Source organism: Rhizobium sp. CFBP 8752 (assembly GCF_014842035.1).
Taxonomy (GTDB): Bacteria; Pseudomonadota; Alphaproteobacteria; order Rhizobiales; family Rhizobiaceae; genus Neorhizobium; species Neorhizobium soli.
In genome coordinates, this window is the sequence record NZ_JACYUZ010000001.1 from 2,720,444 (window position 1) to 2,766,498 (window position 46,055).

At 59.2% G+C, this 46,055-nt stretch carries 49 protein-coding genes (1 of these 49 cut by a window edge); 8 read left to right on the forward strand and 41 right to left on the reverse strand.

The genetic code is table 11. The features are described 5' to 3' along the window. From bglA to IFT59_RS13140, 28 genes are all read right to left on the reverse strand, one after another. Window positions 1–1,083: the 5' portion of a beta-galactosidase BglA gene (gene bglA / locus IFT59_RS13005; protein WP_192087042.1), read on the reverse strand. 585 nt of this gene lie to the left of the window's left edge; only the first 1,083 of its 1,668 coding nucleotides appear in the window; it begins with the start codon at window positions 1,081–1,083; its stop codon lies off the left edge, out of view. Between the two features lie 26 nt (window positions 1,084–1,109). Next, window positions 1,110–2,276 carry a carbohydrate ABC transporter permease gene (locus IFT59_RS13010; protein ID WP_113109507.1) on the reverse strand — a complete coding sequence of 389 codons (1,167 nt, stop codon included), beginning with the start codon at window positions 2,274–2,276 and terminating at the stop codon, window positions 1,110–1,112. A 1-nt stretch (window position 2,277) separates the two neighbouring features. Next, window positions 2,278–3,291: a carbohydrate ABC transporter permease gene (locus tag IFT59_RS13015; protein ID WP_192087043.1), complete on the reverse strand. Its 1,014-nt coding sequence runs from the start codon at window positions 3,289–3,291 to the stop codon at window positions 2,278–2,280. Window positions 3,292–3,429: 138 nt separating this feature from the next. After that, window positions 3,430–4,791: an ABC transporter substrate-binding protein gene (locus tag IFT59_RS13020; protein ID WP_113109506.1), complete on the reverse strand. Its 1,362-nt coding sequence runs from the start codon at window positions 4,789–4,791 to the stop codon at window positions 3,430–3,432. 112 nt (window positions 4,792–4,903) lie between these two features. Beyond that, complete coding sequence (folD, locus tag IFT59_RS13025; RefSeq protein WP_174195632.1) at window positions 4,904–5,803, reverse strand: bifunctional methylenetetrahydrofolate dehydrogenase/methenyltetrahydrofolate cyclohydrolase FolD; 900 nt, start codon at window positions 5,801–5,803, stop codon at window positions 4,904–4,906. A gap of 127 nt (window positions 5,804–5,930) precedes the next feature. After that, window positions 5,931–7,763, reverse strand: coding sequence for a hypothetical protein (locus IFT59_RS13030; RefSeq protein WP_192087044.1), 1,833 nt, complete (start codon window positions 7,761–7,763; stop codon window positions 5,931–5,933). An 83-nt stretch (window positions 7,764–7,846) separates the two neighbouring features. Then, window positions 7,847–8,440 (reverse strand): hypothetical protein, encoded by a 594-nt coding sequence (locus IFT59_RS13035; protein ID WP_192087045.1) that lies wholly within the window; start codon window positions 8,438–8,440, stop codon window positions 7,847–7,849. Window positions 8,441–8,584: 144 nt separating this feature from the next. After that, complete coding sequence (locus tag IFT59_RS13040) at window positions 8,585–9,121, reverse strand: hypothetical protein (RefSeq protein WP_192087046.1); 537 nt, start codon at window positions 9,119–9,121, stop codon at window positions 8,585–8,587. Continuing rightward, on the reverse strand, window positions 9,121–9,486 hold the full coding sequence (locus IFT59_RS13045; protein ID WP_192087047.1) for a hypothetical protein: 366 nt from the start codon (window positions 9,484–9,486) through the stop codon (window positions 9,121–9,123). Before IFT59_RS13045 ends, IFT59_RS13040 begins: the two co-directional genes overlap by 1 nt. 20 nt (window positions 9,487–9,506) lie before the next feature. Next, window positions 9,507–10,079, reverse strand: a complete 573-nt coding sequence (locus IFT59_RS13050) for a rod-binding protein (RefSeq protein WP_192087048.1) — start codon at window positions 10,077–10,079, stop codon at window positions 9,507–9,509. A 30-nt stretch (window positions 10,080–10,109) separates the two neighbouring features. After that, window positions 10,110–10,529: a hypothetical protein gene (locus IFT59_RS13055; RefSeq protein WP_192087049.1), complete on the reverse strand. Its 420-nt coding sequence runs from the start codon at window positions 10,527–10,529 to the stop codon at window positions 10,110–10,112. Window positions 10,530–10,553: 24 nt separating this feature from the next. Beyond that, the gene (fliR, locus tag IFT59_RS13060) at window positions 10,554–11,306 is read right to left on the reverse strand and encodes a flagellar biosynthetic protein FliR (protein ID WP_192087050.1); all 753 of its coding nucleotides are present in this window, start codon (window positions 11,304–11,306) and stop codon (window positions 10,554–10,556) included. Further along, complete coding sequence (gene flhA / locus IFT59_RS13065; protein ID WP_192087172.1) at window positions 11,303–13,387, reverse strand: flagellar biosynthesis protein FlhA; 2,085 nt, start codon at window positions 13,385–13,387, stop codon at window positions 11,303–11,305. Before flhA ends, fliR begins: the two co-directional genes overlap by 4 nt. A gap of 193 nt (window positions 13,388–13,580) precedes the next feature. Next, window positions 13,581–13,847: a flagellar biosynthesis protein FliQ gene (fliQ, locus tag IFT59_RS13070; RefSeq protein WP_062454868.1), complete on the reverse strand. Its 267-nt coding sequence runs from the start codon at window positions 13,845–13,847 to the stop codon at window positions 13,581–13,583. A 156-nt stretch (window positions 13,848–14,003) separates the two neighbouring features. After that, a complete protein-coding gene (gene flgD / locus IFT59_RS13075) occupies window positions 14,004–14,435 on the reverse strand; it encodes a flagellar hook assembly protein FlgD (protein ID WP_092661202.1) in 432 nt (143 codons plus the stop codon). Then, window positions 14,426–14,875 carry a flagellar biosynthesis repressor FlbT gene (gene flbT / locus IFT59_RS13080; RefSeq protein WP_062453791.1) on the reverse strand — a complete coding sequence of 150 codons (450 nt, stop codon included), beginning with the start codon at window positions 14,873–14,875 and terminating at the stop codon, window positions 14,426–14,428. The genes flgD and flbT overlap by 10 nt, the downstream gene beginning before the upstream one ends. Beyond that, a complete protein-coding gene (flaF, locus tag IFT59_RS13085; RefSeq protein WP_062453792.1) occupies window positions 14,872–15,219 on the reverse strand; it encodes a flagellar biosynthesis regulator FlaF in 348 nt (115 codons plus the stop codon). The genes flbT and flaF overlap by 4 nt, the downstream gene beginning before the upstream one ends. A gap of 48 nt (window positions 15,220–15,267) precedes the next feature. Beyond that, entirely contained in the window at window positions 15,268–16,296 is a 1,029-nt protein-coding gene (locus IFT59_RS13090) for a flagellar hook-associated family protein (RefSeq protein WP_092661200.1), read from the reverse strand. 3 nt (window positions 16,297–16,299) lie between these two features. After that, window positions 16,300–17,739 (reverse strand): flagellar hook-associated protein FlgK, encoded by a 1,440-nt coding sequence (gene flgK / locus IFT59_RS13095; RefSeq protein WP_062453794.1) that lies wholly within the window; start codon window positions 17,737–17,739, stop codon window positions 16,300–16,302. 16 nt (window positions 17,740–17,755) lie between these two features. Then, a complete protein-coding gene (locus tag IFT59_RS13100) occupies window positions 17,756–19,024 on the reverse strand; it encodes a flagellar hook protein FlgE (RefSeq protein WP_113109501.1) in 1,269 nt (422 codons plus the stop codon). A 179-nt stretch (window positions 19,025–19,203) separates the two neighbouring features. After that, window positions 19,204–19,875, reverse strand: coding sequence for a response regulator transcription factor (locus IFT59_RS13105; RefSeq protein WP_062453796.1), 672 nt, complete (start codon window positions 19,873–19,875; stop codon window positions 19,204–19,206). Between the two features lie 271 nt (window positions 19,876–20,146). Then, window positions 20,147–20,662 (reverse strand): transglycosylase SLT domain-containing protein, encoded by a 516-nt coding sequence (locus IFT59_RS13110; RefSeq protein ID WP_062454870.1) that lies wholly within the window; start codon window positions 20,660–20,662, stop codon window positions 20,147–20,149. A gap of 169 nt (window positions 20,663–20,831) precedes the next feature. After that, on the reverse strand, window positions 20,832–22,439 hold the full coding sequence (locus IFT59_RS13115; RefSeq protein WP_192087052.1) for a flagellar hook-length control protein FliK: 1,608 nt from the start codon (window positions 22,437–22,439) through the stop codon (window positions 20,832–20,834). Further along, the gene (locus tag IFT59_RS13120; RefSeq protein WP_192087053.1) at window positions 22,436–23,713 is read right to left on the reverse strand and encodes a chemotaxis protein; all 1,278 of its coding nucleotides are present in this window, start codon (window positions 23,711–23,713) and stop codon (window positions 22,436–22,438) included. Before IFT59_RS13120 ends, IFT59_RS13115 begins: the two co-directional genes overlap by 4 nt. A 6-nt stretch (window positions 23,714–23,719) precedes the next feature. After that, a complete protein-coding gene (locus IFT59_RS13125; RefSeq protein ID WP_092661192.1) occupies window positions 23,720–24,928 on the reverse strand; it encodes a MotB family protein in 1,209 nt (402 codons plus the stop codon). Further along, complete coding sequence (locus IFT59_RS13130) at window positions 24,925–25,572, reverse strand: hypothetical protein (RefSeq protein ID WP_174195622.1); 648 nt, start codon at window positions 25,570–25,572, stop codon at window positions 24,925–24,927. Before IFT59_RS13130 ends, IFT59_RS13125 begins: the two co-directional genes overlap by 4 nt. A 238-nt stretch (window positions 25,573–25,810) precedes the next feature. Further along, complete coding sequence (locus IFT59_RS13135; RefSeq protein WP_113166211.1) at window positions 25,811–26,695, reverse strand: flagellin N-terminal helical domain-containing protein; 885 nt, start codon at window positions 26,693–26,695, stop codon at window positions 25,811–25,813. A gap of 355 nt (window positions 26,696–27,050) precedes the next feature. Further along, window positions 27,051–28,973: an O-linked N-acetylglucosamine transferase, SPINDLY family protein gene (locus tag IFT59_RS13140; RefSeq protein ID WP_192087054.1), complete on the reverse strand. Its 1,923-nt coding sequence runs from the start codon at window positions 28,971–28,973 to the stop codon at window positions 27,051–27,053. Window positions 28,974–29,324: 351 nt separating this feature from the next. Between IFT59_RS13140 and IFT59_RS13145 the strand changes: the two genes are divergently transcribed. Continuing rightward, window positions 29,325–30,215 (forward strand): flagellin N-terminal helical domain-containing protein, encoded by an 891-nt coding sequence (locus tag IFT59_RS13145; RefSeq protein ID WP_113166209.1) that lies wholly within the window; start codon window positions 29,325–29,327, stop codon window positions 30,213–30,215. A gap of 279 nt (window positions 30,216–30,494) precedes the next feature. Then, window positions 30,495–31,385 (forward strand): flagellin N-terminal helical domain-containing protein, encoded by an 891-nt coding sequence (locus IFT59_RS13150; RefSeq protein WP_113166208.1) that lies wholly within the window; start codon window positions 30,495–30,497, stop codon window positions 31,383–31,385. Between the two features lie 107 nt (window positions 31,386–31,492). Here IFT59_RS13150 and fliP read toward each other — a convergent pair whose 3' ends face one another. The 10 genes from fliP to flgB all read right to left on the reverse strand — a co-directional run bounded on the left by fliP (window position 31,493) and on the right by flgB (window position 37,660). Next, on the reverse strand, window positions 31,493–32,230 hold the full coding sequence (gene fliP / locus IFT59_RS13155; RefSeq protein ID WP_192087055.1) for a flagellar type III secretion system pore protein FliP: 738 nt from the start codon (window positions 32,228–32,230) through the stop codon (window positions 31,493–31,495). Continuing rightward, a complete protein-coding gene (locus IFT59_RS13160) occupies window positions 32,227–32,733 on the reverse strand; it encodes a flagellar basal body-associated FliL family protein (RefSeq protein WP_113166207.1) in 507 nt (168 codons plus the stop codon). The genes fliP and IFT59_RS13160 overlap by 4 nt, the downstream gene beginning before the upstream one ends. A gap of 46 nt (window positions 32,734–32,779) precedes the next feature. After that, window positions 32,780–33,502 carry a flagellar basal body L-ring protein FlgH gene (flgH, locus tag IFT59_RS13165; protein WP_062453806.1) on the reverse strand — a complete coding sequence of 241 codons (723 nt, stop codon included), beginning with the start codon at window positions 33,500–33,502 and terminating at the stop codon, window positions 32,780–32,782. Next, entirely contained in the window at window positions 33,499–34,056 is a 558-nt protein-coding gene (locus IFT59_RS13170) for a MotE family protein (RefSeq protein ID WP_184654070.1), read from the reverse strand. Before IFT59_RS13170 ends, flgH begins: the two co-directional genes overlap by 4 nt. Continuing rightward, a complete protein-coding gene (locus IFT59_RS13175; protein ID WP_371816134.1) occupies window positions 34,053–35,150 on the reverse strand; it encodes a flagellar basal body P-ring protein FlgI in 1,098 nt (365 codons plus the stop codon). Before IFT59_RS13175 ends, IFT59_RS13170 begins: the two co-directional genes overlap by 4 nt. Window positions 35,151–35,167: 17 nt before the next feature. Next, window positions 35,168–35,620 (reverse strand): flagellar basal body P-ring formation chaperone FlgA, encoded by a 453-nt coding sequence (flgA, locus tag IFT59_RS13180; protein WP_244473995.1) that lies wholly within the window; start codon window positions 35,618–35,620, stop codon window positions 35,168–35,170. A gap of 84 nt (window positions 35,621–35,704) precedes the next feature. After that, window positions 35,705–36,493: a flagellar basal-body rod protein FlgG gene (flgG, locus tag IFT59_RS13185; protein ID WP_062453809.1), complete on the reverse strand. Its 789-nt coding sequence runs from the start codon at window positions 36,491–36,493 to the stop codon at window positions 35,705–35,707. Window positions 36,494–36,510: 17 nt separating this feature from the next. Next, a complete protein-coding gene (locus IFT59_RS23305) occupies window positions 36,511–36,849 on the reverse strand; it encodes a flagellar hook-basal body complex protein FliE (protein WP_062453810.1) in 339 nt (112 codons plus the stop codon). 2 nt (window positions 36,850–36,851) lie between these two features. Then, window positions 36,852–37,265: a flagellar basal body rod protein FlgC gene (gene flgC, locus IFT59_RS13195; protein ID WP_062453811.1), complete on the reverse strand. Its 414-nt coding sequence runs from the start codon at window positions 37,263–37,265 to the stop codon at window positions 36,852–36,854. A gap of 5 nt (window positions 37,266–37,270) precedes the next feature. Continuing rightward, complete coding sequence (gene flgB, locus IFT59_RS13200; RefSeq protein ID WP_062453812.1) at window positions 37,271–37,660, reverse strand: flagellar basal body rod protein FlgB; 390 nt, start codon at window positions 37,658–37,660, stop codon at window positions 37,271–37,273. A gap of 297 nt (window positions 37,661–37,957) precedes the next feature. On the opposite strand from flgB, the gene IFT59_RS13205 reads away from it, so the two are divergent. Continuing rightward, the gene (locus tag IFT59_RS13205) at window positions 37,958–38,923 is read left to right on the forward strand and encodes a flagellin N-terminal helical domain-containing protein (protein ID WP_062579095.1); all 966 of its coding nucleotides are present in this window, start codon (window positions 37,958–37,960) and stop codon (window positions 38,921–38,923) included. A 143-nt stretch (window positions 38,924–39,066) separates the two neighbouring features. Here IFT59_RS13205 and IFT59_RS13210 read toward each other — a convergent pair whose 3' ends face one another. From IFT59_RS13210 to flgF, 3 genes are read right to left on the reverse strand one after another with little or no spacing between them, the layout of a single operon-like run. Next, a complete protein-coding gene (locus tag IFT59_RS13210) occupies window positions 39,067–39,612 on the reverse strand; it encodes a hypothetical protein (protein ID WP_062579093.1) in 546 nt (181 codons plus the stop codon). Between the two features lie 12 nt (window positions 39,613–39,624). Further along, window positions 39,625–41,016, reverse strand: coding sequence for a flagellar protein export ATPase FliI (fliI, locus tag IFT59_RS13215; protein ID WP_192087056.1), 1,392 nt, complete (start codon window positions 41,014–41,016; stop codon window positions 39,625–39,627). Between the two features lie 18 nt (window positions 41,017–41,034). Further along, window positions 41,035–41,769, reverse strand: coding sequence for a flagellar basal-body rod protein FlgF (gene flgF / locus IFT59_RS13220; protein WP_192087057.1), 735 nt, complete (start codon window positions 41,767–41,769; stop codon window positions 41,035–41,037). Window positions 41,770–41,974: 205 nt separating this feature from the next. On the opposite strand from flgF, the gene motA reads away from it, so the two are divergent. The 5 genes from motA to IFT59_RS13245 form a co-directional block, all read left to right on the forward strand. Then, window positions 41,975–42,847 (forward strand): flagellar motor stator protein MotA, encoded by an 873-nt coding sequence (gene motA / locus IFT59_RS13225; RefSeq protein ID WP_062453817.1) that lies wholly within the window; start codon window positions 41,975–41,977, stop codon window positions 42,845–42,847. 2 nt (window positions 42,848–42,849) lie between these two features. Beyond that, window positions 42,850–43,788: a FliM/FliN family flagellar motor switch protein gene (locus IFT59_RS13230; RefSeq protein ID WP_192087058.1), complete on the forward strand. Its 939-nt coding sequence runs from the start codon at window positions 42,850–42,852 to the stop codon at window positions 43,786–43,788. Window positions 43,789–43,843: 55 nt separating this feature from the next. Beyond that, entirely contained in the window at window positions 43,844–44,440 is a 597-nt protein-coding gene (gene fliN, locus IFT59_RS13235) for a flagellar motor switch protein FliN (RefSeq protein WP_062453819.1), read from the forward strand. A gap of 28 nt (window positions 44,441–44,468) precedes the next feature. Continuing rightward, window positions 44,469–45,506: a flagellar motor switch protein FliG gene (gene fliG / locus IFT59_RS13240; protein ID WP_062453820.1), complete on the forward strand. Its 1,038-nt coding sequence runs from the start codon at window positions 44,469–44,471 to the stop codon at window positions 45,504–45,506. 225 nt (window positions 45,507–45,731) lie between these two features. Next, the coding region (locus IFT59_RS13245) for an NAD(P)-binding protein (RefSeq protein WP_192087059.1) at window positions 45,732–46,055 on the forward strand (324 nt) is incomplete at its 3' end.

Here is a 46,055-nt window from a genome sequence, read left to right on the forward strand (position 1 = left end):
GTCGAGCACGTCCATGCCCCAGCGGCTGACATGGCGCACGACGTCGTGGTTGGAAAAGGCCCAGCATGCCCAGCCCTCAGGCGCGGCCTCGGAAAAGGCGGTCTGCACTTCGGCCACGCGGGCGGGTGTCAGAGCGTCGGGCGCCAGGAATTCGAAGGCGTAGCACATCTGCATCTTGTCATCGCCGGAAGTATATTCGCCGACGATTTCCAATCCGCGCTGACTGTCACCCACTTCGCCGACGGCAGCGATTGCCGGGAATTCGTCGAGAACGGCGCGGAAGCGCTTCAGGAACGCGATATTTTCCGGCCGGTTCTTGTCGTAGATGTGTTCCTGGAAATTGTAGGGGTTCACGGCGGGCGCCGTCGACGCGTTGCGGCGCGAGGGATCGAGCGCCGGGTTGTCGCGCAATTGCTTGTCGTGGAAGTAGAAGTTGATCGTATCGAGGCGGAAACCATCGACGCCGCGGTTCAGCCAGAAGCGCGTCATGTCCAGCAACGCATCCTGAACCTCGGCATTGTGCAGGTTGAGGTCCGGCTGCGAGGTGAGGAAGTTGTGCATGTAATATTGCATGCGGGTCGGATCCCAGTGCCAGGCCGAACCGCCGAAGATCGACAGCCAGTTAGTGGGCGGCGTGCCGTCGGGCTTGGCGTCTGCCCAGACATACCAGTCGGCCTTGGGATTGTAGCGCGAGGAGCGGCTTTCGATGAACCATGAATGCTGGTCCGACGAGTGCGACATGACGAGATCGATCATGACCTTGAGGCCAAGGCGATGCGCTTCCGCGATCAAACCATCGAAATCCGAAAGCGTACCGAACATCGGATCGACATCGGAGTAATTGGAGACGTCATAGCCGAAGTCCTTCATCGGCGACGGAAAGAACGGCGAGATCCAGATGGCGTCGGCGCCAAGCGCTGCGATATGCGGCAGGCGCGCGGAAATGCCCTTTAAGTCACCGATGCCGTCGCCGTTGCTGTCCTGGAACGAGCGGGGATAGATCTGGTAAATGACGGCGCCACGCCACCAGTCCCGATCCTTTGCTGCGTCCGTTGCTCCGGAGACTTCCGCCGAACTTGTCATCCACTATCCCTGTCGGTTCATAGACATCATCCGCCCTTGACCGACCCGGCGAGCAGGCCGCGGACGAGGTATCGCTGCAGTGCAAAAAAGACGATAATCGGGACGATGATGGTTATGAAGGCCGAAGCGGTGAGAATTTCCCATTTGCCGCCCATCGACCCCAACAGCGCGTTGAGAGAGCCGGTCAGGACCAGCTGATCCTTGCCCGTTCCGAGAAATACCATGGCGACGAGAAGGTCGTTCCACGTCCACAGGAACTGGAAGATCGAGAAGGAGGCGAGTGCCGGAAACGACAGCGGAAGGACGATCTTGACGAAGATCTCGAAATCGCTGGCGCCATCGACACGGGCGGATTCGATGATCTCCTTGGGCAGACCTGCAATGTAGTTTCGCAGGAGATAGATCGCGAGCGGCATGCCGAAGGCCGCATGCGCAAGCCATATCCCGACATAGGAGCGCGACGACACGCCGAACAGGTTGCCGATGTCGTTATAGAGCGTCAGCAACGGGATCAACGTCATCTGCAGCGGCACGACGATCAGCCCGACCACGAGCGCGATGATCAGCGACCGGCCGGGAAACTGCATCCAGGACAGGGCATAGGCTGCGAAGGCTGCGATCAGGATCGGGATGATGGTAGCGGGTATTGCGACCGTCAGCGAATTGATAAAGGATTGGCCGATGCCGGCGGACGTCAGTACCGTGCGGTAATTGTTGAGGGTGAAGTTCGGCGGCTGGGTGATCGAGAGATAGATGCGCTTGCCGCGCTTGTCGTCGAATGGGCCGCTCTTCACGTAGGAATAGCTTCCATCCGTGTTGACGGTGAGCTTTTCACCGTCTCCCAAATCCGCTTCCTTGCCGGCCTCGAATTCTGTCGGTGCAGCGACCCTGGTGCCGAAGGCGACGACACTGCCGCTCTTGACATCGCCGCCATCGAAGACGGAGCCTGAAATGATGTAGTTGGGTCCGTCCTGCCGGGCGCTTGCGGGATCGCCGAGGCGTGCTGCGCTGGTTTCGGCGGCACCGGTCAGCGCCGTCCACCAGCCCGAGGAGGTGATCTGGCCGGCATCGCGGAACGAGGTGACGAGAATGCCGAGCGTCGGGATCAGCCAGATGATGCAGATCACCAGAACCGAGGCATGCAGGATCAGTCTTGGAACGCCGATGCGGCGAAGGCTTGCGACAGCGCTCATCTCAATGGTCTCCCATGTCGCGGTTCGCCTGACGGATGTTCCAGATCATGATCGGCGTCACCGCCGCCATGATTACCAGCGCGATGACGGCGCTTCGGCCGCTGTCGCCGCCGCCGCGGAACATCCAGTCGAACATCAGGTTGGCAAGCACCATCGTGTTCCACTGGCCATTGGTCATGGTCAGAACGATGTCGAACACCTTGAGAACGAGAATAGTGATCGTGGTCCAGACCACAGCGATCGTGCCCCAGATCTGCGGCACCATGATTTTCCAGAAGATCTGCCAGCCATTGGCGCCATCGATGACGGCCGCTTCGACGGTTTCCTCAGGAATCCCGCGTAGCGCTGCCGACAGGATGACCATCGCAAAACCGGTCTGGATCCAGATCAGGATCGCCATCAGAAAGAAGTTGTTCCAGAAGGGCAGCGAGATCCACACCTGCGGATCGCCGCCGATTGCCCGGACGATCGCATTCAGAAGGCCGATCTGCGTTTCGTTGCCGCCACGGAATTCGTAGATGAATTTCCAGATCACCGAAGCGCCGACGAACGAGATCGCCATCGGCATGAAGATCAGGCTTTTGGCGAGATTTCCCCACCAGATACGGTCGGTGAGCACCGCGATGACCAGGCCGAGGAAGGTGCAGGCTGCCGGCACGACGGCGAGCCAGAGGATGTTGTTGAAGATCGACTGGCGGAACTGCGCGTCGAAGAAGGCCCAGCGGTAATTGGCCAAGCCGACGAAATTGCCGCCGGAACGATCGTAGAAGGACAGGATGAACGTCGCGATGACGGGATAGACGAGATAGACCGCGAGCAGCAGGAGTGCGGGTCCGAGAAACAGCCAGGGGCGGATCGTGGCTCTACGGTTGAGATTGGCCGAGGCCTTGCGGGCATCGCCTTCCGGCACCGGAAGTGCCGCTGATAGCAGCTTGTCGGAAAGCCAGTAGTAGAGCGCGCAGGCGAAAACGCCGGCAACGACGACACCCATGGCAGATGCAATCTGAGCTAACATAGGCCCTCCCCCTTTTCTGCAGTGCTAAGCAGGTCTTCCGTCGTCATATCCGGGAAATGCCCCTCGCCCCCGCATCCACCCTTCTCCCCGTGGTCGAGGGAGAAGGGCAGTCGCGAGCGCAGCCTTCGACGCGAATGACTACTTCAGACCGTCCCAGGCCTTCTGGATATCGCCGCCCACAGCCTTTGCATCCTTGCCGCCGACATAATCGATCATGCCGGTCCAGAAGGCGCCGGCGCCGATCTTGCCGGGCATCATGTCGGATGCATCGAAGCGGAAGGTGGTGGCGGTGGTCAGCAGTTCGCCCTGCTTGCGCAGTGTGTCGTTGGCATAGGCTTCCGTCTTGGCGCCCTTGAACGGCGTGAGGAAGGAGGCCTGCGCCATCCAGACTTCATGGGCGATCGGCGTCTTCAGGAATTCGATGAATGCCTTTGCCGCAGGAGAATCCTTGGTGATGGCAAACATCGTGCCGGCACCGAGGACCGGGGTGCCGAGTTCAGGCTTGGAGGCATAGGTCGGCAGGTAGAAGAAGTCCGCATCGACGCCCAGTTCCTTGTCCGCAGGGAAGAAGGATGGCACGAAGGAGGCCTGGTGATGCATGTAGCACTTCGGCGGGATGTCGAAGAGGCCCTTCGGGCTGTCGCGGAAGTCGGTCGAGGCGACCGCTGCAACGCCGCCCGCGACGTATTTGTCATTGCGGGCGAACTTGCCGAATTCCTCGATGGCACCAACCACTGCCGGATCGTCGAACTTGATCTCGTTCGACACCCACTTGTCGTAGGTTTCAGCCGACGACGTCCGCAGCATCATGTCCTCGACCCAGTCAGTCGCAGGCCAGCCAGTCGCGCCGCCCGATCCGAGACCGATGCACCACGGCACGCCGCCATCCTCGACGATCTGGTCGGAGAGCTTGATCAGGTCTTCCATCGTCTTTGGGACTTCGTAACCGGCTTCCTCGAAATTCTCCGGCACGAACCACACGAGCGATTTCAGGTCGGCCTTGAACGGGAAGCCGAAATAGGCCTCTTTGCCGTCCTTGCCCTTGTAGGTGCCGTAGCGGATCCAGTCCTCGCCGGAACCGTAATTGGTCTTGATCCAGTCGGCATTTTCCTGGCCGAGCGGCGTCAGAAAGCCCTTGGTCGCGAGATCGGCCAGAAGACCCGGCTGCGGGATGATGGCAATGTTGGGCGGCGAGCCGGCCTGGGTATCGATGACGATCTGCTGCTCGTAGTTCTCGGACGACGAGTATTTACCGTTCGCACCCGTCGCGGCATTGAAATAGGCGAGCACGCTGTTGAACAGCACCTCGTCCTCGCCACGCCAGGGACCGAACAGGGTCAGGCTCTGGCCCTTCAGGTCACCATGCGCGGATTTGAAATCCTCGTAGCTCTTCCAGTTGAACTTGGCATCTTCGCCGGGCGCGAACTTCAGTTCCTGCGCACCTGCAGCCCCTGCCAGCAGTGCGACGAAAGCCGTGCCGATCCAAAACGATTTCTTCATCAAAATATCCTCCCCTTTGAAGCGTAATCTACAGGGGGATTTAAGGCAGAGCCAGAGGTTTCAAGGGCGCCAGTGCAAGCAAAGCGCCTTGAATGTGATGAATGGTCCGAAATCAGAACTTTGGCGCAGGCAGCCCGGCGGCGCGATGGGCGGCGATTACGGTGTTGGCCATCAGCATGGCGATGGTCATTGGACCGACGCCGCCTGGAACCGGTGTGATGGCTGCGGCGACCTCTGAAGCCTCGTCAAAAGCAACGTCGCCGACGAGACGGGTCTTGCCCTCGCCCTTTTCCGGTGCCGGCACCCTGTTAATGCCGACATCGATCACGGTCGCGCCGGGCTTCACCCAGTCCGCCTTGACCATTTCGGGCCGACCGACGGCGGCAACCAGGATATCGGCGTTGCGGCAGACGGCGGCGAGATCCTTCGTCTTCGAATGCGCCATGGTGACGGTGGCATTTGCGGCCAGAAGCAACAGGCCCATCGGCTTGCCGAACAGGTTGGACCGGCCGATGACCACGGCATTCAGGCCGGACAGGTCTTCGCCATGGATGCGCTTGACCAGCAGCATGGAGCCGGCCGGCGTGCAGGAGATCATGCCTGTCGTCAGGTCACCGGTGGCGATCTTGCCGGCATTGGCGATGTTGAGGCCGTCGACATCCTTTTCCGGCAGGATGGACTGGATCACCGGCTCCTGATCGAGATGTCTCGGAAGCGGCAGCTGGACGAGAATGCCATGGATCGCCGGATCGGCGTTGAGCGTATCGACGAGAGACTGAAGCGCCTCCTGCGTCGTCTCTTCCGGCAACGTGTGCTGGATCGAATTGAAGCCGCACTGCTTCGCCATCCGGCTTTTGGAGCTGACGTAAGCGTGGCTGGCCGGATCGTTGCCGACGATGACGACTGCCAAGCCAGGCTTTGCGCCGCCGGCCCGTTCGAGGCCTTGCGCTGCCTCCGTGACTGCCGAAATGACCGATGCTGCCGCCTGCTTGCCGTCGATTACCGTGACCACGTGCCATCTCCCGTTGACCGAACAGATCTAAGCCGGAGGCTACCGCCTCAACTGGCTCACCTGCGCCTAATGCTGTCGGGAGCAAACAAAAGCAAGGTCAAATCTTGATCCGGGCGATGTCCCTGCCCTATCGTCTCGCGGCGGTCCGCAGTTCGGAATAGGTCTGCACCTGGTCGCGAAGGTCTATCATTTCCTGTCGGAGAAGCTGCAATTCCTCAAGCGTGCGGCGATCCTCGTGCGAGAGTTCGGAATAGGCTAGCTCCTGCTGGCGCATCGCATGCCGGCGCGGATCGGAGATGGCAGCCGAGAGAAGCGCTGGAACGGCGGCTTCCTCATAAGGCTGGCGGTTTGCCATCAGCAGTTCGCGAAGCTGTGCTGAAAGCGGCAGGCCGTTGGCGGCCTCGCGCTCTTCCATTTCGGGCCAGTAATCCTCGGAAACAGGATAGGTCTCGACGTCCTGCGCCCAGGCGTCGGAGCCTGGACCGTGGTCATATTCGTAGGCGGCTGCGATCTCTTCTGGATCTTCGGTCAGATCCAGATCGGCGGCCCAACGCGCATCCATCGGCAGCGCGGCGATGTCCTCGACATCGTCCGTCTGGATATGGTCGTGCTCGGTGTCGAGATGATCGACTGCGGGCTCCTGCGATGGACGGCGTCCGATCAGCATTGCTCCGGCAGCGCCGAGAAGCAGACCAGCGAAGGCGCCGAGCCCGCTCAGCGCATACCAGGGCAAGCCGAGCCAGACTGTCGCTGGGGCTTCGTTGGGCGTGACGGTCAAAGGCTTTGAGATCTGCACGCGCGGCGCGGCGGCCGGCTTTGCCGATCCCGGGCTGTTGAAGCGGCCGGTCGAGTAATTGTCGCGCGCTTCGGCAACAGCCGTTTCCAGCCCCGAGAGCTTTGCGATCTCATCCGAGACGGTCTTGTCTGCAGTAAATTGGTCAAGCTTGGTGCGCAGTTCCGCAAGCTGCGTGGTAGCATGCGCCTTCTGGCTGTTCAGCGATTTCACCAGTTGCTTCAACGCGTCCTGGATCGAGTTGCGTGCCTGCGCAAGGACCGCCTCGGCTGCCTGGTAGCGCGGATGAAGCGGGCCGAGATCGCTCGAAAGCTGGTCGACGCTAAGCTGTGCTTCCACGTGCCGCTGGCGCTGATATTCGAGGCCGGTATAGTCGAGACTGTCCGGCAAAGGCTTGTTCAGAACGTCAGCAACCTTCATGGCAGAGGCCTGGTTCAGCCTGTCGTTCAGGGCTGCGAGATCGCTCTCGGTCTGCTCGACATCGCGGGTCAGGTCGCGCATTTCGGCGGCCCGGCTTTTCAGTTCGGCGACCTTGTCCTTGCCGGTTCGGCTGACAAATCCTGAAAGAGCGGCTTCGGCGCGGCCAAGTGTGTCGCGAAGGGCCTCGACGGCCGGATCGCGGCCATCGACTGCGCCGACGGACAGTGCTATCGGCACGGCATTGCCCAGCATGCCGACGATCTGGCGGGCCTCTTCAGACTTTCCGGCCGTCGCAGCGATGCGCAGATCCGTGGTGATGCGGTCGTAGGAAATGGTGATCGCCCGGGTCAGGCGGTCGCGCAGGCCTGCCTCGTCCTGCAGCGTGGTCGTGCCCGTGCCGGAGACGATTTCGTAAAGGAGGCCGGTGACGCTTTGCGGCTCCGTGGCGAAACTGCTGTCCTTGCCGAGGTTGAGCGCGTGGATGAGATTGTCGATCGTGGTTCTGGCGAGAAGCTGCCCGATCGCCGCCGAGACGGTCTGTTCGCCGATCGCGCCGACCTTGAGCTGCGTGTGCGCGGTAAAGGTTGGCTCGCTGCCGCCAAGAAGAGCGAGCGGCGCAACGCCTCCGAGCGCCGTCAGGAGACCGATCCCGAACAGCGCGGACGGGAGTGCGCGCCGCGCCGGAATGTTGTCCCTTGCGCGATCTACAGCCGGGCTGTCGGGCTTTTCGACCTCAGAATTATCCATGGAAAGACCGTCTTGTTTCGCGGATCGCACCGAAGCGCTCCGAGTTCCTTAAGACAGTCTAAATTTCCATGGCAAAGAAAGCGTTAACGATCCGAGATTTGGCTCGGCAGACGGAAGAGTTCGTCGTTTGCGACAACCGTCAGAGACGCGGAGGCAATCGCCGGCAGGTGGACCAGACGATCGAGATCTTGCGGACGGCGAAGATCGGCGATCACGAGGTCAAAACCGCCCTCCAGTACCGACGCCTGATCGACGATTTCGAAACGGTGCCAGGGTGCATGGCGTGACAACGAGGCGCGCAGGTTTTTGAGAACCGCGACGTCGGTGCCGACCAGGCCGATGCGCCGGCTCTGCTCGGAAAATGTGAGGAATGCGGGGACAAAGAGCGACGCGGTGAAGCGGTCCCGCAGGCCTGGGCCGAACAGGCGTGCCGAGATCCCGGCAAGACGGATGCTGCCACGAACCGGAAGTCTCGCGCGGGCGACGCTCTCGCCATTTTCGGACAGCGTCCGGTATTCGATCATTCCCCGTGAAAAGGTAATGGTCGAGGATGGATGGGGATCGGAGAGCATGGCCTCCGCCCGCTCGAATGCGGCAGTCCAGCTCAGCTCTTCGATGCCGTTGCCAAGACCGTGCGAAACCGCGTTGAAGGCGGTGTTATGTACCGAGGCGTTCACGTGTGCTCTCCGCTCGAAAATCCAGTCGTCCTGGACCCTAGCGGAAAGCGCTGAACCGGCTTTGAAGCCAACCGTTAAAATGCGAGCGATGTGTCGAAAAGACATTGTCGCCGCGGTAGCAAGGCAGTTTTAAACGACGGCTGCCTAGTGCGCGGGAGCTGCCGCCGGTGCCTCGACCTTGACGCCCTCGACGATCTTCTGGGCCGGAATGGGATTACTGCCGCGTCTTGCCGTGTTGGTGTCGATCGTTTCCTTCGACATGTAGTCGAGCTGTTCGATCATCACGTTGGCGACGACCGCATCGCCGAGCTTGGCGTTGATGCCGTCCTTGATCTTCGTGCGAAAGGCCTCTGGATCGAAGGTGCCGACGCTTTTCAGGTCGATCATCTTGTCGCCCATCAAAAGCGAGAACAGTTGGTCCGTCAGAACGACTTCCATCGGAAGCTGGACGTGCTTGGACTTCATGCTGTCGACCGAAAGCGAGATGCGGCCGAGAAAATAGCCCTGGACCACGCCATTGTTGATGACCGGCAGGCTGACCGGGTTGCCCCGCACGATCGTGGTCACGACCGCGGCTTCCGCCTCGGTCGCCACGGGCGCCTTCGACATTTGCGCGGAGACATACACCCCACCGATCGTGGCAATGCAGACCCAGAGCCCGATCAGCAGAACCTTGATCATCAGGATGTGCCGAAGCGGAACTGATGTTCCGAATAGGTGCCGTCGGCGTCCATATCCTTGACGGCATTCTTCAAGATGTCGGCGACAGCGCGGACGGCATCGAGATGCGCTTCGACCCGCTGGGCGTTCAGCTTCAGCTTCTTCTTCAGGCCCAGCAACTGGCCGAGGTAAGGTGCCGAGGTTTCCTTGACGTCCGGTCCGCGGAACAGGGTCGTCAATTCATAGAGGCAACGGCTCTTGTGGGCATTCGACACTTTGAGGTCGAAGCCGGAATCACGGCCGATCCGATCATTCTCGTTATCGATGATCATCTCAAGACGGGAGAGCACGGTCTTGATGCGGTAGTCAGTGGAAACGACGTCCATATCAACCTTCTAATGTTAAATTAATTTGATTTCTTAGCTGCGCCGACGGCTTCCGACGGAGACAGGATCTGCCGCTGGAAATCGGTGATCATGCCCACCGCCATCTGGCGATCGCCTTCATCGGTCTTGGCATTCGGTGCCGTGCCACGTGACTGCTGTACCGACTGCGAGAACAGTTTCTCGGCAATGCCGAAACCGCCCTGCTTGGAGACGGCATCAGCGATCTGTTCCGCCATCATGCCCTTCCAGAAATCGCCGGCAGAACCCTTGCCGAAGACTTCTTCGCTCTCGGACGGAAGCATGTTCTGGATAAACGTGGAGGCGACGCTTGCCTCGAACTTCCGGTAGGTTTCCGGAATATCCTTGTGGTGCGAAACACGGACGTTTTGGACCGTGGATTCGGACGCAGCGGAGTCGGCGGATTTAGCAGTCTGGCTGACGGCCTGGGAGAAACCCACGCCGTTGGATGCCAGCATCACCGACTGCGCCGTCGCTTCGTTTGCCTTCAGCTTTTCACGTGCGGCCTGCAGCAGGCCCGGATCCGCGGCCTGGACAACATCCAGGACAAGATCGCTCGGGGGAGAAATAGCCAATTCCAGTTCCTCATTGATTAGCGAACTGGATCATCCCTTATCAAGCTTGCTGGAAGCTGGTGTGGCGACCATCAGGCCGAGATCGACGAGATCGTACATCCGTTCGTCCTCGGCGAGCCGGCCTTCCAGCTCCTTTGCGTCGCCCATGCGCTCTTCCAGCCGGTCGCCCTTGGTCTTTTCGCGCAGTACCCGCTGTTCCTGCGATTTCTGCTGGGCAACGATCTGCTGGCTTCGCGAAAACAGGCGCGTCAGCCGGTCGGCGTAATTCTTGGAGAACTGCTGGTGTACCGGATCGGTCGAGGACAGCGCATCGACGGTCGTGTCGATCGACTGATCGATCTCGGCCTTGCGCTGCACCGTGGTGCTGAGCTCGAACTCGGCGAGCTTTTCAAGCTGGCGCTGGACATCGACCAGACGCCGCAACTTGTCGGATTTCTTGTTGCCTGCCACGCGCGTCCTCCTTGGAAGCCTTGCCTACAGCCCGGTGAATACAAGCGGAAACCCGCGCACGAATTCCTCGATCATGGAGGCGATGCCGAGATAGAGCAGGAAGATACCGCCCATCAGCGCATACGGCGTCGAGATGAAGTAGACCGGGATCTGCGGCGCCATCTTGTTGATCATCCCAACAGCGACGTTGAACATGATGCCGTAGATGAGGAAGGGGCTCATCAGCCTCAGGACGATCATGAACGTGGCCGACAACGTATCCGTCAGGGTGATCAGGATGCGCCGCGGATTGAGACCTTCGGCGAGCGGAATGGTCGTATAGGAATCGACCAGCGATCTGATGACGATGTGATGGAAGTTCAGCATGAACAGGACGAGCAGGCCGGACAGGGTCAGAAGGCTGGTCAGCTGGCTTTCCGACGAATCTTCCAGCACGTCGGATCCGGGCGGACCACTGAAGGAGATCGACATGGCAATGGCGGCACCTGCAAACTGCAGGCCCGAGGCGTAAAGGCGGGCAATCAGGCCGAACACGGCCCCGACGAGGGTTTCAGACGCGATCAGCAGGCCAAGACCCGCAGCGTCACCGGAAACCCTGGGGTAGATCGTATCCCAGACCATTGGCAGCACCGCCATGGACAGCGCCACCGATAGAAACAGCCGGACTTCCATGGGCAATCTGGCAGACGAGAACCCGGGCATGATCATGATGCAGCCGCCGATTCGACAGAATGCAAGAAAGAGAGCGATGACCGTGCCCTGCGGGTCCGTTATCATGAGATCGATCCAAGTACCTTGATCTCGGTGCCCTTTGCCAGCTCGACATGCGACAGGACGGGAAGGGTTGCGAACAGCCGCTCGATGATCATGCGCACATAAGAGCGTGTCTCAGGCGATGTGACAAGTACGAAGGGCATGCCCTTGTCCATGTATTCACGGATGACTTTGCCCGCCTGTTCACTGAACTCTTCGAGCGAGCGCGGATCGATGTCGAAATCGATGATGTCGCCCTTCGGATCGCGCTTGATCGCCTGATGGAACAGAAGATCCCATTTCGAGCCCAGACGCAGGACGCGGAGGATGCCGTTGTCGGCGAGATCGCCGCAGATCTGCTGGGCCATGCGGACGCGCACATGCTCGACGAGCTGCTCGGTCTTGCGGACATGCGGCGCGAGTTCGGCCAGGGCTTCGAGAATGAGGTGCAGGTTGCGGATCGAGACGCGTTCGGCGAGCAGCAGCTTCAGAACCGCCTGCAGTCCGGAATAGGACATGTGCGACGAGCACATCTCGTCCGCGAGCTTCTTGTATTCGGGATCGAGACGCTCGATGAGGATCTTGACGTCCTTGTAGGACAGAAGCTGCGGCAGGTTGTTGCGGATGACTTCGCTGACATGGGTCAGAAGCACCGAAACGTTGTCGATCGGGTGGAAGCCTTCGCGCTTCAGATCCTCGACGAAATGCTCCAGCACCGAGACGGCCGGCATGCCGAACGTAGGTTCGCGAACCTCGTCGCCGGGAACCGAAGGCTTGCGATCCTTGCCGACGATAACGAGGACTTCGCCCAGTCGCAGCGTGCTGCTGGCGACCGTCGTTCCGTGAATGCGGATCTGGTAGGACTTTTCCGGGATCTGGATATCGTCGACAACCTTGATTTCCGGCACGACGAACCCGTATTGCGTGGCAAACCGCTTGCGCATCTTGCCGACGCGGAACCCGAGTTCCTGGTGTGCGCCGAGAAGACGCGGCGAGACCTGCTTGCCGAGCGCAAGTTCGATTTCGGCGGTCTTGAGGACGTTCTTGACCGAGTCCTTTTCCGCGTCGCGATTTTCGACGACCTTCTTTTCTTCGCTTTCGCGCACCCTCTGGTTCTCGGCTGCGATCCGCCGCGGAATGACCCAGCCGGCACCGGCGAGAAGAAGCGCGAGCGTCATGAACGGCATGAACGGCAGGCCGGGCACGAGCGCAAGCGTTGCCATCATGCCGGCGGCCACCCACAGGGCGCGGGGATAGCCGCTCAGCTGGCCGATGACGGCTGCGTCGGTGGAACCCTGGGTACCGCCGCGGGTGACGATCAGGCCGGCTGCGAGCGACACGATCAGTGCCGGAACCTGCGACACGATACCATCGCCGACCGAGAGCTTCACGAAGACGTCGGCGGCTTCGCCGATTTCCATGCCGTGACGGAAGTAACCGATGATGATGCCGCCGAACACGTTGATCGTGGTGATCAGCAGGCCGGCGACCGCGTCACCGCGAACGAATTTGGAGGCACCGTCCATGGCGCCGAAGAACGAGCTTTCCTCTTCCAGCTCGCGGCGGCGCAGCTGCGCCTCCTTCTCGTCGATGATGCCGGCGGACAGATCCGCGTCGATCGACATCTGCTTGCCTGGAATGGCGTCGAGGGTGAAGCGCGCGCCGACTTCGGCGATACGCGTCGCACCCTTGGTGATGACGATGAAGTTGACGACGATCAGGATCAGGAAGACGATCAGACCGATCACGAAATCGCCGGACATGACGAGGTTCGCAAAACCGGCGATCACGCCGCCGGCGGCGGTATGGCCCTCGTGGCCGTGCGAAAGAATGACGCGGGTGGTGGCAATATTGAGCGCCAGCCGGATCATCGTCGCGATCAGCAGGATCGTCGGGAAGGACGAGAAGTCCAGCGGCCGCTGGATCCACAGCGCCACCATCAGGATCAGGACGGAAAAGGCGATCGAAAACGCCAACCCGATATCGATCATGAAGACCGGCACCGGCAGGAACAGGATGCACAGGATGGCCATGATACCGACGGCAAAGCCGATATCGCGGCCATTCGGCGCGGCCTTCACGGGGGTAATGGACGTCTTCGTCATTGCCATATGCGGTATCTCTTCATGAGATTAGAAAGGCGCGTGCTGCGCCCATGGATCGCGCAAAAAGCAAGACATGATAATGCCCGGACCTGTTGCGACAGATCCCTTCTAGGCAGCGAAGCTTGTGTGAGGGTGTCCGCCATCATCGCAGGCGAAGCGTGCGAGCAAGCCTCGCAGCCTTGGCAGCCGTGCGCTAGAAACCGGACTGGACGCGCGAAAAGACGAGATCGGTGAAAAGCGAGATCTGGCCGCCGATGAAGGGAGCAGCAATCCCGAGCGCCAGCATGACGGCGACGATCTTGGGCACGAATGTCAGTGTCATTTCCTGGATCTGCGTCAGCGCCTGAATGAGCGCCACGACCATGCCGACAATCATCGCGGTCAGCACTGCCGGGCTTGAGGCGATGAGAATCGTCCATATCGCCGAGTGCATCATGTCGAGAGCATCGGCTTCATTCATTGCAGGATCATCCGGGGCATTGGTGTCGTGGCCATCATCATCTGGCGCGAATCGCATGCGGATGATGACAGCCACCGACCGCCAATGCAATTGAGCGACCGGTACTGCCCCCGGCAAAACCGCAGGCTCGCCTGCAATTTCAGGAATTCAGTCGGATCAGGACTCCGAGGACTTCGTCGCAGATATCGTGATGCCGTCGCCGATCGTGATCTCCTTGCCAGCCTCGGTCGTTGCAACCAGACCGTCAGAGGTGACTTCGATCGATTCGACCACACCGCTGGTCTTGCCATCACTGCTGGTGATCGTCTTGCCGATATAGGACGAGGCGTTCGATAGCGACGACTGTGCGATCAGGCTTTCCAGGTTGGTGTTCGTCTGGATCGACTGTTCGACCTGCGAGAAGGTTGCCAGCTGCGAGATCTGTTCGCTGGCATCCAGCGGATCGGTCGGATCCTGGTTCTGCATCTGGGCGATCAGAAGCTGCAGGAAAGCGTCGTAATCGAGCGAAGCGCTTGCCGCAGCGGATGAAGCCTTCGACGAACTGGTTGCAGTCGTCGAGGTTGCGGACGATACCGTATCTACTGCCATAGCCCCATCTCCTTGCGCAGACCGGCGATAGCAGCCGGCGCGACTTCCTTGCTGTTCAGGATGCGCTCTTCGACAGGATAGAGCGCGCGGATTGCCTTCAGTGCTTCAAAAGCGCGATCGGAGGCGACAAGCGCATCGATCTGCTTGAGCTCGTCGATGATTTCCGGATTGCGGAAGCATGCGAGCAGCATCATGACCGACCGGCGGAACATGGTCACGGCCTGGTCCTTGCCTTCCGGATTGATCAGCATCATCTGTGCGATGAAGTACAGCTGACGAAGCGGGGTCGTCGTATCCTCGGGCTGGAGAACATGGTTTTCCAGCAGGAACGTAACGTTGTTGAGGAATTCGAGAGAAACCTTGCGATCAACACGCAGGACTGCGCCGTTGATGAAGATCTTTTCGCCGGACTTCAGCGAGATACGCAGTGTGCTTTTCATCTTAGGCCATCCCTGATGATGGTAGTCACGTCGATAATGCCCTGGTAATTGTCGGACTGCTTTTTACGAATGCGTTCGCATTCCTTCAGTATCCAAAGGGCGATGGAGATCAGCTTTGCGCGCAGCTCGATGCCAAGCTCGTTGTCGGGCTGGTTGAGGTCTTCGATAAACCGGGTCCAGACCCTGCGCGTATAATGGATGGCCTCGACGGCCTCGCGTCCATAATGCGATTTGTTCGGGACTGCAGAGAGGAGCTCAATGGAGCGGGCCAGAACCTGGCGTTCTCTCTCTCTAGCGCTTGCGAGGTCATCCTTGATTACCTCGGCATACGCAAACTGGAACATGCTTGCTTCCTTCATGTTGCAAACCAAATGCCGCGGGGCAACTACCCATTATAGATAGTTGACGAGGCTCAGTCCCTGGATCTTGGAGGTGATGGTGTATGAGGTCTCTACTTGCGTCAACAACGTGTTGAGACGCACCGAAGCATCATAAGTATCCACGCCGACGAGATCTGTCAGTTGGGTGTTGATGATATCCATTTGCGCCGACATGGCGGTATTGGCCTTTTCGACGCGCTCCTGGGAAAGACCCATGGAAGAGCGCTCAGCATCGATGCCGGACACCGATAGGCCGGCAAGATTGGTAACGGTCGCGTTGACCTTGTTCAGTGCATCGGCGGACAGGCCGGCCGTCGCCAACTGGGACGTGATCAGGCTGCCGAGAACGAGGTTCTTGAAGCCATCGGCATTCAAGCTCGTCGAAGTGGTGACGGTCTCAGACGTGCTGACACGACCGGTCATCTTGGTGTCGGACGCGTTTGTCCAGCCGGACCAGTCGAAGGACGACGTATAGTCGTCTAGGAAGGTCGCCATCTGGCTGGACGATATATCCGATGCGCTGGAGATACCGTTGGCCGACATGAAGCTCGAAAACTGCGTGTTGAAGTCGTCCGTCAGGTCGGTGATGAAGCTGTCGTCCAGAGGCGCGGCATCGGTGTTGATGCCGGAAAACAGATACTCGCCATTGACCGAGACGTTTGCGTAGCTGACGAAATTCTCGAGCACGGACGTCGCCGTATCGGCAGAAACCTGCAAGCTCGTCTTGTCGCTGCTGCCGGAGAGCGCGACCAGCGAATCCAGCAGCGTCTGGCCGGAGTCGGACATCTGCTCCATCGCAAGCTGCGAGGAATCCATTCGCTGATTGGTCAGCGAATTGGAATCGATGATTGCCTGCAGCCGTGATGACTCGCGGCCGTAATCGAGGCTTGCAGACGTCCGCGTACCGAGTTCCAGACCCGTATCCGCATAGGTACCGTTGACCGATTCCTTCTGCAGCTTGGCGATCTCGGTCTGCGAGTTCTGTACGGTCAGCTGCATTGTCTGGCTGACGGACAGGGTTGAGATGGATGTCGTCTTCATGACTTAGTTCGCAGCCTCCATCAGCGCCGCCAGCATCTCGTCGATGGTCGACAAGAGCTTTGAGGCCGCCTTGTAGGATTGTTCGACATCGAGGAGGAGGATCAGTTCCTCGTCGAGATTGACGCCCGTTGCGTTGGAATAGGCCTCGGTTGAACGCGACAGCATGGCCGTCGTGGTTTCCGCAGCATTCGTGGCTCCGCTCCGGTATTCCTCGACCCAGCCGACGGAATCCGTTGAGTAATCCAGCAATGTGGCCTTGTCGCCGATCTTGGCGGCAGGATCAAATTCCATGGAAGTCTCGAAGCCCGAGACATATTCGCTAAGCAACGTGGAAAAGCCGCTCGCGCTTTCGGTGTTGACGCTGGCACCCGAAATCGAGCCGTCCCTGAGCTTGGTGGGGTCGGCGACCGCCTCGGCATTGACCGTGATGATCCCAGCCAGGCCGGTGATGATCTCAGCCGTTTCGAAATCGACTTCGTCGCCCGTGGTCGTCGTGAAAAGACCGGCGATCTGGCTTGCGCCATCTGTTTCGGAAAACAGGGAAATCAGGCCGCGGGCGATTTCGTCGAGCTGGTCCTGGTACGTTGGATAGACCTCGTCACGCAGCTGGACGAGTGCCTGAAGCGACCCTTGCGCCGTCGTGTCGCTGCTCTGGCCGGCCTTCAGCTCCACGCCGTCGATATAGACTGCGCCGCCGACCGTCGTTGCATCGTAACCGGCAGTCGAATCGAACGTTACAGGCCGTGCCGTGCTTTCGAACAGCGTGATGCCGCCATTCGTATAGATCGACATGTCGTTGTTGTCGCGCGTCGCGGTGCTGATGCCGACGATGCCGGAAATCTGCTTGAGCAGGCTTTCGCGGGTATCGAGAGCATTGTTGCCGTCGGTGCCGGCCGCAGCCGCCGTCACAACCGCCTTGTTGGCCTGCTCGAACTGCGCAAGCAGCTTATTGAGCTTGTCAACCTGGCCGGAAATCTGGGCGTCGGTGCCAGCGCGAAGCTGCTGCACTTCGGTGGTGCTGGTATTGAGAGCCGTCGCAACATCGACCGCCGAGTTGACCGCAGCCGAAGCCAGCGTCACGTCTCCGGGGGTCGCCGCGTAGGTCTGCAGCGCGTCCCGCAGTTCGGACAGTGCCGTGGACGGAGCAAGCGAATACCCGTCCCCGCCCATGATTGTGTAGACGGATTCCAGTCCGGCCAGCAATGTCTGCTGTCCCGCATCGTCGGCCGTAGACGAGAGTGTCTGCTTCAGCAGCGCGGCGTCTTCCGTCCGCGCTGTCTGAACGGTCGTGGCACCGGTATAGGCGTTCGTGACAGTCGCTGCGGAACGGCGGTTGTAATCGCTGTTCCCGACGTTTTGAACGTTTGTCGACAACACCCCCGTCTGCGTGGCGGTGTTGTTCAAGATATTCTTTGTCGTACTCAGTGCCGATGCGAGTGACATCGCTTAACTCCTGAAACTACCGGACCAGATTAATCAGTACGTCCATCAGATCGGAACCGGTCTGGAACACTTTGGAATTGGCGCTATAGCTGCGCTGCGCTTCGATCATCTCGGTCAGTTCGTTGGCCAGATCGACGTTGGAGGTTTCGAGCGCGCCCGAAACGATCTCGCCAAATCCGCTGGAGCCGGCAAAGCCGAGGGTGACCACGCCGGAGCTGCTCGTCGTGCGGTAGACGTTACCGGAGGAGACTTCGAGGTTGTCGGGGCTTTCGACCGTCGCCATGGCGATCTGGTACAGCGACTTCGACGAACCGTCCGCATAGACCGCGTTGATCGTGCCGTCTGATTCGATCTTGACGCTGGAGATGGAGCTCGGCGCGCTGCCGTTGACGCTGCCGCTCGAGATGTTCGACTTGGCCGACAGCTGCGTCATGCCGGCGAGATCGAACTTGATCCCGTTGACCGTGACAGAAAGCTCCTCGGCACCGTCAACTGTTTCAAGCTTGCCGGACGAATTGAACGCGAGCGACAGGTTGGCGAGTTCGCCATCACCGCCATAGGGGAAGCTGCCGGTGCCGGTCGTGCTTGCGTCAGCTGCGTTATAGACGCTGAGCTGCCATTCGCCTGCAGCCGTCTTCGAGAAATAGAAGTCGTAGACAATCGGGTTGCCGAGGCTGTCGTAGCTGGTCAGCGACGTCTTCAACGTGCTGTCCATGTCGACGTCGACATCTTCGGTGTTGTCGGACGGCAGGTCGGCGGCGACGACATCGGATGCACTGTTGAGGTTGCCGGAGAGCGACCCGGAGGTCGACGCGACCGCACTCAGTTCCGAGCCGCCGACATTGATCGGGACCAGGCCGTCATAGCTGTTGACGACGGTCGTCGGGGTTCCGGAATCGTAGGAGTAACCGAGGAGCGTATAGCCGGCAGAGTTGACCAGGTTGCCCTGCTCGTTCGGCGTAAAATCGCCGGAACGGGTCAGAAAGGTCTCGCCCGCTGAATTCTGTACGACGAAAAATCCGTCGCCCTGGATGGCAAGATCGGATCCTGACGTGGTGTATTCGAGAGCACCCTGCTCAGAAATCGAATACTTCACGCTGGTTTCGACACCACCGGAATTGTATGAGCCGGCCGTCGATGGCAGCACTAGCGACGAAAACTGCGTGGACGACTTTTTGTAGGCAGTCGTTGACGAGTTAGCAATGTTATCGCCAACGGTGCCCAAGCGGTTTGCCTGCGCATTCATGCCCGATACGGCGGTTTTCATAGTTCCGAAAAGGCTCATAGCAATCCTCGTTGCACTTAGGCTTATGACTTTAGGGGATGGGCCTTGCGTGAAGCTGTCTGCGTGCTTGCATCGAGCGCTGATCTGCGTCGAAGTCGAGGGCCCTATCTGTCTGACAAAAATGACAAATCGAGCACGCAAAAAAAATGGCACCTCATATTTGGGTGCCATTTTCAGTGTTATTTCCAGTCGATGCAGTATCCTAGGAACCGCTTCGAATCGATGGGATCGAAGCCCAGTTTCTTGCGAAGCTTCTTGCGAAGCTTGCTGATGTGGCTTTCGACCACGTTCTCTTCGACGTCCTCGTCGAACACGCCGTAGATGGCGTTGAAGATCTGCGACTTGGAAACCCGACGGCCGCGATTGGCAATCAAGTATTCCAGGATGCGGCGTTCGCGCCGTGGAAGTGCAAACGCTTCGCCTTCGACTTCGGGATCGCGGCCATCGGAGAAAACCCGGATCGCGCCGATGTCGGTGTGATTGGCAACCGCGTTCAGGCGGCGGCGGATAGCCGCTGCCCGTGCCAGAATTTCCCTTGGATGAACCGGCTTGCGCACAACGTCATCGACACCGCAGTCGAAAAGCGCAAGCGTGGATTCGAGTGATGGCTGATCGCTGACAGCGATTACCGGTGCACTGCTGCGTCCACGGATTGCCCGTGGCAAATCATGGATCAGGTCGCCCTGACCAATCAAAAACGCCTCGATTGCAGCAATATCGGCTTCCGCTGCCGAATTCACCCAATCTGTAAATTCTTCCGGATCAAACCCGGTAGAAGGAACGCCTTCGCGCCCAAACAAAGACGTGTAACCGTCTTTCACTATTTCTCGTTCATCAACCACTACGATCATTCGTCCGCCTCCGAATCAATATCGCATCTCTGTGAGAGAGTGATACGAATCGTCAGGAATCTGGGCAACTAGAGGAAGTAACAGGGGCTTGCTAATAATTGATTAACCATGTTGCGCCGATTTGGTACTAGATCTAGTGGAAAAAGGGTGGCCTCCCCATAATGCGCGGTGGAAAATTAATTTTTGAGAAAATGCTCACTTGAAAACGCAGTTTGAACGCATTCTCTCATCGGCAGCCGTAAACAGATATTAGATTTCACTAATTTCTATTTCAGGTTGCGCTCGGACCGCAAAAATTCGTCGCGTTCCGCGTCCATTTTCCGAAGTCGGTGGCAACAAGATTGGCGATCACCCGGCACACATAGCGCTGCTGCGCCGGATTGTTGTTGGGACCGGCATGATATCTGGCGACTGCCATCGTCCATGTCTCGTGCTTGTCGTGCAGCCGTTTCAGAAATAGCGCCGCATATTCGACGTTCTTTCTCGGGTCGAGCATGTCCGGAACCGAGGCAAACTCCTCGCCATGGAAGTGGTGATTGATCTGCATGCAGCCGAGATCGATCAGCTTGGCGCCCGTGCTCTTCGCCTGGGTAAAGAGCTGCATCGCCTCCTGCACAGACGACGCGAAATAGGCCTTGCCTTCGATATTCAGCGCATAGGGACTGAGCGATCCCTTGCGTCCGGTCTCTGTCAGTCCCACCGAGTAAAGGATGCCTTCAGGGACGCCGTATTTGCGCGCTGCGGCCTGGATCTGGGCCTCGCAGATGCTGACCTGTTCCGAGGTGATCTTGCCGTTTCCAGTCTGGCCAGTCCCTGGCTGGGCGGTTCGGGCCTGATCGCGCCGCTGCGGCGCGCCGGCGCGCTTCTGCGTCCCCGGCTGCGCGGCGTTGGGCACGTCTGCCTGCTGAGGAGGCTGCTGGGTGGCGTAGAGCTGCCAGGCGCGGGTTTCGACCGCGCTACAGGTAAATGTCGCCAGTGCCAGCGCTGCCGATGTCAGTTTCAACGACAGTCTCATTGCGCTTCTCCATGTCGTTGCGATTGCCGTCGTTGGAGCGGCCACCCTGAGCCTGTCCCTGCTGGCGAGCTGCCTCGCCGTCGCGGGCGAGCTGCTGCTGTGTCTGGGCGCCGCTGCCGCCCTGCTGCTGGTCTGCAGACGAGTTCGAGCTGTCGGTCGACGGTGCCATGCTGACGGTCACCTGGTCGACGTTGAAGCCTTGGGCCCGCAAGGCATCGAGCATCGGCTTGCTGTCATCGCTGAGCTCGCGATAAGCCATGCTGCTGTGGACGGTAAGATGGATGCTCAGCTGATCTCCCACCAGCCGCATATGCGCGGTCACGGTGCCGAGATTGTCGGGCGTCAGCTGGAGCTTGAGCGTATTGACCACGCTGCCGGTGCCGGATGTGCGGGTCGGATCGGTCAGAGCGGAAGACGGCTGCATAGCCGCGGTCCATTCCCTGTTGCTGGAGGCGGCACTCAAAAGATTGCTGGCATTTTCGCCGACGCCAAAGCCGAGATAGCGTCGCGAGTCGAGAACCGTGACGGTTTCGGTGTTGGCTGTGCCTGGAAGGCTGTCCTGCAGGTCGGATCCACCGTCCGCGCCTGTGACGATCGACAGGCTGACAGCCGCAATCGCATCTCCGGCTTTCTGGAAGCGGTAGGATTTGACGTCTGTCTGGGGTTCTGCCTCGCCCGTATCGAGGAAATCGAACGACGTGGCAGCATCCGTGTCGTCGGACGGCATGCTGGCGTCCGTCTTATCGTTCGGGATCCCCGTCTCGGTCACGGAGATCATGGCCGACAGTGCGGCTATATCCGCGGACTGGGCCGGGTTACCGGTCTCGACGCTGGCCGTCAGATTGAGCAGTGCCGCTGTTGAGAGTGCAGCCGTTGAATCTGGCACAGCGGTCGCGAGGGCCGCTCCTTGGCTTTCATCGTCCGGCACGTCTTTCGAAAGCACACCGGCGATCTTCGCCTTTCCATCGTCGGCAGCAACAGTCGTGACGCGTTTGGTTGCAGTAGCAACCAACTGGGTAACGTCGATCTGGCCGCCGGCCTTGTCCGGGCTACGGGTCTGTTTGATGTTGCCTGTTTGGTTGAGGCTGTCACTCTGGTCCTGACCCGGAATCTCTTCCGGCAAGGCTTGTCCGACGAGCTCTTCTTTGACCGCCTCGTCTACAGACGGCGCCGGAACCGGCTGGGCGACCGGGTGCGGCACGTCCACCTGCGGGGCTGCGACCGGAAGCTCGGCTGCAGCCTGGACAAGCGTTGCAGCGGATGGAGCAGCGGTATCCGCAGGTTCCGTCGGCTTGAAGTTTGCGGCAAGCGACGTCAGGTCGGTAAGCGTCTTGAAGCGGGAACTGCCGAGCGAAATCTTTCCCGTCCCGGATCCGTCCTCGGCAACCGCCGTGCCGTTCTCTGTCGATTTCCCGGCATCGGCGTCCGCGTCTGTCAGCACCTGGGCAAATTCGCCGGCTTCGCCGTTCTGCGGCGATGCCTTTCCGAAAAGAGTCCCGACCTGCCCGTCTGATACTGCCTTAACCGAAGCGCCTGCTACGTTCGTCATTCATATGCCTCATCGCTGAGCAGGTCGTCGATCTGCTTCAGCTTCATTCTGTTCTGCTCTACATAGGTCTGGAGGCTTGCCTCCATTTCCGGATTCTCGGTCTTTGCTGCGGGCTTGGCCACAGAGGTGGTCGGTGCCGGCGCCGAAGGAATGGTGGCGGACGCCGTCGCAGCCTGACCCGCTTCGCCCGCGGGCATCACCACCGGCTCTGCCGATACGCTCGAGGTTTCGGGTGCCATCAGGATCTGTTCGACGACCTTTTGCGCCGCTGCACGCAGGTTCCTGTCGCGTTCGGAAAGCGCGCCATCGGGGATCTGCGACAGACTCTTTGCCGCTTCCACAACGTTACTGGACGAAATGCGGGCAAGATCGCCATACAGCTGCCCGATCGCATTGTTCTCCGAACCGGGACTGGGGGAGAGACGTTCCGCGTTCAATGCCGCAAAGCGAGCCAGATCCTTGTTGCCCGCGAGCAAGGCGCGCCTGGATACCCGGAGGTAGAACTCGTGCGCGCGCGGATCGTCCATCAATGAGACGACGTCGGTCCAGCGGCTCCGGTCACCCTTGCCGTCATCGTCAGTGGCAAGTTGCACGAACATGTCGATAAACTGGCTGGCATAGGGAGAATAGAGAAAACGACGGACGTATTTCGCCGCCAGATCGAAGCCCCTGCCCGGCTCCGTCGGTAGGATCACGGCGAGCGACCGTCTGAGCGCTGCCTCTTCCAGATTGGTCCCGGGTGCGAGCAGCCGAACCTGATCGAAATAGCCGATCGCCTTGGCGGGGTCGGCATTCGCCGTGATGTTGCCGGCGACGAGCGCCAGATAGGGGCCAACCGGGCTTGTGCCATACTCCTTGACCAACCCCTCGAATGCAGCGACCGCCGTCAGGCCCTGCCCCTGGAAATAGCGACGGAGAACGCGCGCCAACCGGCCATCGAATTCACCGTCGACATCCCGTGCGGCAAGAAAATCCAGCGTCTGCGGATTGCCGCCACTCATGGCGAATACGAAAACCGCATCGACGTTGCGGGGATCCTTGAACACATCAGGTGATGCCGTGCGTAGCCGCTGGTCGAGTGTCTTGAGAAGGAAGCGCTGCATTTCGTTGGCGGAATGATCGCCCGCGACGATCGCGTCCTGCAGATATTGCAGGGACCGGATCATCTTGTATGGCTCAAGATCCTCACTGGCCATGGCGTTGCCCGCGGCGGCGAGAAAAACCCCGGCGACCAGTGAGCGCAGCAAGTTATGGCGATCGCGCGAACGCATCATCTCGATTTATCCGTTGCCCAGCAGGATTTCGATACGGCGATTGGCGCCGCTCATCGGATCTTCGACGTTTTGAAGTCGCCGGTCGGCAAATCCAGAGACCTGCTTTACCCTCTCCTCGTTCAAGCCGCCCCGCACGAGCATGTAATAGGCCGCATGCGCGCGGGACATAGACAGGCTCCAATTGTCTCCGGTGCGTCCCTTGAAAGGCCGTCCGTCCGTGTGGCCACGAATGATCACCGACCCTGGACGCGCGGCCAGGAGTTTGCCGATCTTTTCCATGGCGAGCACGAGCTCCTTGCCGGGCAATGCGGATCCAACATTGAACATCGCGGTATTTGCTTCGTCCGAGATCGTGATCAGCGTGCCGCCTTCGGCCGGCTGCACCACGATGCCCTCGGCCAGCTTGCCGGCAATCCCGGCGACCTGCGCCTGAATTTCCTTCTGAAGCTCTTCGGCCTTGTCCTGCCCGGCGGCGTCGAGTTCAGCCTTTGCCGTCTTGACCGATGCATCGGAAGCATCGGGCGCTGAGACGGCATCCGGCTTTACCGATACTGGGACAGTTTCCACGGCGGGCGGCTGGGAAAAGGCGCTCGCCTGCTCGCCCGGCAGACTCGTGTCCGAAGCAAGCTTGGCTTGCGCCGGGGTGTCGAGCTGCTTGCTCCAGAAATCCGGATCGAAAGGATCACGATAGGCTTCTCCGCCATCCGCACCGGTGGACGGACCGGAATCGCTCGCGCCGCCCTCGCCCTTCGTGCTGACATTGGCCTGTTGGCCTACTTCCTGAGCGATGCTGGCAAGCACGGAATAGGGGTTCTGGAACAGAGCTGCTTCGGAAAAGGTCATGTCGTCGCCAGAGGCGGAAATGGACTCGCCATCCATGCCCGCCTTGCCGCCGCCCGTCTTGTCGTTCTCCACGGTGGACTTCTTGTCGGAATCTTCGCCCTTGGCCTGATCCGACGGCTTCTTGATGCCCTTGGATGCGGGCGTGTCGTCAGACAGCGGCACGGGATTGAAATAGCTCGCGAGCGATGCCTTCGTTTCCTCATTGGCGGCGTTGACCAGCCACATGACGAGAAAGAAGGCCATCATGGCGGTCATGAAGTCGGCGAACGCAATCTTCCACGCACCGCCGTGATGGCTGTCGTGATCGCCGCGGTGACGCTTGATGATGATGATTTCGTTTTTGCCGTGATGATGGTTCTCAGCTTCGCTCATGCCAGCACCCGCTCAAGGTCGGCGGCAAAGGCAGAAAGGCGCGTCACGAGAAGCGAATCACCGATCTCGACGCGGATGTCGGTGTCATCTGTGTGGACGAAAGACACCGCATCGCCTTTCTCCTCAAGCTGGGCTTTGAGAAGATCGCAGAGGTGCTCCGGTCCGAAGACCGTAATCTGCTCCAGAATTTCCTTGGCGAGCGTCGGTTTCAGCTCCTCGACAAGCTCGTTGATAGCGCCGCGCATCACCTGTTCTTTGAGCAAGGGAGATAGAACGCGGGCCGTCGCCTCGGACAGTTCGGCAGAGAGCCGCGACGCGAGATCCGGAAGAGCCTTCGAGAGATAATCGGCCAACCCGTCCTCGAACTGGAGACGCTGCTGTTCGATCTCCTGCGCATGCTGTTCCTTCAGCGCCTCGAGCTCTTCGGCATGCTTCGCCGTCAAGGATTGGGTCGCCGCAAGATGACCTTCATCATAGGCTTCGCGACGCTCGGCCTCGAGATCGACTTCTACCGTCTGCGCAAAGCTTTCCAGCGCCGGCATCTCGGCGGGCGACGCAAAGTGAGAGGGCGTTTCTATCGGGGCCGCAAGCAGCGCAGCCTCGGCGCCGAAATCTCTGAGATACCGCGCAAGTGGGGAATTCATCAACGCACTCCATCAACGTCGTTTGCGGAACAAGGCCGCAACGTCTCACGCATCGCCCGTTCTGTGATGCTCCACACCGGCCTCCGGCCCGCCCCCGATCGCCGGGGCGGCGGAGTTCGCCATGGGAATAGATCAGAAATTAGGAAGTTAAACTTGTGCGAGGATGATGCAGTCCTCGTGAACCTGAACGACAAGGTGCGACGACACCAGATACCTGACACCTACGCCGCAAGAGCCNTTACTGCTGGAAGAGCGTAAGAATGTTCTCGGAGCTGGAGTTTGCAATCGACAGCGACTGGACGGCCAGCTGCTGCTGCGTCTGCAGGGCAGACAGTCTGGCAGACTCTTCTTCCATGTCGGCGTCGACGAGGCGGCTGATGCCTTCTTCGATCGCATCCGTCAGAGTTCCGGCATAGCTGGTCTGAAGGTCGATACGGGTGGTCAGCGCGCCGAGGGCAGCACCTGCATCCGTGAGGCCGGAAAGAGCTGCTTCAACGTTGTCGAGATAGTCGGCGAGTTCTAAGTCCGTGGTGGTGGCCGTCAGGGTAACGTCCATGACATCGCCGAGGAGACCGCCCGAACCGACGCCGTCGGCATCGATGGCGCCGAACATGGCGTTGGTTGCAACGTCATAGGATGCCGTCGTGACTTCGACTGTACCGTCGTCGTTGCGGATAAAGCCGTCTACGACCGATTCTTGGTCAGCGCCGGTGGCGGCGACCATCCAGTTTTCACCGCTGAACGAAGCGCCCTGGGCGATCGAGGACAACTGTTCCTGCAGCTTGGTGATTTCGAGCTGAATCTGAACTTTGTCGGTCGAATTTTCGTTCGCGGTGACGAGCTTCGACTTGATCTCGTTGACGACGTCGATGGCGCTTTCCATGGCGGCATAGGCCGTATCGACCTTTGCAGCACCAACACCCAAAGCGTCGGTTGCGGCCATCAACGCGTCTTTGTCGGAACCCATCGTGGTCGAGATCGACCAGTAGGCAACGTTGTCGGAGGCCTCGGATACGCGATAGCCCGAGGATACACGGCTCTGCGCCTGCTCCAGGCTATCGTTGATACCTCTCAACGTCTGCAGTGCAGAGTTTGCGGCGTTGTTGGTCAATATACTGGTCATAAAAACTGCCCCTTATGGCATTGGATGGGAGGGCATCCCGGGTGTTCCGGTAACGACGATCAGCTTCATGCTTGCCGCGCCCTTGCATTCGGCTCGCCGTTGCGATGGCTTCAGAAAATCATTTTATGGTTAATGAAGAGTTAAATCGCGACTTAAGATTAACGGACACATCGCATTCTTCACGATTCAACGAGAACCTTCAATTTTTCTCGAGCCAAAAAACTGTTGCCCAAGCTTCGCGGACGGTTCGGCCTCCCATTTCTCCCAGGTAAGGATCTATATGCTATAATCCTGCGTTACTCATCTGAGACGGCAGCGGTAGCGGATCCGCTCGATCACAGGAAAACCGACTTGTTCAGCGAATTAGAAAACGCTCTGTACGCGGCGGCAGAGGAGGCACGTCGAAATGGGCGGGTTCAAGTCCACTCTTGGCACGGTCTACCATCATCTCGTAAGCGGTCTCGATATGCCGGCAGAAGCGCTCCGCATCGAAGAGCGGATTTATGAAGCGGTTTTGGACGATGCGCTGCCTGATATCCTCAAGCGATTCGCGATTATTGAAGAGATAGACGGCCTTATCGATGTAGCTCTCGACTGTTTCGGCAACCAAGTCGGGAACGCCTATAGCCTCCAGGAGGCTTTCGCTTACGCGCGACGCGAAGTTAGTGCCCTTCACAGCAAGAACTGGCAGGCCGGCCCAGAGCTGCTCGGACGTCGTCGTGTGGCCATTATATGGAAATGTATCGAGGCCAAGATCCATACATGGCATACGATTAAGATGGAGCTGAAATTCTACTTCAAGCATGAATATCAAGCGCCTCTCGGATATTCCGCTGTCTACCATTTTCCGGCGAATGAAACTTCGGCTTTCGGGTGACTTTGTAAAGATCGAAATAAGGCTTCCCGGGGTGCGCTTAAGGATCTTTACCCACGCATTGATGACGTCGAGCGAAATCTTGCGACTTGCATTGAACGAAGCAAACACAAAAGCATCTTCGGGCAGACCCAAAGTGTGACGTGCAGATGCTTGGACAAGCGGGCGGTTATACGGATCGTTTGGCTGGTAGGTCTCAGGCAGACGGCAGAATTTTTCGAGGTAGTGAGGCGCCGATGACAAAGGCAGAACGATAGGGTCGCCAATCGCATAATCGAGATCGACATTGATGACAGATCCCGGAAAACCGAGCCATGTTACCTGTACCGGCGCTGCTCCCTCATTCAGAATTGCAACACGGTTCCCGCGGGTATGACCTTTCAAATCGACAAGGACATCGATTTGGCGGCGCCGTATCTCTTCGGCAGCCTGCTCATTCGTCATGTCGACGATAGAGACGACACTCCCCCAATCACTTCGGTTCGCACTGTTTGTCCGCAAAAGAGACGGTGAAGTATGGCAGAAAAGCGTAACCTCGAATCGATCGCGATCGTGTAATTCCATTATCCGACGCACGAGTTTCATCGTAGCATGCTGGTCGAATAGGTCAGAAGACAGGTATCCGACGCGGACCTTCTCACCCCAAGCGTGTGGCATTGACCGGCGCTTTTCGGTCATGGACGTATCAAAACGCGGAGTATTGGCTCTCGCCAGGCGATTAATGCGTTCTTCACCACTCCAATTGACGTTGAAAAACGGGGTGTCGGCTTTCACGAAGTCGAGCTCTCCGGCCAAAATCGCTTTGTCAAGAATTGGCTGATGCCGCTCTATCACGTCGAACTTGTTGTGCTCGCGGCAGAAAGTCAGGTAAAGCAGCCGAATTCGGTTGTCATTTGGTAACCGGCTAAAAAGGACGCGAGCGGTCTCGATTTCCGAAGCCTCCATCACGTCCCAGCTCAACATTGTGAGCCTGGCGCCTAGCTGCATATGAGCGAGCTTTGGGCTCTTCATCAAGACTTCTCTGAAGACTTTCAGAATATCCAGTTGACCTTTTTCAAATAGTGCGGAGGCGATGACATAAGCGATATCGGGGATCATTTGATCTTTGAGCTGCAACCGGCTTGCAAGTGCAAGTGCTTCGTCCTTATTGCCGGCATCAAAGTGCAGTTTGATGCTTTCAGCCAAGTAATCCGGATTGGGTTGATTGCCAGCATCGGAGGCAAGAAGATAGGCTCTGGCGGCTTCATTCTTTAAGTTTAAAGCCGTAAGCGTCTTAGCCAGCAGCAAGTACGTCCGAACGTCCTTCCCTTTATCCAGCAGCTGGTTTAGGATTGCCAGCGTCTGCGTGTAGTTGCGAGCTTTAAAGCTAGCAGATGCCTTCTGATAGGAAACTTGGATATTCAAAGCACACTCCGTTCTGGCGGCTCGGGCCCACGGCTTCGCCGCGCCCGGTATGGTCGTCTCTTTTCGTTATCTGTCGAAGCTTGCTTGAAGCCTACAGCTTCGACCCAGCTGTAGTACCGGCCGCCACGCCACGCGTTTTCCATTTTTCAATTCGTTAACCATGTATCGAGGCGCACCGAAGCTGCTAGAATATTTAAGACCTTGGCAAGGAATGGCTGCGAAATTGCAGCCTAGATGACGGGCTTGGATCCGGTAAGGAACAAGAGGCATGAAGCCGGGCCGTCATTTGCCGGTGACACTACCGAACCCGGTATGTCCTCCTTTTTTGTATAGAGTCCAAGGGGACACTCCATGACTAGCATCAATTTCAATTCTTCTGCTTCGTCCGCTCTTCAGACACTGAGCACCATCAACAAGAGCCTAGAGAGCACGCAGAACAGCGTTTCGTCGGGCTACAAGGTTAGCAAGGCTTCGGACAACGTCGCCTACTGGTCGATCTCGACCACGATGAATTCCGACAACAAGGCCCTCAACGCCGCTTCCGACGCTCTGGGCGTTGGTGCAGCCAAGGTCGACACGGCCTATGCCGCTATGGAAAGCGCCATCGACGTCGTCAACGAGATCAAGTCGAAGCTGGTCACCGCGACCGAGACCTCGACCGACAAGGGTCAGATCAACCTCGAAATCAGCAAGCTGCAGGAACAGTTAACCTCGATCGCCAAAGGCGCTTCGTTCTCGGGCGAGAACTGGATGGTCTCCAACGGCCAGACAGAAGGTTCCGTTATTGACGGCTTCGTCCGCTCGACCGCAACCACTGGCGCCGAAACCGTTGCAGTGACCACCGCGACTTATGACATTGCGGGCAATGCGCTGTTCTCGGACGCAGACGCCACATCTGGCGGCATTCTTGGCACCACTGGCGGGGTAATGTCCATCGAGCTGACGGACACGACGTCCCAGAGCGATATAGCTGCATTCATGACGGCTGTCGAAACTGCGCTGGACGGCATGACGACTGCAGGCGGTTCGCTCGGTGCTCTCTCGACCCGCATCGACCTCCAGAGCGATTATGCCGGCAAGCTGTCCGACGCTATCGATCAGGGCGTCAGCCGTCTCGTCGACGCCGACATGGAAGAAGAATCTGCCAAGCTGTCTGCCCTGCAGACCCAGCAGCAGCTCGCTATCCAGTCGCTGTCGATCGCGAACTCCTCTTCGCAGAACGTGCTCTCGCTGTTCCAGTAAGAAGACCAGCCTTTTCACTTTCTGGTTTGTTCAACGAAGCCCCGGTTATCCGGGGCTTTTTGCGTTTACGGATAGACCTGTCGAAAAAAAATTCGATTTCGCAACAACTAATTCCCAGGCATTCGATCTTCATTAACCTTAATGGTGTTTTCTACCATCATCAAAGCGGCGGGCCGGAATTAGTTAGTAGTTTCCGACCGGCATGATGCTCACACGCCGCTTCCCGGTGATTTACCGGAATGTCCCCTCACCTGTTTCTTTTATCTAGGGGTTAGTACAATGACGAGTATCCTTACCAACGTTGCAGCGAATTCTGCACTCCAGACGCTGAGCACCATCAACAACAGCCTTGAAGAGACCCAGGGCCGAGTATCCTCAGGCTACAAGGTCAGCGAAGCTTCCGACAACGTCGCTTACTGGTCAATCTCGACCACAATGAATTCCGACAACATGGCGCTTAACGCTGCAGCCGACTCTCTGGGCGTTGGTGCCGCCAAGGTCGACACGGCCTATGCCGCCATGGAAAGCGCTATCGACGTCGTCAACGAGATCAAGTCGAAGCTGGTCACCGCGACCGAAACCTCCACCGACAAAGTTCAGATCCAGCTCGAAATCGGCAAGCTGCAGCAACAGCTGACGTCTATCGCCAAAGGCGCTTCGTTCTCGGGCGAAAACTGGATGGTTTCCAACGGCCAGACAGAAGGTTCCGTTGTCGACGGCTTCGTCCGCTCGACCGCAACCACTGGCGCCGAATCCGTTGCAGTGACCACCGCGACTTATGACATTGCGGGCAATGCGCTGTTCTCGGACGAAGACGCCACATCTGGCGGCATTCTTGGCACCACTGGCGGGGTAATGTCCATCGAGCTGACGGACACGACGTCCCAGAGCGATATAGCTGCATTCATGACGGCTGTCGAAACTGCGCTGGACGGCATGACGACTGCAGGCGGTTCGCTCGGTGCTCTGTCGACCCGCATCGACCTTCAGACCGAATATGCCGGCAAGCTGTCCGACGCAATCGACGAGGGCGTCAGCCGTCTCGTGGATGCAGACATGGAAGAAGAATCTGCCAAGCTCTCTGCATTGCAGACCCAGCAGCAGCTCGCCATCCAGTCGCTGTCTATCGCGAACTCCAGCTCGCAGAACCTGATGACACTGTTCCAGTAACACTGGATCGTTTGACCAACATACAAAAAGAGGCCGCGCTCAATGCGCGGCCTTTTTTCGTCTCGTTGTCCGGGAATAAAACTTCGCCTTGGAGAAGGCGCCGTGCCTTACGAGAACGATCTCACCAGCGAGCCGACGAGAAGGTTCCAGCCGTCGATAAGGACGAAGAAAAGGATCTTGAACGGCAGCGAGATCGAGGTTGGCGGCAGCATCATCATGCCCATCGCCATCGTGATGCTGGCAACGATCATGTCGATGACGAGGAATGGCAGGACGATGAGAAAGCCGATTTCGAAGCCGCGGCGGATTTCCGACAGCATGAATGCCGGGATCAGCACGCGGTAATCCGTCTGCGCGCCGAGCGTGACCGTCTGGCCGCGTTCCCGGGCGATGTCGACGAACAGCGCCACATCCTTGTCGCGGACATTGGCGATCATGAATTCGCGAAACGGCTGGGCGATCCGCTGTATCGCTTCGGCCTCGTTGATCTGGTTCTGCAAAAGCGGCTGTGCGCCATCCTGCCAGGCACGGTCCATCGTCGGCGCCATGACGTAGAAGGTCATGAACAACGCCATGCTGGTCAGGATCATGTTGGACGGTGTGGTCGACAGGCCCATGCCGGACCGCAAGATCGAGAAGGCGATGATGAAGCGCGGGAAGCTCGTCACCATGATCAGGATGCCGGGCGCGATGGATAGAACCGTCAGCAGGCCGAAGGTGCGGATGATCCAGGCGGAAACCGAGCCGTCGACCGGCAGGTTCAGCATGTCCAGGGCAGACTGTTGCGCATTCGCCGCGTCGGGTAACGCAGCGAAGAAAGCAAGAACGGCTAAAAAACGAATCATTCGATGATGAAAGTCCTGAACACCAGATCAGCAACCTTGCCCTGAGACCTCAGCTTGGCGCGTTCCTTCAGGTCATCTCGGAGATAACCGAAGCCGCGTGGCCCCTGAATTTGCTGCAGCGACAAGGTCCGCATATAGGCGAGTATATCTTCCTGAATGGAAGCCGCCACCGCTTCATCGATGTTTTCACCGAATATTAACGAAACCTCGAGGCGGACCATGCTGTCCGAAGGATAGGCGAGGTTGGCAATGATCGGCTCCAGCGGCCGAACGTGGCTCGCACCGGCAGCGGCGCCGTGTTCCCCTCCCCCGGCAGTGGCCGCGGCTGCGCCATGACCGGCGGCAGGTGCCTCCTCCACGACCGGCGACGGGACGATCATCTTGCCGACAACCCAGCCTCCGCCCACGCCGACGACCGTCAGTCCCAGTACGGCCGCCGCAGTCATCACCAGGGAAGACTTTTTCTTCGCTGGTTGATCCGCCGTGAGGCTGGCGTCGGTCATGGTGGCTAAACTCCGCTTGTAATGATGGACACCGAATTGCTCCCGGTCAGATCGGCGAGAAGATGTCGCTGATCTGCTGTCCGACCGGCGGCTGCTGGACTTCCATCAGGCGACCGCGGCCGCCGTAGGAGATGCGTGCTTCGGCAATCTTCTCATAGGATATCGTGTTCTCGGCATTGACGTCTTGGGGCCGCACGATGCCGGCAACGTTGAGGATGCGGATCTCATGGTTGACGCGCACTTCCTGCGAGCCGCTGATGATGAGATTTCCGTTTTCGAGAACGCCGGTGACGACCGCGGCCACGAGAAGCGTCAGCTTCTCGGCGCGGCTGATGGAGCCCTTGCCGTTCGACTGGCTGTCGGAATCAAAGCCCGCCGTCGAATCTGCCTCCGGCTTCCAGCCAAGAATTTCCGCGGCGGCCTGCCAGTTGGTGGTCTTGGAATTCTTGCGGCTGCGATCCGTCTCGTTGTCAAAGCTCGCCTTGTCGTTCATCGAGATATTGACCGTCAGGATATCGCCAACGTTCAGCGCGCGGGCATCCTTGAACAGGGCGCCCTGGCTGTCGCTCCACAGCGAGAAGCCGCTCGCCATGTGGCGCGGCTGCTTCGGATACATCGACATCTGCTGCGTCTGGCCATATTGCAGGCCGCTGCCGATCGGGCTCATGGCCGGCGCATTGCCGATTTCCTTGATGGTCGTCATCTGCCCGTTCTGACATCCGGCGATCAGCGATGTCATCGCAAGAAGAGCCGTGAGTTGCTTTTTCATGACGGGTCCTTGGAAGTATTGGGGTCTGCGGCGCTCGCCATGATCATTGCGACCATGGCAGCCTTCTGGGCGTCCATTTCGGCAAGGATCAGGCCCGATTGCCGCGGTGGCAGCTGCATGATGATGGCGGCTGCAATGTTGATGTTCATCTGGTCGAACTGCGGCGCGACTTCGTCAGCCTTTGCCGTCTTGTAGATTTCGACCAGACTGGCCTTGGCGCTGGCCAGGAACGCGTTGCGTTTCTTCAGCCAGTCCTGATATTCAGCGCGCCGATTTTCGAGCTCGGTGATGCGCGTGTTGATGTCGCCCTGCAGCTTTTCCAGTTCCTGCTTCTGCAGGAGATAACGCTGGTCGCGGGCCGAATCGACGATGTTGCCGCAGAACTGCTGGACTTCCTGCTGGCTGCCTCCGGCTTCCTGTGCGGCGCCGAGAAGCTGCGGCTGCTGCTGCGCGCGGGCGCCCGGTAGGAGGCAGAGCGAGAGAGCGGCGGCGATCAGATAGACCGAGCTGCGAGTGCCGAGAACCGGGAACCTGCCTGAAACTGTGTCGGTCATTGCAGAACGAGCTCCGCTTGCAGGGCTCCGGCAGACTTTATCGCCTGGAGGATCGAGATGATGCCGTCCGGCTTGACGCCGATATTGTTCAGGCCGGCGACCAGCGTCTTCAGATCAGGTCCGTCGATGACGGCAATCGGTCCGCCGGTCTTTTCGGCCATGATATCGGTCTGCGGCTGCACCGCCGTTTCGCCCCTTGAGAACGGTTCGGGCTGGATGACCTGCGGCGTCTCGGTGACCTGAACAGTCAACGTGCCGTAGCTGACCGCAACCCGGGCGACCCGGACATCGGCGCCGATGACGATCGTACCGGTGCGCTCGTTGATCACCACGCGTGCGGGGGCGTCGGTCTGGACCACGAGATTTTCGATGTCGCCCATCAGGCGGGTCAGGTCGGCTGAGCGCGGTTTCTGGACAACCACTTCCTGGCTGTCGCGCGCTTCGGCGATCGGATCGCCGAAGGTGCGGCGGGCATAGGCGTTGACGACATCGGCGATACGAACCGATGTCGAGAAATCCGGGTTGCGAAGCTGCAGCACCAGATTGACCGAATCCTTGAACTTGGACGGAAGCTCGCGCTCGATGATCGCTCCCGACGGCACACGACCGGCTGTGGTGACGCCTTCGGTCAGTGTCGCAGCAGCACCCTGTGCATTGAAGCCGGAGACGATCACCGACCCTTGCGCGACGGCATAGATCTGTCCGTCGGCGCCGGTGAGCGATGTCATGATCAGCGTGCCGCCGCGCAACGAGGTGGCGTCGCCGAGCGAGCTGACATTGACGTCGATGCGGCTGCCGGGGCTCGCGAACGAGGGAAGGTTGGCGGTGACCATGACTGCGGCGATGTTCTTGGCGCTGGACTGACCGCCCTGCGTCGAGATGCCGAGGTTCTGCAGCATGGCGCGCAGCGACTGATCGGTGAACGGAGACGAACGCAGGCTGTCGCCGGTTCCCTGCAGACCCACGACCAGGCCATAGCCGATCAACTGGTTCTCGCGACCGGACTGCAGCGAAGCGATATCCTTGATGCGGGACGACGTGGCCGTGGCATCGGTGACGGGCAGCATCGTGATGACCGCGATCGCCGCAATCATCAGTTTCCGGACCATACTCATTTCTGAACCACCTCGACGCTGCCGTCCGCCATCACCGTGCCGTTGACCATGACGCCCGTATCGAGGTTCCTGACCTTGATGACCTCGCCTGTCATCGCATCGTCCATGGGCGCGCCGCGGGCGGCGATGACCATGCGCTGCGACGAGAAGGTAAGCCTAACACTTGTGCCGCGCTTGACCGTGAAAGGATCGCGGAGAACGTTCAAAGGAATGGTGCGGCCGGCAAGCAGCGTCTTGCGCGTGACCTTGCCGACTACCTGATCCAGCGAACTGGCATAACCCGGCGCGATATTCGGATTGGTGACGGCCACCTCGCTGACGAACGCTTCGCCGATCGTATCGCCCGGATAGATCGTGGTGCTGGGCACGACGGCATTGCGCGGCTCCGCGAATGCCGCCCCCGGCAGGATGAGCGCGCTCAAAAGCGCCCCGGCCAGCCAGGTCTTCATTCCGGTTTTCCAGCTGCTTGCCCGACCGGTTTTCCGGACGTTCTCTTGCCAAAGCATCATGCTCGGTCCGCCTTCTATCTTCCGCTACTTGAGGTTCTGGCTGACGATCTGCGCCATCTCGTCGGCGGTGGTGATCACCTTCGAGTTCATTTCATACGCACGCTGAGCGGAGATCAGATCGGTGATCTCCTTGACTGAATCGACGTTGGAGTTCTCGAGATAGCCCTGCTTGAGGTAGCCGAAGCCAGTCTCCTGCGGGTTGGCGACCACCGGCTGCCCGGATGCCGCCGTTTCAGAAAACAGGTTGTCGCCCAAAGGCTTCAGACCGGCATCGTTGACGAAGTTGGTCAGAGTGATCTGGCCGAGTTCCGTCGGGGTCGTCGATGTCCCGATCGTCGCATTGACGATCCCGTCTTCGCTGACGCTGACCGACGTCGCGTCAGTCGGAATGGTGATTTGCGGGATGACACCGTAACCGTCGGCAGTCACCAGTCTTCCGTTGGCATCCTTGTTGAAGGACCCGGCGCGGGTGTAGAGGGTCTCACCGTTGGTGCCTTCGACCATGAACCAACCACGCCCGACGATCGCCATGTCGAGATCGTTGCTCGTCTGGGTGATTTCGCCCTGGATGTGGAGCTTGCGGACGGACTGAGTCTGAACACCGAGACCGATATTGGCACCTTCCGGCACAGCGGACTGATCGGCGCGGTTGGCGACGCCCGAAGCGCGCTCGGTCTGATAGAGAAGGTCGGTAAACTCGGCACGCGACCGCTTGAAGCCGGTCGTGTTGATGTTGGCGATGTTGTTTGCGATGACTTCGAGATTGGTCTGCTGCGCATCCATGCCGGTGGCGGCAATTGCTAGTGCTCTCATGGTCTCTGCTCCAGTCTCTAGATCTGCATCTTGGTGATGTCGAGGTAGGCGGACACGATCTTGTCGCGGAACGCCGTCGCAGTCTTCAGCGCCTGTTCGGCCTGGAGAACGGCATCGACCACTTCACGCGTGTTCGCCTTGCCCTGGATGCCGGCAAACGATGCAGTTTCACCGCCCTTGACGGCGTTGATCGCGTCTGTTGCCATGCTGCCCAGGACATCACCGAAGCCCGGTCCTGCAACGGCCGTCGTTGCCGCGTTGACCGCGGTGCCGAGAACATTTGCTGCCGTATTGTCGCCGGAGACGCCGTCGGTCTGCTTCGTGAACAGGCCGAGGCCCTCAATGGGATTGATCATCTTTAACCTTTCAAGAGATCGATGGTCGCCGAGATCAGATCGCGGGACTGGCGAATGCTCTGGAGATTTGCCTCGTAGCTGCGGTTTGCTTCACGCAGGTCTGCCATTTCGATCAGCATGTTGACGTTCGGCATCTTGACGACGCCGTTTGCGTCCGCTGCCGGATTGCTGGGGTCGAGTTCTTCAACGAAGTCACCCTTGTCGACACCGATCTTCTGGACGCCGACGGTCCTGACCCCTGTTGCCCGGTCGAGTTCGGCGCCGAACGTCACCGTCTTGCGGCGATAGGGATCGGCACCCGGCGTATCGCCGGTGGTGCGGGCGTTGGCGATGTTTTCCGACACGATGCGGAGCCTGGTCGCTTCCGCTTCCATGCCGCTGCCAGAAATCTTGAGGGCTGCTGATAAAGGATCCATTGGGCTCACTTGCCGACTGCGGTCAACATCATGTTGTGGAACGCCTTCACCAGCTGCGTATTCAGCTCGTACTGGCGCTTGATCTCCCCGCTCTTGGAGAGTTCGCTGGCAACAGCAACCGTGTTGCCCGACTCCTGGTTGCCGATCTCGTTGTTGAGATCTTCGTCCCTGACGTCGACATTGTCCGAGCCAAGGCCGACGCTGGCGAAATGGGCCGAATTGGTGCGCGCCATCGGGATGTTCGAGGCGTCGAGTACCGATTGGAACGGCGTCACGTCCTGTGCCCGGTATTGTGGTGTATTCGCGTTGGCGATGTTGGTGCTGACGACTTGTTGCCGGATCGACAGCCACTCCGCCTGCCTGGAGGCAAGCTCAAACAATTGGATCTGTTGCATCACGTCTTCTCCGTCTTCTCGACAAAGGAGTAAGATTAGAAACTTGCGTGGGACTTGTGCTGATGCCCGCAGACCCGCGGCGAGCCCGGCAACAAAGATGAATGCTGCGTGGGTGCGGACCCGTTGCACGAGGTTTTGCGGGTCGACCGTTGAGGCCTAATTAACTTTCTGTTAAACATAAGCTTACAAATTGCTGCAAAAGCGATGGGCCTGCGTCTTCGACCAGGCGGGCATGAAGCCATTCGATCGCAGCCAGATGTTTTGGCAAAATCCCTTAGTTTTCAAGGATCATGCCTGATGTCCGACGCTATCTCCGTCAGCTATATCCAGAGTGCGTTGCAGACTCTGCTGTTCACCAGTGATTCGCTGGAAGAGGCACAGAAGCGTACCTCCAGCGGCTACAAGATCAATTCCCCGGCGGATAATGCGAGCTACTGGTCGGTCGCAAATTCGATGACGTCGGACACGAAAATTCTGAGCAGCGTGAACGATGCGCTCGGTCTTGGCGCCGCAAAGGTCGATGCCGCCTATTCCGCTGTCGAATCGTCGATCGATATTGCCGACCAGATCGTGGCCAACCTGACCACCGCCAAGGAAGACGGTGTCGACCAGAGCGCCGTCAACGCCACAATCAGCGATCTCAAGGCCAGCCTCTCGTCACTGATCAAATCCGCATCGTTCGGGAGTGACAACTGGCTTTACAACTCGTCGGAGGCCGACGCTGGCGCGAAGACCGTTCCGGCCTATTTCCAGCGCAGTGTGTCGGGTTCAGTATCGCTGTCCTACGCGACATTCGATGCAACAAATTCCACGCTGATCGATACCGGCGATGCAAACCGCGGGCTTCTTACGAGCTCGATCGATCCGAGTACTCTTGCCTCGAACGGAACCGGCTCGGGCAAACAGTATTATCTGCTGGACGCAGGGTCGGAGATCGCCACGGATGGTTCCCCGATCGAACTGACCGACGAGACGACGTCCGAAGACATCGACGACATGATCAACGTCATGAACTACATTCAGCAGAAGCTGACGACGCTCGGTTCAACGCTTGGGACGATGTCGAACCGGATCGATACCCAGTCGAGCTTCGTTTCGAGCCTGGCGGACGTGTTTGATAAGAGCATCTCGCACCTCATCGATGCGGACATGGAGGCGGAGTCGACCAAGGTCAGCGCCTATCAGGCCCAGCAGGAGCTTTCGTCCCAAATCCTCGGCATGGCCAATACCCATCTGCAGAGCCTCGCGACCCTCTTTAGGTAGGGCGGCCCTCTTCAGCGCCACGGCTCTGAAATTATCGCAATAAAAAGCCTCGGACGCCGGTGAACTGACCCCATCAAAGCTGGATACAGCTTTGATGGGCAGCGTACGGACGTGCCGAAGCTTTTTGTTGTGCTGCCAGTTTCTTACTGGGCGCTTTCGTACATTTCTCCGGTGGAGGTGACGATCACCCATTTGCCGTTCTTCTGGGTAAGCGCGGCCAGGCGGCTGTTGTCCGGCAGGACCGAACCGGTCTGAACAATGTACATTCCCCGATCGTCCTCGATCATCGCGCGTCCGTTGGCGACGTGAAGAAGACGGAAGCTGGAGCGTCCAGGGAACGGCTGCTGAGTGCCCGTGTCCTCGCCCTTCGCATCGGCCGAGCCCGCCTTGGGAACTGTTGCCGTTACAAGCAGGTCGGTCGGGTCCTCGGGCGGTCTGCGGGCCACCGACATCGGCGGTACTTCGACCACGTCGCGCTGACGGAAGCTGCGCAGGTCGCGCAGTTGCTCCCAACCCGAAACGTTGACGCCGAACTTATCTTCGTTGAGGAAGACGTACCACGGGAACATGGCGGCGGCGACGGCGAGCAACAACGTGCCGCCCTTCAGCGTGATGTCTGCCGCCGTGGTCTTTTCGTCCGACTTCTTCTTGAAGCGTTTTGCGAGTTTCTGCCGTTGCGTGAATTTCATCCCCAATCCTCATCAACCCCTCTTGAGAGCCGGCATCTGGCCTTGGGCCGCGACATTGCGCAGCGCGATGGCCAGCTCCGCGTAGGCGTCGGCAACGCGCTTGTCGCCGGGCGTCTGCTTCAGCACTTCATAGATCGCGGGCACCTGCCTCACCGCCATGTCGAGATCGGCATCGGTCCCTTGCCGGTAGCCGCCGATCAGGCGCAGATCGCGGGTTTCCTCGAAGCGATGCATCAGTGTTTTCAATCGCATGACCAGTTTCTCCTGGTCGGGCGTCCAGGCCTTTCGGGCGAGACGCGAGATCGACGACAGGGGATTGATCGGCGGGTAGCGACCTTCGTCGGCGAGACCGCGCTCCAGCACGATGTGCCCGTCGAGAATGCCGCGGGCGGAGTCGGAGACCGGATCGTTGTGGTTATCGCCGTCGACGAGGACGGAAATGATGGCGGTGATCGTGCCGCTGTCTTCGAGGCCCGGCCCTGCCCGTTCCAGCAGTTTAGGCAGTTCGGTAAACACCGAAGCCGGATAGCCGCGCGAAATCGGCAGTTCGCCGCCGGCGATCGCGACTTCACGCACCGCATGCGCAAAGCGCGTCACGCTGTCTGCGATGAACAGCACGTTTTCGCCCTTGTCGCGAAAGTGCTCGGCAATAGTCATGGCGATCAGCGGCGCCATCTTGCGCAGCATCGGGCTTTCATCGCTCGTGGCCACCACGGCGATGGATTTCTTCATGTTCTCGCCCATCGTGTCTTCGATGAATTCGCGCACCTCGCGGCCGCGTTCCCCGACGAGGGCAATCACAACGCGGTCGAACGCATCGGCGCCGGCCATCATGGACAGGAGCGTCGACTTGCCGACGCCCGAGCCTGCGAAAATGCCAAGGCGCTGGCCGAAGCAGAGCGGCGTGAAGATATCGATCGCCTTGACGCCGGTACGGAAACCTTCCTCGACGCGACGGCGGGACATGGATGGCGGCGCGGTGCTCATGATCGAGCGCGCCACATCGCCCTGCACAAGCGGACCGCGGTCGTCGATCGGCCGACACAGCGCATCGATGGCGCGACCGCACCAGCTGTCATGCGGGGAGACCTTGAACTCACCGATGCGCAGAACACTGTCACGGATGCCGATCGGCTCGCCCGGTTCGATCGGGCAGATATGAACCTGGTCGGACTCGACCTTGATCACCTGGCCGAGATGCGTACCAACACTGCTGCAATGCTCGACGAAGTCGCCCAGCCTGACATGTTTCGAAAGGCCGCTGACGGTGTAATAGGTCGCGGAAATTGTGGTGACCACGCCGCCCGGTGCAAACGCAAAGGCCGGCCCGGTGTGGCGCCCAACAAGGGCTGCCAAGAGATCGAGCTTGTTTGCCGGGCCGTGAACTGTCTGACTTGCGGTCATGAGGGATCGTTTTCCGGCTTACTGGCTACCGCCCAAGGTCTTGATGGCCTCGGTGAAGCTGCTGTCTGTGGAGCTGAGAAGCGAGGAAATGCTTTCAAAATTGCGGCTGATCGAAATCAGCTCGGTCATCTGGCCGATGCCGTTGACGTTCGACTGCTCGATAAAGCCCTGCATGACGCCGACGTCGCTGTTGTCGACGACCGGCTGTGCCGGTGACGACGGCAGGACGCCGCTGTTTTCATAGCGCAGATAGCCCTTAGAAAGATCGGCCTGGAAGAGACCCAGCGAAGCGACAACCCTGCCGTCCTGCATGATGCGACCATCGGTGCCGACCGCGGGCGGGCCGCCGTTGCGATCGAGCTGGATGGCGCCACCGCCGGCATCGAGAACGGGATAGCCGCGGATCGACTGGAGTTCGCCGGTGTCCGCCATGGTAAAGCGTCCGTCACGGGTGAGGACCTGGCCCGCCGGCGTATCGATCGCCATCCATGCGTCACCCTTGACGGCAAAATCGAGGGGGTTGCCGGTCTGCTGCAGTTCTCCCGATCTCGTGGAGAGGTAGTCGTTGCCCTGCGACACGAAAGAGACCGACGCGGAGATGTTGTTGTCGATTTTGGCGAGCATCTGGTCGAACTTTACTTCGGTCGCCCGGAAGCCGACGGTGTTCATGTTGGCCATGTTGTCCGCGACGGTCGTCAACCGCCGCTCAAGCGCCATTTGGGCCGACAGGCCAACATAAATACCAGATTGCATCGATGGATCTCCTGAGATGAAGCGGCTCCTACCATCGAGGAATCGCCGAGCGGCCTGAACCGGCCTTCGTGCGCATTCAAACAGGGGTTGCTTGTGTGAAGCTGATCGAAAGTGCGAAACGGCGGAGAGGCCGCGATAGCCAGCTTCACGCAAGGCTACCCGCCTAGATGTTCCGCTGCATTAATGACGGCGGATACACATCAAAATGATGATCATTGTGGGTTTCATAATCACTATTGGCTGCGTGCTTGGTGGCTTCATGGCCATGGGCGGCCATCTCAATGTTCTGTTCCAGCCTTTCGAGCTGGTGATCATCGGCGGCGCAGGCCTGGGCGGCTTTATCATGGCCAACCCGATCAAGGTCGTGAAAGACAGCGGCAAGGCACTGGGTGAAGCCTTCAAGTTCGCGGTTCCCAAGGAGCGCGAATATCTCGACATCCTAGGCGTTCTCTACGCACTGATGCGCGACCTCAGAACCAAGCCGCGCAACGAGATCGAAGCGCATATCGACAACCCGCAGGAATCGTCGATCTTCCAGACGGCTCCGACGGTTCTGAAAAACAAGCAGCTGACCGTGTTCATCTGCGACTATGTTCGCCTGATCATCATCGGCAACGCCCGCAGCCACGAGATCGAGGCGCTGATGGACGAAGAGCTAGAGACAATGCTGTCGGACAAGCTCAAGCCCTATCATGCGATTACCGCAATGGGAGACTCCTTCCCGGCCATCGGTATCGTCGCCGCCGTTCTCGGTGTCATCAAGGCCATGGGCAAGATCAACGAGTCGCCTGAGGTCCTCGGCGGACTGATCGGCGCCGCACTGGTCGGCACCATGCTCGGTATCATTCTCTCCTACTGCGTTTGCAATCCGCTGACCTCGCAGATCAAGGTCGTCCGCACAAAGCAGCATCGCCTCTACACGATCGTCAAGCAGACGCTCATCGCCTACATGAACGGCTCCGTACCGCAGGTCGCTCTCGAATACGGTCGCAAGACCATCGGCAACGGCGATCGTCCTTCGATCGACGCCGTCGAGCAGGAGATGATGAACCCCGGTGGTGAGAGCAAGGCGGCCTAACGATGAACAATCCGTCGAGCGAAGTCACTAAGCCGATTGACCCGATCGTCCTTGCGCGGCTGACAGGCAGCCTGGGTGACGTGAAGACGATTGCCCATTGCTGCAGCGATGTTGCAGCCCTGCAATGCCAGCTTCTCGGCGATGTCGTCCAGGAGGAAATGCAGCTCGACATCGGCGTCGAATATGCCGGCCACGTCTCCGGTCTGCGCTCTCAGGTCATCGCGGGGCTTGGCGCGGGTTACACGCTTGTGAGCGCCAGTCAGCGCAACTGGTGTAGCCATTTCGTGATCGCCACCCGGAACAGCCTGCCGATCGCCATGATCGCGCAGCTGCTCGGCGATACCGACCAGCCTTCTGATGACACGCGCACGTTGACGTCTATCGAGGGCGATATCGCATCGCTGCTCGTTTCGCGGATCGCGGGCGTGCTTCGCCTCGGCCTCGGCCCCAAGGGGGAGTTCGAGCCGGTGCTGTCGCCATGCTATCCGATCACCGACTACGCCCGGCAGTCGCTGGAGATCCCCGACTGTTTCGCAGCCGCGGTCCGGCTTCAGGTCAAGCTTGGATCGCTGACGGGTGAGGTCGTGATCGTCATTCCGCAAAGCGTGTTGCTGAAGACGACGATCACCCGTCCTTCCGGACAACTGGCAAACAGTCTTCCGGCGCCAGTCGAGGCCGTTGCCGATCACGTGCTGCGCTCGCAGATCGATCTTTGCGCGCGCATCAAGCTCACGCCGCTCAAGCTTGGCTCAATTGCCAGATTGAAGCCTGGTGATACCATACCGTTCGAAGACATCGGCGACATTGGGGTCGATATGGATGCGAACGGGAAACTGATCTACCGCTGCGAGTTCGGCCGGTCCGGCGACAGCTATTCCGTAAAGATAAAATCCAACGTCTCTCCAGACGGCAATATACTCAAAAAAATTCTCGATAATTGACGCGGCGCTTCCGCGCCCGGCAGCTTCAGACAAGTTTCGATGTGGATAATAGATCATGGCTAGAAAAACGACCGTCAAAAACGAACTGACTGAAGATCCGATCGCCTCGAGCAGCCTGGATCTGGAACACGCGATCGACGACCTGCGTGGCGCATTGAAGGCGGACGAGGACGGCACGCTGCTGTCGGCCGATCCGTTCGCGTCACCGGCCTCCGATTTCGGCAGCGACAGCTTCGGTTCGACGGATTTCGGAACGAGCGACTTTGGCTCGACCGATTTCGGCGGCAGCGACTTTGGTGGTGGCGACCTTGGCAAGTCCGACTTCGGAGCCAGCAGCTTTGGTGGTGGCGCAAGTGCGATGCCGAGCTTCGGATCCGACACGCATGGTGAAAGCCTCGAGGCCAATCATGACCTCATCTTGGACATTCCGATCGATGTCCAGATCGTGCTCGGTTCAAGCCGCATGCCGGTCAAGGGTCTGATGAGCCTCAAGGAAGGCACGACGATCACGCTCGACAAGAAAATCGGCGAGCCGGTCGATATCACCGTGAACGGTCGCCTGATCGCCCGCGGTGAAATCACGCTTCTCGAAGACGACGATACGCGCTTCGGCGTAAAGCTCACTGAATTGTCAGGAGCTCCCAAGAGCTAAAATGAATTTAGCGTTTTAGGACAAGCCCATGATGGACTTCGATACCTTTAGTGACAACCTGCCCGGCCAGCCGCTTTCTCAGGCAGAGAAAGCGGCTGCGGTTCTGCTCGCAATGGGAACGGGCGTTGCAGGTAAGCTGCTGAAGTATTTTACCCAAGCCGAACTGCAGACAATCATTGCTTCTGCGCAGAGCCTGCGCGCCATTCCGCCAGACGAACTGACCACTCTCGTCAACGAGTTCGAAGACCTGTTCACCGAGGGAACAGGTTTGATGGACAACGCCATGGCGATGGAAAAGATTCTCGACGAAGGCCTGACGCCGGAAGAGGTCGACGGCCTGCTCGGCAGACGCACCGCGTTCCAGACCTACGAGGACAGTCTCTGGGACCGTCTTCAGGACGCCGATCCGGTGTTCATCTGCAAGTATCTCGGCCGCGAACATCCGCAGACGATCGCCTACATCCTTTCGATGCTGCCTTCCGCCTTTGGTGCGAAGATCCTGGTCGAACTGCCGGAAAGCCTGCGTGCCGACATCATGAAGCGTGCGGTGAACCTGAAGAACGTCAATCCGCAGGCGGTGCAGATCATCGAAAAGCGGATCGCCGATCTCGTCAACGAAATCGATGCCGAGCGGAACTCGACCGGCCCGGTCAAGGTCGCAGACCTGATGAACCAGCTCGAAAAGCCACAGGTCGATTCCCTGCTCGAATCACTGGAACAGGTCAGCCAGGAAGCAGCCCAGAAGGTTCGCCCGAAGATCTTCCTGTTCGAAGATCTCATGGTCATGCCGCAGCGCAGCCGTGTCATCCTGCTCAACGATATCGCGGGCGACATCCTGACGATGGCGCTGAAAGGTTCGTCGGCACCGATGCGCGAATCCGTGCTCGTCTGCCTCAGCCCACGCCAGCGCCGCATGGTCGAATCGGATCTTGCCGCCGGCGGTACGATCAACCCGCGCGAAGTGGCGCTTGCCCGCCGCGCGATCTCGCAGGAAGCGATCCGGCTTGCCAATTCCGGCCAGATCGAACTCAAGGAAAAAGAAGCACCGGCAAGCGAAGCGGCCTGATCGCCTCCGCTGCCGGACGCATCCAACACCGAAATGCCCGCCTCGTGCGGGCATTTTGTTATCCTTCGCCATCTCGGATGCGGTCAAGCATAGCCGGGACACGATGGAAACTATGCTCGCAGCGCCGCGAATCGGTTAAGGCTTTCGCGCTCGCCGAGCTGGACGAGTATGGGGAGATGTCGCGCTTTCGTGGGCCGACATGCTGAATGCCACTGGGAGAGATCGATGTCGAATAAGCGCATATTGCTGGTCGGAGCCGGATTGTCGGGCGCCGTCATCGCCAGGAAACTTGCGGAGGCCGGTCATTCCGCTGTCGTTCTCGACGAGCGCGCCCACATCGCCGGCAACTGTTTTACCGAGCGTGACAGCGATACGGGCGTGATGGTGCATGTCTACGGACCGCACATCTTTCATACGGACGATGAGCCGGTCTGGGATTATGTCAACCGGTTCCAGACCTTCATGCCCTATGTCAACCGCGTGAAGACGACCAGTGGCGGGCGCGTGTTCCTGCTGCCGATCAACCTGCACACGATCAACCAGTTCTTC

Excerpts from the sequence above, each read along its gene's own strand:
- IFT59_RS13010 (WP_113109507.1), bottom strand. The coding sequence starts at position 2,276 with ATGAGCGCTGTCGCAAGCCTTCGCCGCATCGGCGTTCCAAGACTGATC.
- IFT59_RS13015 (WP_192087043.1), bottom strand. The coding sequence starts at position 3,291 with ATGTTAGCTCAGATTGCATCTGCCATGGGTGTCGTCGTTGCCGGCGTT.
- IFT59_RS13020 (WP_113109506.1), bottom strand. The coding sequence starts at position 4,791 with ATGAAGAAATCGTTTTGGATCGGCACGGCTTTCGTCGCACTGCTGGCA.
- IFT59_RS13030 (WP_192087044.1), bottom strand. The coding sequence starts at position 7,763 with ATGGATAATTCTGAGGTCGAAAAGCCCGACAGCCCGGCTGTAGATCGC.
- IFT59_RS13040 (WP_192087046.1), bottom strand. The coding sequence starts at position 9,121 with ATGATCAAGGTTCTGCTGATCGGGCTCTGGGTCTGCATTGCCACGATC.
- IFT59_RS13045 (WP_192087047.1), bottom strand. The coding sequence starts at position 9,486 with ATGGACGTCGTTTCCACTGACTACCGCATCAAGACCGTGCTCTCCCGT.
- fliR (WP_192087050.1), bottom strand. The coding sequence starts at position 11,306 with ATGATAACGGACCCGCAGGGCACGGTCATCGCTCTCTTTCTTGCATTC.
- flhA (WP_192087172.1), bottom strand. The coding sequence starts at position 13,387 with ATGACGAAGACGTCCATTACCCCCGTGAAGGCCGCGCCGAATGGCCGC.
- fliQ (WP_062454868.1), bottom strand. The coding sequence starts at position 13,847 with ATGAATGAAGCCGATGCTCTCGACATGATGCACTCGGCGATATGGACG.
- flgD (WP_092661202.1), bottom strand. The coding sequence starts at position 14,435 with ATGGCAGTAGATACGGTATCGTCCGCAACCTCGACGACTGCAACCAGT.
- flbT (WP_062453791.1), bottom strand. The coding sequence starts at position 14,875 with ATGAAAAGCACACTGCGTATCTCGCTGAAGTCCGGCGAAAAGATCTTC.
- flaF (WP_062453792.1), bottom strand. The coding sequence starts at position 15,219 with ATGTTCCAGTTTGCGTATGCCGAGGTAATCAAGGATGACCTCGCAAGC.
- IFT59_RS13090 (WP_092661200.1), bottom strand. The coding sequence starts at position 16,296 with ATGAAGACGACATCCATCTCAACCCTGTCCGTCAGCCAGACAATGCAG.
- flgK (WP_062453794.1), bottom strand. The coding sequence starts at position 17,739 with ATGTCACTCGCATCGGCACTGAGTACGACAAAGAATATCTTGAACAAC.
- IFT59_RS13100 (WP_113109501.1), bottom strand. The coding sequence starts at position 19,024 with ATGAGCCTTTTCGGAACTATGAAAACCGCCGTATCGGGCATGAATGCG.
- IFT59_RS13105 (WP_062453796.1), bottom strand. The coding sequence starts at position 19,875 with ATGATCGTAGTGGTTGATGAACGAGAAATAGTGAAAGACGGTTACACG.
- IFT59_RS13115 (WP_192087052.1), bottom strand. The coding sequence starts at position 22,439 with ATGACGAACGTAGCAGGCGCTTCGGTTAAGGCAGTATCAGACGGGCAG.
- IFT59_RS13120 (WP_192087053.1), bottom strand. The coding sequence starts at position 23,713 with ATGATGCGTTCGCGCGATCGCCATAACTTGCTGCGCTCACTGGTCGCC.
- IFT59_RS13125 (WP_092661192.1), bottom strand. The coding sequence starts at position 24,928 with ATGAGCGAAGCTGAGAACCATCATCACGGCAAAAACGAAATCATCATC.
- IFT59_RS13130 (WP_174195622.1), bottom strand. The coding sequence starts at position 25,572 with ATGAATTCCCCACTTGCGCGGTATCTCAGAGATTTCGGCGCCGAGGCT.
- IFT59_RS13135 (WP_113166211.1), bottom strand. The coding sequence starts at position 26,695 with ATGACCAGTATATTGACCAACAACGCCGCAAACTCTGCACTGCAGACG.
- IFT59_RS13145 (WP_113166209.1), top strand. The coding sequence starts at position 29,325 with ATGACTAGCATCAATTTCAATTCTTCTGCTTCGTCCGCTCTTCAGACA.
- IFT59_RS13150 (WP_113166208.1), top strand. The coding sequence starts at position 30,495 with ATGACGAGTATCCTTACCAACGTTGCAGCGAATTCTGCACTCCAGACG.
- fliP (WP_192087055.1), bottom strand. The coding sequence starts at position 32,230 with ATGATTCGTTTTTTAGCCGTTCTTGCTTTCTTCGCTGCGTTACCCGAC.
- IFT59_RS13160 (WP_113166207.1), bottom strand. The coding sequence starts at position 32,733 with ATGACCGACGCCAGCCTCACGGCGGATCAACCAGCGAAGAAAAAGTCT.
- flgH (WP_062453806.1), bottom strand. The coding sequence starts at position 33,502 with ATGAAAAAGCAACTCACGGCTCTTCTTGCGATGACATCGCTGATCGCC.
- IFT59_RS13170 (WP_184654070.1), bottom strand. The coding sequence starts at position 34,056 with ATGACCGACACAGTTTCAGGCAGGTTCCCGGTTCTCGGCACTCGCAGC.
- IFT59_RS13175 (WP_371816134.1), bottom strand. The coding sequence starts at position 35,150 with ATGATTGCGGCGATCGCGGTCATCACGATGCTGCCCGTCACCGATGCC.
- flgA (WP_244473995.1), bottom strand. The coding sequence starts at position 35,620 with ATGAAGACCTGGCTGGCCGGGGCGCTTTTGAGCGCGCTCATCCTGCCG.
- flgG (WP_062453809.1), bottom strand. The coding sequence starts at position 36,493 with ATGAGAGCACTAGCAATTGCCGCCACCGGCATGGATGCGCAGCAGACC.
- IFT59_RS23305 (WP_062453810.1), bottom strand. The coding sequence starts at position 36,849 with ATGATCAATCCCATTGAGGGCCTCGGCCTGTTCACGAAGCAGACCGAC.
- flgC (WP_062453811.1), bottom strand. The coding sequence starts at position 37,265 with ATGGATCCTTTATCAGCAGCCCTCAAGATTTCTGGCAGCGGCATGGAA.
- flgB (WP_062453812.1), bottom strand. The coding sequence starts at position 37,660 with ATGCAACAGATCCAATTGTTTGAGCTTGCCTCCAGGCAGGCGGAGTGG.
- IFT59_RS13205 (WP_062579095.1), top strand. The coding sequence starts at position 37,958 with ATGTCCGACGCTATCTCCGTCAGCTATATCCAGAGTGCGTTGCAGACT.
- IFT59_RS13210 (WP_062579093.1), bottom strand. The coding sequence starts at position 39,612 with ATGAAATTCACGCAACGGCAGAAACTCGCAAAACGCTTCAAGAAGAAG.
- fliI (WP_192087056.1), bottom strand. The coding sequence starts at position 41,016 with ATGACCGCAAGTCAGACAGTTCACGGCCCGGCAAACAAGCTCGATCTC.
- flgF (WP_192087057.1), bottom strand. The coding sequence starts at position 41,769 with ATGCAATCTGGTATTTATGTTGGCCTGTCGGCCCAAATGGCGCTTGAG.
- motA (WP_062453817.1), top strand. The coding sequence starts at position 41,975 with ATGATGATCATTGTGGGTTTCATAATCACTATTGGCTGCGTGCTTGGT.
- IFT59_RS13230 (WP_192087058.1), top strand. The coding sequence starts at position 42,850 with ATGAACAATCCGTCGAGCGAAGTCACTAAGCCGATTGACCCGATCGTC.
- fliN (WP_062453819.1), top strand. The coding sequence starts at position 43,844 with ATGGCTAGAAAAACGACCGTCAAAAACGAACTGACTGAAGATCCGATC.
- fliG (WP_062453820.1), top strand. The coding sequence starts at position 44,469 with ATGATGGACTTCGATACCTTTAGTGACAACCTGCCCGGCCAGCCGCTT.